The sequence below is a fragment of the Nocardioides gansuensis genome (assembly GCF_003076135.1).
Lineage (GTDB): Bacteria > Actinomycetota > Actinomycetes > Propionibacteriales > Nocardioidaceae > Nocardioides > Nocardioides gansuensis.
On sequence record NZ_QDGZ01000002.1, the window covers coordinates 170004 to 225010 of the forward strand.

Consider the following 55007-nt stretch of genomic DNA (forward strand, 5'->3'; position numbering starts at 1 on the left):
CGGTGTAGCGCATGGCCGCCGGAGAGTCGTCAGGACTACCGAAGTTTCCGTGGCCGTCGATGAAGGGCACCCGCATCGACCACGGCTGGGCCATCCGGACGAGCGCGTCGTAGATCGCGCCGTCGCCGTGCGGGTGCAGCTTGCCCATCACCTCGCCGACCACGCGGGCGCTCTTGACGTGACCGCGGTCGGGCCGCAGCCCCATCTCGTCCATCGTGTAGAGGATGCGGCGCTGCACCGGCTTGAGGCCGTCGCGCGCGTCGGGCAGCGCCCGGGAGTAGATGACCGAGTAGGCATACTCCAGGAACGACGCCTCCATCTCCTGCTTGATGTCGGTGTCGAGGATGTGCTCCTCGAAGTCGTCGGGGAGAGGCTGCTTGGTCGTACGTCGTGCCATGCGGGGCATTCTCCCTGCCGCTCCCACGGGATCGACGGCGGCCACGCCGAGGAGGCGTTCGGAGGGGAGACTCGGCCGCCGGGAGCGCCCATCGCTCCGATAGATTGCGGGCGTGACCGACGCACCCGGGCAGGAGAGCGCTCCGCCGCCGCGGCACTGGGAGGCCGACGTCCTCCTGCGCGACGGACGCACCGCCCACATCCGGCCGATCCGCGGCGAGGACGAGCAGCTGCTCGTCGACTTCTACTCCCGTGTCTCGGAGGAGTCGAAGTACTACCGGTTCTTCTCGCCGATGCCGACGCTGTCCGACAAGGACGTCGAGCGCTTCACGCACGTCGACCACGTCAACCGGGTGGCGTTCATCCTCACCGTCGGCGACGAGATGATCGCCGTCGGCCGCTACGACGCCCTCGACAGCACCAAGGCGGAGGTCGCCTTCCTCGTCGAGGACAGGCACCAGGGCCGGGGCATCGGCCAGCTGCTGCTCGAGCACCTCGCCCAGGCCGGCCGCGAGCGGGGGATCGAGACGTTCATCGCGGAGGTGCTCCCCGACAACCAGCCGATGATCCGCACCTTCAAGGACGCCGGCTACCGCGTGACCAGCCAGCTGGACGACGGTGTGATCGAGCTGGAGTTCCGCATCGACCCCACCGACACCGCCATCGGCGTGATGCAGCAGCGTGAGCACCGTGCGGAGTCGGCGAGCATCGAGCGCTTCTTCCGGCCGCGCTCCGTGGCCGTGATCGGCGCCAGCCGGCGGCAGGAGACCATCGGCCGCGCCCTGGTCCGCAACCTGGTGCTCGGCGACTTCACCGGCCGGGTCTACGTCGTCAACCCCAGCGCGGGCAGCGTGGCCGGCATGCCGGCGTACTCGTCGGTCGGCGACATCCCCGGCGAGGTCGACGTCGCGATCGTCGCGGTGCCCGCCGACGCCGTGCACGACGTGGTGCTCGACTGCGCTGCCAAGGGCGTGCACGGCCTGGTCGTCATCTCCTCCGGCTTCGCCGAGACCGGCGAGGAAGGCCGCCACCGCCAGCGCCGCCTGGTCGGGCTGTCCCGCTCCTACGGACTCCGGCTGATCGGCCCCAACGCCCTCGGCGTCATCAACACCGACCCCGAGATCAGGCTCAACGCGTCCCTCTCCGCCGTGATGCCGCCGCGTGGCCGCGCCGGCTTCTTCTGCCAGTCCGGTGCCCTCGGCTCGGCGATCCTGGAGAAGGTCAACAACCGCGGCCTGGGCCTCACGACGTTCGTCTCCGCCGGCAACCGCGCCGACGTGTCCGGCAACGACCTGCTGCAGTACTGGGAGGACGACGACGCCACCGAGGTCGTGCTGCTCTACCTCGAGTCCATCGGCAACCCGCGCAAGTTCTCCCGCGTCGCCCGCCGGGTGAGCCGGCGCAAGCCGATCATCGCGGTGCGCTCGGGCCGTGCGTCGCAGGGCGTGCCGATGGGCCACGCGGTCCGCAAGATCGCGGCGCCGGGACAGGCCGTGGACGCGATGTTCCGCCAGGCCGGTGTCATCCAGGTCGACACGCTGGAGGAGATGTTCGACGTCGCCCAGCTGCTCGCCCACCAGCCGCTGCCGCGCGGGCGCCGCGTCGCCGTGGTCGGCAACTCCGACGCCCTGGGCCTCCTCGCCGCGGACGCGGCGGCCGCGGTCGGCCTGGTCGTCAACAAGCAGGTCGCCCTGGGCGTGGACGCGGGTGCCGAGGAGTTCGAGGACGCCCTCGACGCCGCCATCGACGATCCCGACGTCGACGCCGTCACCGTCATCTACATCCCGCCGCTCAACGTCTCCGGCGAGGACGTCGCCAACGTGCTCGCCGCGGTCGGCGAGCAGAGCGACAAGCCGATCGTCACCACCTTCCTCGGCGCCGAGGGCGTGCCCGAGCTGCTCCGCGTCCCCGACGTCGCCGGCTCCAGCGCCGGCCGCGGCTCGGTGCCGTCCTATCCGGCCGTCGAGGCGGCGGTGCGGGCGCTGGCGCACGTCGTGGAGTACGCCGTGTGGCTGCGCACGCCGTCGAAGCCGCCCGCCGACGAGGAGCTGGTGGACCGGCAGGCCGCACGCCGGCTGGTCAACGAGCTGCTCATGCACCACCCCGAGGGCCATGACCTGGAGTTCTCCGAGCAGCAGGAGCTGCTGGCGGCCTACGGCATCGACCTCTGGGAGACCATCGCGGTCGCCAGCCTCGAGGAGGCCGTGGAGGCGGGCAAGCGGCTCGGCTGGGGCGTGGTGCTCAAGGCCACGGCCGAGCACCTCCGGCACCGCCCCGACCTGGCGCACGTGCGCCGCAACCTCGACGCGCCCGAGGACATGCAGCACGCCTGGGACGCGCTCAACGCGGTGATCACCGAGCCCGAGCGGGCCGGGTTCGTGGTGCAGGAGAACGCGCCCCCCGGCGTACCCATCGGGATCTCCTCCCTGGAGGACCCGTTGTTCGGCCCCGTCATCTCCTTCGGCATCGGGGGCCCGCTCACCGAGCTGCTGGGAGACCGGTCCTTCCGGATCCCGCCGCTGGCCGAGCACGACGCCCAGGACATGGTCCGCGAGATCAAGGCCTCACCGCTGCTGTTCGGCTACCGCGGCAGCGAGATCGTCGACGTCTCCGAGATCGAGCGGCTGGTGCGCCGGGTGGCCCAGCTCCAGCACGACCTGCCGCAGATCCGGTCCCTCGAGCTGCCGCTGGTCCTCGCCGGCGCGGAGGGCACGTCGGTGCTCGGCGCCTCGATGCGGATCGAGCCGGTGATCGACCCGAGGTCGGACTGGTTCGTGCGGCGGCTCTCCACACCACCGGGCGACACCCTGCCCGAGTAGGGCGTGAAAGACTCCGGACATGCGCAACAAGACGTCCGACCGCGCCGATGACCTCCGCACGGCCATCGAGCGCACGGGCTACTACCCGGAGGTCGTCGCCGACGGTGTCCTCTCCGCCCTCGCGGGGGAGGACGTCACCGACTTCTACGTCCACCACGAGCCGACGTTCGACCGCGACGAGGTGCGCCGCCATCTGACGGTGGTCGTGCTGACGCCGAGCCGGCTGATCGTGGCCCACACCGACGAGCACCCCGGCGACGACCTGCTGCCCGAGCCCTACACGTCCACCTCGACCGAGGCGATCGCCCTGTCGGCGGTGCGCTCCGTGGTGGTGACCCGGATGGTCGCCAACCCCACGAGCGGTCCTGCGCCCGCCGCCGAGGTGGTGCTCACGATCGGCTGGGGCGGAGTGGGGCGCGTCGACCTCGAGCCCGCCGGCTGCTCGGACCCGCAGTGCGAGGCCGACCACGGCTACACCGGCATGATCGCGGGCGACGACTTCTCGCTCCGCGTCTCGGCCGCGGCCGAGGGCCGCCAGGCCGTCGACGGGCTGCTGTCGTTCGCCGAGTCCCTGTCCGCCAGCACCCACTCCACGTGACCGCGTTCACGGAGCCGGCCTACGGCGTGCGCTCCCTTGGCGACGTCGTGCCCGCGGTGGCGCGGGCCCTCGGCGGCTCGGCCTCGGACGGCCTGGTCGCGCCATCGGGGCTCGTACTCCCCGACGCCGCGTCGTACGTCCTCTTCCTCGTCGACGGCCTGGGCGCCGAGCTGCTGCGCCGCTACGCCCACGCCGCGCCGTACCTCTCCTCCCTGGTCGAGGGCAGCACGACCGGCACCGCGGGCGTCCCTTCGACCACCGCGACGAGCCTCACCTCGCTCGGCACCGCGCTCACGCCCGGCAGCCACGGCCTGGTCGGCTTCACCGCGCGCATCCCCGGCACCGACCGGCTGCTCAACCACCTGTGGTGGGACAAGGACGTCGACCCGGTCGAGTGGCAGCCGCACCCGACGGCGTTCGCGCGGCTGGTGGCGGGCGGCGTGCAGGTGACGGTCATCAACAAGCGCGAGTTCAACGGCACCGGCCTGACCATCGCGGCCCACCGGGGGGCGGAGTACGTCGGGGCCGACCGCGTCGGCGAGCGGATCGCGGCCGTCGTGGCCGCCGCGGGTGGGCGGCCGTCGCTGACCTACGTCTACGACTCCGACCTCGACTGGACGGGCCACAAGTTCGGCGTCGCGTCGACCCAGTGGCTCCAGCAGCTGGCCATGGTCGACGCGGAGGCCGAGCAGATGCGCGAGGCGCTGCCCGCGTCCGTGCGCCTCCTGGTGGTCGCCGACCACGGGATGGTCGACAGCCCGACTTCGTCGCGCATCGACGTCGACGAGGTCACCGAGCTGCGCGACGGCGTGGCCCTGCTCGGCGGGGAGGCGCGGTTCCGCCACCTCTACTGCGCCCGCGGGGCCGTCGCGGACGTCGCCGCCACCTGGCGCGAGGTGCTGGGCTCCCGGGCCGAGGTGCTGACCCGCGACGAGGTTGCGCTGCGCGGCTGGTTCGGCGCCCTGACCCCCTCGGTGCTGCCGCGGATCGGCGACGTGGTGGTCGCCTGCCGCGACGACGCGGCGATCGTGTCGACGGTCGAGTTCCCCTACGAGAAGACGCTCGTCGGGCTGCACGGCTCGCTCACCGCTGCCGAGATGCTGATCCCGATCCTCGTCGACTGAAGCCGGGGGTGCGGCCCAGGTCGTACGGCGCGGCGCGTCAGCCGAACGGCAGCGGCTCGGGCGCCAGCGAGACCGCCTTGGCGCGCTCCGCGGTGAGCCGGCGGCGGTGGTGCTGGCGGCAGAGCACCTCGTAGGCGACCTCCGCCGGCTCGGCCTGGTCGACATCGCCGACCACGACCACGTCGCCCTCGGTCACCATCACGCCGTCGACGGTGCGGGCGTTGTGGGTGGCGCGCTTGCCGCACCAGCACAGCGCCTCGACTTGGAGGACGTTCATCCGGTCGGCGAGCTCCACGAGCCGGGCGCTGCCGGGGAACATCAGCGACCGGAAGTCGGTGAGGATGCCGAAGGCGAAGACGTCCATCTGCAGCTCGTCGACGACCTTCGCGAGCTGGTCGATCTGCTCGCGCGTGTAGAACTGGGCCTCGTCGCAGATCAGGTAGTCGATCCGGGCGCCCTGGGTGAGGGAGCGCACGACGTAGTGCCAGAAGTCGAAGTCCTCGGTCACCTCCAGGGCCTCGTGCGTCAGGCCGAGCCGGCTGGAGAGCACCGACTCACCGGCGCGGTCGTGGGCGGTGAAGATCCGCCCGATCCGGCCCCGCGCCGCGTGGTTGTGGTTGGTCTGGAGGGCGAGTGTGGACTTGCCGCTGTCCATCGTGCCGGTGAAGAAGTGCAGCTCTGCCATGAGGCGACGATCCTCCCACAGCGGACCTGCGCGACGTCACGTAGCCGCGCCGCCCGTCGTGGCAGCCGACGCGCCGCCGTCGTCCCGGCTGCGCAGCACGTGGGCCACCCACAGCACGAAGACGGCGTCCTCGGCGGGCAGGTCCTGCGTCGTCTCCAGCACGGGCCGGTTGCCCCACGACGAGGCCTTGCCGACCTCGCCGACGGGGACGCCGTCGCGCAGGAGCCGCAGCCGGCTGCTGAGCCACCCGGCCCGCTCGAGCCTGTAGATGCCGGTCGGCGTGGTGATCTCCTGCGTCGCCGAGAAGAACGTCGGCCGGTGGGCCCGCAGCAGCGGGGTGTCGCCCTGGAAGCCCCTCAGCTCGCGGCCCTCCGCCCGGAACGCCCACACCTGGCCGTCGACCTCCACCTCGGCCCGGGTGCGCAGCAGCGCCTTCCGCACGCCACCCATCACCTGGCCGTCGGCGAGCAGGACGTCGCCCTTCCCCCATTCCCAGCGCATGTGCTCACGGTAGCGGTGCCTCCGGTCGGGGTGCGGCAGGATGACGACATGACGGGTCCACTGATCTCCGCCGACGAGCTGGCCGAACGGCTGGACGAGGTCACGGTCCTCGACGTCCGCTACCAGCTGGGCGGACCGCCCGGCCACGCCGACTACGTCGCGGGCCACGTCCCGGGCGCGCGCTTCGTCGACATGGACGCCGACCTCGCCGACCCGCCGGGCGCCGGCGGGCGTCACCCGCTGCCGGAGGAGGCCAGGTTCGAGCAGGCGATGCGCCGGGCCGGGGTCTCGATGGACCGCCCCGTCGTCGTGTACGACGCGTGGCAGGGGCGCGCTGCCGCCCGCGCCTGGTGGCTGCTGCGCCACCACGGCCACCACGACGTCCGGGTGCTCGACGGCGGGTGGCCCGCCTGGCTGGCAGCGGGTGGGCAGGTCGAGACGGGTGACCGCGAGCAGGGGGAGGGTGACTTCACCGCGAGCCCGACCAAGGGGATGCCGAAGGTGGAGGCCGACGAGGTCCCCGGCATCGACGTCCTGGTCGACGCACGCGCCCCCGAGCGCTACCGCGGCGACATCGAGCCGGTCGACCCGGTGGCGGGCCACATCCCGGGAGCCGTCAACGTGCCGACCACGGACAACGTGGGGGAGGACGGCCGCTTCAAGGACCCCGCCACGCTGAGGAGCCTCTACGAGGCGGCCGGCGCGCGGGACGGCGCCCGTGTCGCGGCGTACTGCGGCTCCGGCGTGACCGCCACCCACGACATCCTCGCGATGGAGGTCGCCGACATCGCCGCGGCGCTCTACCCCGGCAGCTGGAGCGGCTGGATCACCGATCCCGACCGCCCGGTGGAGCGGGCCTGACGCATGGGCGGCGACGTCCGCATCGGCATCTCCGGGTGGACCTACCCGAGGTGGCGCGGCGACTTCTACCCCAAGGGGCTGCCGCACCGCCGCGAGCTGGAGTATGCCGCGACGCACCTTACGTCGATCGAGATCAACGGCTCGTTCTACTCGCTGCAGCGGCCGTCGTCCTACCGGAAGTGGCACGACGAGGTGCCCGACGACTTCGTCTTCGCGGTGAAGGGCGGCCGCTTCATCACCCACCTCAAGCGGCTGCGCGACGTCGAGGCGCCGCTGGCCAACTTCTTCGCCTCCGGCGTGCTCGCGCTCGGCCCCAAGCTCGGGCCGATCCTGTGGCAGCTGCCGGAGAACCTGAAGTTCGACGCGCAGCTCCTCGACGACTTCCTGGGCCGGCTGCCGCGCACGACGACCGAGGCCGTCGAGCTGGCCAAGAAGCACGACGACCGGCTCTCCGGAGACCGGCTGCACCTGGAGACCGACGCCGAACGGAAGGTCAAGCACGCCCTGGAGTTCCGCAGCAAGACCTTCGATGTCGCGGAGGCGTGCCGGATCCTCAGGAAGCACGAGGTCGCCTGCGTCCTGGCCGACACCGCCGGGCGCTGGCCGAAGGTCGAGGCGGACACCGCGGACTTCCGCTACGTGCGGCTGCACGGCGACAAGGAGCTCTACGCCAGTGGCTACGGCGACCGCTCGCTCGACGGGTGGGCGAAGAAGGTCCGCGGGTGGGCGGGGGAGCAGGACGTGTTCGTCTACTTCGACAACGACGTCAAGGGCCACGCGCCGCACGACGCGATGCGGCTGCTCGAGCGCGTCAGTCGAGGACGGTGACCTCGTCGCCGAGCGTGATGCGCCCGGTGGTCTCGGGGATCAGGTTGACGGCGAAGAGCACGGTGCCGTCGGCCGCCCGCCGGTGGCGTGCCAGCGTGCGGATCGGCTCCTTGCCCGTCTCGAGGGTGTCGAGGTCGACGGTCGTCAGCACGCAGCGATCCGACGGCTTGGCCATCCGCAGCCGCACCTCGCCCACCTGCACACGGCTCCAGCCGTCCTCGGCGAACGGCTCGTTGCCGTCGACCACGAGGTTGGGCCGGAACCGCTCCATCGGCACGGCTACCGGCTCCTCACCGCGCTCGACGGCGGTCTCGGCGACCCAGTCGTTGAGGCGGGCGAGCGAAGCCGTCGAGGCCAGGGTGACCGGATAGCCGTCGGCGTACGCCGTGTGGTCGCCCTCGCGGGTGTAGACGGGGTTGAGCCGCCGCCGGGTCGGGTCGTCGCACCAGACGAGGCGGAGGTCGTCGCGGCCCAGCGCCTTGCACAGCCAGGCGTCGGCCTCCACCCCAGCCGGTATGCCCCGGAGCTCGCGGGAGAACAGGCGGACGGGCACCGGGTCGCCGGCCGGCAGGCCGACGTGGAGCGCGTCGAGGCCGGGGGCGCGCAGCCGCAGGGCGGCACCGAGGCCGGGCCAGGTTGCCGGGGTGTCGGCCACGACCGCGAGAAGCGCGTGTGCCTCGCGCGCGGTCACCGCTGCACCGGCGCCGTCGACCACGATCCACGACCGGTCGTCGGCGAGGCCGCGCGGCAGCACCTCCGACGCCGGCAGCGGCCGGATGGCCGTGCTCTTGACCGGATGGACAGCGATCCCCGTGAGCCTCACGGAGGCATTCCTACCAGTGCACGCCCTTGAACACCTTGGCGAGCATGATCTGCTCGCTCTCGCGCGCACCCGGCTCGCCCGCCTGGCCCCTCGCCGCGGCGGAGTCGGGGAACACGTGGTAGGCCATGTTGAGCAACCGGAAGGACGCCTTCGGCGCCACCGTGTGCGCGATCGCGCCGGCGTTGCCGAGCATCGTGTTGATCTCGTGCGGCTTCTCCACCATCGCCTTGACCAGCAGGTCGGCCGCCTGCGCGGGGGAGATGGTCGGGAACTTGTCGTAGATCCTGGTCGGCGCGATCATCGGCGTCCGCACCAGCGGCATGTGGATGTTGGTGAACGTGATGCCGTTGCCGACGACCTCGCTGGCCACGACGTTGCTCCAGGAGTCGAGCGCCGACTTGGAGGCGACGTACGCCGAGAAGCGGGGCGGGTTGGTCTGCACACCGATCGAGCTCACGTTGACGATGTGGCCCGACCTCTGCTCCTTCATCATCGGGATCAGCCCCATCACCAGGCGGATGGCGCCAAAGTAGTTGAGCTGCATCGTGCGCTCGAAGTCGTGGAAGCGGTCCTGCGAGAGGTGCAGCGAGCGGCGGATCGAGCGGCCGGCGTTGTTGACCACGAAGTCCACCGACGGCAGCTCGGTCGTGACCTGCTCGCAGAGCAGGTCGATCGCCTCGAGGTCGGAGAGGTCGCAGGGGTAGACGTGGGCCTGCCCGCCGCGCATCTCGATGAGCGAACGCGTCTCCTCGAGCTTGTCCTTGCCGCGGGCCACCAGCACCGGGATGCCGCCGCACTGCGCGACCTTGAGCGCGGTGACCTGGCCGATGCCCGACGAGGCCCCGGTGATCACGACGTGCTTGCCCGCCAGCGCGGCCCGGTTGGCGGGGTTGCGGCCCGTGCTCTCGTCGAGGTGGTCCTCCCAGTAGCCCCACAGGGTGCGCGCATAGGACTCCAGGTCCGGCACGGCGACGCCGGAGCCCGATAGCGCCTTCTCCGTCCGTCGCGAGTCGAAGACGGTGGGGAAGCTGGTGTGCCCGAGCACCTCGGCAGGGATGCCGAGGCGCCCGATCGTCTGGTCGAGCAGCAGCTGAGCGGGACCTGACCGCACCAGCGCCCCGACGTACGACGAGGGGCGCAGGGCGCGGGGGATGAGGCCGAGCAGGCCGGCGGACGTGGCGCGGCGGTCGACCGGCGTGGCGAACTGGGGCGCGCCGGCGGCCCGGCAGAACAGGTTGAGGGTGTCCACCACCGGCTGCGGCTCGGGATTGACCAGGTGGAAGGTCTCACCGTCGTGACCGGGGACGTGCGCCAGGTGGTCCATCGCCTTGGCGACGTAGTCCACCGGCACGACGTTGGTGTCGCCGAGGTCGACGCCGACGAGCGGCAACCAGGCGGGCAGGTGGTCGCGGAGGCCCTTCAGCAGCGGGAAGAAGTAGTAGGGGCCGTCGACCTTGTCCATCGCTCCGCTCTCGGAGTGGCCGACCACGATGGCCGGGCGGTAGACCCGCCACGGGACTGCGCCCTCGGTGCGGACGACCTTCTCCGACTCGTACTTGGTGCGGTGGTAGGGCGAGTGCAGGCCCTGCCCCTCCTCGAACATGGTCTCGTCGAAGGTGCCGCGGTAGTCGCCGGCCACCGCCACGCTCGAGACGTGGTGGAAGCAGCCGGGCCTCAGGGCGTCGGCGAGGTCGAGGGCGTTGCGGGTGCCGCCGACGTTGAGCCGCTCGTTGCTGTCGTCGTCGGCGGTCATGTCGTAGATCGCCGCGAGGTGGAAGAAGTGGTCGATCGTGTCGGCGTGCTCGGCGACCCACTCGGGGTCGACGCCCAGGCCGGGCTCGGCCAGGTCACCCGTCACGGGGACCACCCGGCTGCTGTCCCAGCGACGCATCAGCGTCTCCAGGCGGCCCATCGAGCCGGGACGGCAGAGGACGAAGACGTCCCCGTCGCGGTGGTCGAGGAGCTCCTCGACGAGATGCCGGCCGATGAAGCCCGTAGCGCCAGTCACGAAGTAGGACATGGCGGGAGACTACTCAGGAGTAGGCGGCCTGTCAGGAGCGTCCAGACTCGCCCGGGCCCCCGAACATGATCTCGTCCCAGCTCGGCACCGAGGCCCGGCCGCGGGTCTTGCGGGCGGGGCGGCGGGCCGGGGGCTCGGAGGCACGCGCCTCCCCGGCCCTCTCCTCGCGCGGGGCCTCCGGCTCGTCGTCGTCGAGGAACGCCTCGACCGGCTGCTCGGCACCCAGACCGGCGGTCTCGCTGAGGTCGAGCGTCGTCTCGGCGGCGCTGGGCTCCTCGGGACGAGGCGGCTCGGGGGAGACCAGCTCGATCGCGTCCTCACCCAGCGGCAGCTCGTCGGCGTCGTCACCCGGCACCGCGGACAGCCTGCGCCGGCGGGCCTGCTCGAGGTCGTCGCGCGAGGGCCCTTCCACCCTGGTGGGCTGGTCGCCGACCAGCCAGCGGGCGTCGTCGTCCTCCAGGGTGACGAAGTTGCCGCGCACGTCGTAGGAGAACGTCGCGCTGCCCTTGCGCTTGCCGGCGGTGAAGGCGCCACTCAGCGTCCAGCGCCCGTCCTCGCGCCGCCAGGCGTCCCACTCGACCGAGTCGGGGTCGACGTTGACGGCCCGGAGCTGGGCGGCCACGGCCTGGCCCAGGGTGCGGGCGCCCGTGTCGCCCGACTTGCGGCGTACGGAGGAGGTCTGCGCCCGCTGGGCGACGTGGGCACGCTCGTCCATCACCGGACCCGCGTAGACCATGATCCGGTCGACGGTGGTCTGCGCCGCCTGCGCCACCGACTCGGGTGACTCGCCGGCCCGGATGCGGGCCTGGATGTCGCGGGGGCGGAGGGCTGATTCCATCTGGATCTCCAACTGACCGAGGCGGGTGGTCTCACCGCGGACGGCGGCCTTGAGCGGGGCGTCGATGTCGAGGGTGTGCTCGGTCCCACGGTCGTCGACGAGCAGGAGGCGCTTGCCGTCCTTGCTTCGCCCGGCGAGCGTGAGGTGTGCCATGTCGGACGAGCCTACGCCAGCGGGCGAGGCCGGCGCGGCTACGTGAGCGGCGTGCCTGCGGATAGCGTGCCGCTCCGTGCCCCCTGAGCCCTCGCCCTTCCTCGTCGCCCTCGACCTCCTGGGCATCTTCGTCTTCGCGGTCACCGGCGCGCTGGTGGCGGTGCGCAAGCGCCTCGACATCTTCGGCGCACTGGTGCTGGCCGGGGTCACCGGGCTCGGCGGCGGTTTCGTGCGCGACGTGCTGATCGGCGCCACCCCACCCGCCGCGCTGGCCGACTGGCGCTACCTGATGGTGCCGGTGGCGGGCGGGCTCGTCACGTTCCTCTTCCACCCGACCGTGGGGCGGCTCGAGCGGGGCGTCAACGTGCTCGACGCCTTCGGCCTCTCGCTCTTCTGCGTGACCGGTGCGCTCAAGGCGGTGGCGTTCGGCCTCGGACCGGTGCCGGCGGCGTTGCTGGGAATGATCACCGGCATCGGCGGCGGCATGCTCCGAGACGTGCTCGCCGGCCGGGTCCCGATGGTCTTCCTGGGCCACCTCTACGCCACGCCGGCGCTCGCCGGCGCCGCGATCGCCGTCCTCCTCGACCGGGTCGGGCAGCCGCAGCTCGTCGTCGCCCTGGCCGGCTTCGGGGTGTGCCTGGTCTTCCGCCTCGTGGCGATGGTGAGGGACTGGAAGGCCCCACTGCCCTCCGGCCCGGCGAGCGTCTAGGGACGCCTCAGTCGCCGAGGACGCGCCGCAGGCAGGCGTTGGCGAACACCCGCGGTGCCTGCCCAGTTCCGCGACCCGGTCACGGTCCGGAGGCCAGCGGCTCGACGCCCTCACTAGGCTGGCCGCATGACGTCCACCGACGGTCCCGACGCGACGCCGTACGACGCCCTCCTGCTGCTCTCGTTCGGCGGGCCCGAGCAGCCCGAGGACGTCGTGCCGTTCCTGGAGCGGGTGACCCGCGGCCGGGGCATCCCGCGGGAGCGGCTCGAGGAGGTCGGGCAGCACTACTTCCTCTTCGGCGGCCGCAGCCCGATCAACGACCAGAACCGCGCCCTGATGGCGGCGATCCGCGAGGACCTGGTCGGCAACGGGCTCGACCTCCCCGTCTACTGGGGCAACCGCAACTGGCACCCGTTCCTCGCGGACACGCTGCGGCAGATGCGCGACGACGGCGTGCGCCGGGCGGCGGTGCTGACCACGTCCGCCTACTCGTCCTACTCCTCGTGCCGGCAGTACCGCGAGGACCTGTTCGACGCCGCCGCCGAGGTGGAGGGCGCGCCCGAGCTGGACAAGCTGCGCCCCTTCTTCAACCACCCCGGCTTCGTGGAGCCCGTCGTCGACGCCACGCTGACCGCCCTCGCCGAGCTCCCCGACGGCGCGCGCGAGTCCGCGGAGCTCGTCTTCGTGACCCACTCGATCCCCGAGGTGATGGCGGAGACCAGTGGCCCGCCGACCCGGGGCCGCCGGGCCTACGAGCGCCAGCACCGCGCCGTCGCCGACGAGGTCGCGCAGCGCGTCCGGCAGGAGACCGGCCGCCGCCACCGGCACGACCTCGTCTACTGCTCCCGCTCCGGCGCGCCCACGACCCCGTGGCTCGAGCCCGACGTCAACGAGCACCTCGAGGCGCTCGCCCGCCGCGCGGTGACCAGTGCGGTGCTCGTCCCGGTGGGCTTCGTGTCCGACCACATGGAGGTCGTCTACGACCTCGACACCGAGGCGATGGCCACCGCCAAGGAGCTGGGCATCGAGGCCGTGCGCGCCGACACCCCCGGCCTCGACCCGCGCTTCGTCGCGATGGCCCGCGACCTCCTGCTGGAGCGCGCGCACGCCGAGCGGGGCGAGCCGGTCGTCCGGCCGACCGTCACCGAGCTGCCGCCCTGGCCGGACCGGTGCCCGCCCGGCTGCTGCCCCAACCCGCGTGGTGACCGTCCCGCGCTGTGCGGCGACGACGAGGAGTCGCCCGCATGAGCGCCGTCGACGCCCGGGGCCTGCGCGACCTCGCGGTCGAGGTCGCCCGCGAGGCCGCGGCCCTGGCCCGGGAGATGCGCCTGGGCGGCATCGACGTCGCCGACACCAAGAGCAGCGCCCTCGACGTCGTCACCGACGCCGACCGGGCCTCCGAGGTGCTGATCCGCCGCCGGCTGCTCGAAGCGCGTCCCGACGACGCGATCCTCGGGGAGGAGGGCGACGACCACGCCGGCACCAGCGGGGTCAGGTGGATCGTCGACCCGATCGACGGCACCGTGAACTACCTCTACGGCCTCCCCGAATGTGCCGTGTCCGTTGCCGCCGAGGTGCCGGGCCCCGACGGCACGCGGGTCGTCGCGGCCGGGGCAGTCGTCGGCATCGGCACGACGGTGGAGTACGCCGCGGCGCGAGGCGCCGGGGCCACCCGCGACGGTCGGCCCCTCGCCGTACGTCCCACGCCGCCGGTCGCCGAGCACCTGGTCCTGACGGGCTTCGGCTACCGCACCGAGGTCAAGGCTCACCAGGTCGAGCGGATGACCCGGCTGCTGCCGCGGGTCCGGGACATCCGGCGGATCGGCTCGTGCGCGCTGGACCTGTGCCACGTCGCCGAGGGCAGTGCCGACGCCTACGTCGAGGAGGGGCCGCAGCTCTGGGACTGGGCCGCCGCCTCGCTGGTCCTCGAGGAGGCCGGAGGGCGCTTCGGGGTGCTCGCCGGGGCCCTGCGCGAGAGCGTCCCGGACGCGCCCGAGAGGGCCCTCCTGGTGGGCACTCCGGCGGCTGGATGGGACTCCTTCGTGGCGGTGCTCGCCGAGACGGGATTCCTGGCCCGGACCACCCGTCCCGGCGGGGAATAGGCCCGACCCGACCCCTGTTCAGCCCACACGTCGGGCCCCGCGTTGGCGAAGCACGTGCGATGGTGCACCATATGGGCGCCGACGACGAGGCAGAGGGACCCGCCGCCGCAGGGTCCCGGGACGGATGGGGAGCGAGAGAACACGATGGCCACCGACTACGACGCGCCACGCAAGACCGAAGAGGACCAGAGCGAAGAGAGCATCGAGGAGCTCAAGGCACGCCGGCACGACAAGAACTCGGGCAAGGTCGACGAGGACGAGGCCGAGGCCGCAGAGTCCTTCGAGCTGCCCGGCGCCGACCTCTCGCACGAGGAGCTGGCGGTCGAGGTGATGCCCAAGCAGGAGGACGAGTTCACCTGCATGAGCTGCTTCCTGGTCCACCACCGCTCGCAGCTCGCGGACGAGAAGAAGCTGATCTGCCGCGACTGCGCCTGAGCGCCGCTCTCAGACTACGAAGGCCGCACCCCTCGGGGTGCGGCCTTCGTCGTGGTCGGGGACCGGTCAGGTCGTCGGCGCCGGCGCGCGGTCGGCTTTCTGGTCGTCCTTCTGCAGCGGCGGGGGCAGGTGCCCGGTGGACTTCGCGTAGTAGGTGGCCGCGCGGCGGGTCGCGAGCATCCGGGCCAGCCCGACGGCGGTGCCGCTGAACGCGGCCCAGGCGACGGCCTCCCACAGGTCGACGTCGGGGTCGGCCGGGTTGGCGGGCGGGTTCTTGCCGGTGGCCGCGCGCCACGTGGTGTTGAGGCCCTTCTTCGCCACCGCCGCGCCAGCGAGGGCGGCGGCGAGGGAGAAGACGGACCAGAACTTGCTGCTGTTCTTGCCTGGGGCCATATCGGCAGCCTAGCCCGAGATCGGGCCGCGCCTGCGCGCAGAGTCGAGTGCCGCGGCGAGGCGATCCGGGTGGCGGGAGCCCACCAGCCAGTACGGCGTGGGGTCGGCCGGGTCGGTGATGTCGATCCGGACGCCGCGGGAGAGGTAGGGCCGGATCAGCAGGTAGGCGCGGGCGTCCGCGTCGACGCCCGCCTGGCGGCGCATGCCGTCGGCGTCCAGCGGCGTCACCGCGCCGACGTGGTGCACCGGGATGTGTGCGCGGCCCGCACGCAGCTCGCCGGCGGCGACGGTCACCCGGGCCGAGCCGTAGGCCAGGAAGCCACCGAACAGCAGGGCCAGCGCCAGGGCGGTCACCGTCCAGGCGACGACCGCCGGGGTGGCCACCACGACCGCCAGCCACAGGGTGGCGACCAGCATCGTGCCCTGCACCCACCAGCGCAGGGGCACGCTGAGTCGCTCGTCGTACTGCACGGCCGGCGTGTCCACGGCGCAGAGCCTAGGGGGACGGTCCCGGAGTAGATTCACCGGCCGTGCAGCACACCACGCCTCCCGACCAGCTCCGCACCGATCTCGACGTCGCCCTCGTGCGCCTGGACCGCGACCTGCCTGTCCCGTCGTACGCCCATCCCGGCGACGCCGGGGCAGACCTCCACACCACCGTCGACGTGACGCTCGCGCCGGGGGAGCGGGCCCTGGTGCCCACCGGGGTCGCGCTCGCGCTGCCCGACGGCTACGTCGCGCTGGTGCACCCGCGTTCGGGCCTGGCCGCCCGTCACGGACTCTCGATCGTCAACACGCCCGGCACCATCGACGCGGGCTATCGCGGCGAGATCAAGGTGATGCTGATCAACCACGACCCGGCGACGCCCGTGGAGCTCAGCCGAGGCGACCGGATCGCCCAGCTCGTCGTGCAGCGCTTCGAGCGGGCCCGCTTCGTCGAGGTGGAGAGCCTGCCCGACTCCACCCGTGGCGCGGGGGGTTACGGTTCTACAGGGGGGTTCGGTGCGCCGGTCGCCCCGTGATCGCCCTCTGAAGCCAGAGCCCAGACCGAGGAGCACGTCGTGAAGTTCCGCCGCAAGCCGCAGGCGACCCCGGAGGAGACGCCCGCGGCGGCCGAGCCGGCGGCCCAGGAGGCCCCGGGTCCCGACGCCGCTCGCCCGGCCGTGGGCCCCTTCGACGAGGCCGACGTCGCCGGGGACGGGGTCGAGCGGGTCGACCTCGGCTCGCTGCTGGTGGCCCCGCGGCCCGGCCGCGAGCTGCGCCTGCAGGTCGACGAGAAGTCGGGCGTCGTGCGCTCCGTCCTGCTCGCCGGACCCGACGGCGCGCTGGAGTTCCAGGCCTTCGCGGCCCCGCGCAACGGCGACCTGTGGAGCACCGTGCGCCCCCAGATCAAGGCCGACGTCACCCGCCGCGGAGGCCAGGTGACCGAGCGGGAGGGCCGCTTCGGGCCGGAGCTGGTCTGCCAGATGCCGGTGAAGCTGCCTGACGGCAAGGTCGGCACCCAGCCGTCCCGGATCGTGGGCATCAACGGGCCCCGGTGGATGCTGCGCGCCTCCCTGATCGGCCGTCCGGCGCTCGACCCGGACAACTCGGGCGAGTGGGAGGACACGCTGGCCGCGATCGTCGTACGCCGCGGCAGCGAGGCCATGCCCGTCGGCGAGCCGCTCCCCGTGAAGCTGCCCGACCAAGCGCGACGGATGGGGTGACCGCGATGTCCAAGGGCCGCCTCCGCCGCAGCCTCTCCAAGTGGGCCGACACCGACGACATGCACGCCCGCGACCTGCGGCAGGCCTACGCCGAGACCAGCCAGACCACGGTCGCCGAGGCTCCCCACCGGGAGCGGGTGATCCTCCAGGGCACCCTGCGCACCGTCACCCTGCGTCCCCGCGGTGGCGTGCCCGCCCTCGAGGCGGAGCTCTCCGACGGCACCGGTGTCGTCACGGTCATCTGGCTCGGCCGGCGCCGGATCAGCGGCATCGAGCCCGGCCGCGCCATTCGCATCCAGGGCCGCATCGGCACCAGTGAGGGCCACCGAGTCATCTTCAACCCGCGCTATGAGCTGATGCCGTGAACGAGCACGAGGCCCGCACCGACGCGCCCCCGAGCAGCGGCGTCGACTCCGTCGAGGCCGCCGTCCGCAAGCAGCTGAGCACCGCGCTGGGCGGGCGCCGCGGCATGGTCGAGGCGGCGGTGCCCACCATCCTCTTCACCGTCATGTGGCTGACCACGCGCGAGCTGCGGCTCGCGCTCGTGGTGTCGGTGTCTGCGGCCGGGGCGCTGCTCCTGGTCCGCCTGGTGCAGCGCTCGTCGGTGCAGTTCTGCGTCAACGCGCTGCTCGGGATCGGCATCGGCTGGTTCTTCGTGCAGCGCTCGGCCGACAGCGGCGGGAGCGCCAACGACCAGGCGCTCGCCTACTTCCTGCCCGGCATCCTCTACAACGGCGGCTACGCCGTCGTGCTGGCGCTCACCTGCCTCGTCGGCTGGCCGATCGTCGGCTTCATGGTCGGCAGCGTCACCGGTGAGCCGACGGCGTGGCACGAGGACCGCCAGGTGGTGCGGCTGTGCTCGCTGCTCACCTGGGTCCTGGTGGCGCCGTGCGTGCTGCGGGTGCTGGTGCAGGCGCCCGTCTGGCTGGCCGGCTCGTCCGAGGCGATGGACCCCGACGCGGCGATCGCGATCCTCGGCGTGCTCAAGATCGTGCTCGGGTGGCCGCTCCAGATCGCCGCCCTCGGCACGATGGTGTGGCTGCTCACCCGCGACCGGACGCCGGTCTCCGAGACGCCGCGGGACTGATCCCTCAGCCCCCGTGCGAGTGGGGGGAGAGGAGCCGCTCGAGCTCCTCCTCGAGCTCCCCGGGCACCACGAACATCAGCTCGTCGCCGGCCTCGAGCGGCTGCTCCGCCTCGGGGCGGTAGACCTGGCCGTCGCGCAGGATCGTGACCAGGGCGCAGTTCTCGGGGAACGGGACCAGCCCGCTCGGCTTGCCGACGTACGGCGAGTCGGCCGGGAGCGTCAGCTCCACCAGGTTGGCGTTGCCCTGCCGGAAGGTGAACAGCCGGACCAGGTCGCCGACGGTCACGGCCTCCTCGACGAGCGCCGACATGATGCGCGGCGTCGACACGTTGACGTCCACGCCCCAGGCCTCGGTGAACAGCCACTCGTTGTTGGGGTGGTTGACCCGGCCCACGGTGCGGGGCACGCCGAACTCGGTCTTGGCCAGCAGCGAGGTGACCAGGTTGACCTTGTCGTCACCGGTGGCCGCGATCACCACGTCGCACTTGTCCATCTGCGCCTCCTCGAGGGAGGAGAGCTCGCAGGAGTCGGCGAGCAGCCACTCGGCGTTCGGCACCCGCTCGGGCCGGATGGCCGAGGGCTGCTTGTCGATGAGCAGCACCTGGTGGCCGTTCTCGATCAGCTCGCGGGCGATCGAGCGTCCCACGGCTCCTGCTCCGGCGATGGCGACGCGCATCAGTCCTCCTCGGGTCCGCGGTCGAGCACGGCGTAGGCGTGGGGGGCGGTCTCCTCGCGCATCACCAGGTGCAGCATGTCGCCCTCCTGGATGACGGTCTCGCGGGTCGGCAGCATGCCCTCGCCGAGCCGGTCGATCCAGGCGATCCGGCTGCGGGACTGCTCCTGCAGGTGGATCGTGCGCTGCCCGATCCACTGCTCGGGCACCATGATGTGGTCGAGGCGGATGGTGCCTGACGGGTCACGGAAGTCGGGCTCGGCGCCTGCGGGCAGGATGCGCCGCAGCACCTGGTCGGCCGTCCACTTCACCGTGGCGACCGTGGTGATGCCCAGGCGCTGGTAGACCTCGGCGCGGCCCGGGTCGTAGATGCGGGCGACGACCTGCTGGATGCCGAAGGTCTCCCGCGCCACCCGGGCGGCGATGATGTTGGAGTTGTCCCCGCTCGACACGGCGGCGAAGGCGTCGGCCCGCTTGATCCCGGCCTTCTGCAGGACCTCCTGGTCGAAGCCGTAGCCGGTGACCTTGTCCCCGTTGAAGGTCGGGCCGAGCCGGCGGAAGGCGTCGGGGTCGCTGTCGATGATCGACACCGTGTGGTTGCGGTCCTCGAGGCTGCGCGCAAGGGTCGAGCCGACCCGGCCACAGCCCATGATCACGACATGCACGAGTTGAACGGTATCCCAGCCCGCCACCGTGGCGCTCGGCGCGCCCCCGGGTGACTAGGCTGTCCGCTCGTGGGTGTCGGCGACGTATCGAAACGGATCCTGCTCGGGCGCAAGCTCCGGAGCAGCCAGCTGGGCGAGACCCTGCTGCCCAAGCGCATCGCGCTGCCTGTCTTCGCGAGCGACGCGCTCTCCTCGGTCGCCTACGCCCCGGACGAGGTCTTCATCATGCTGGCGATCGCCGGCGCCTCGGCCTACGTGTGGTCGTGGAAGATCGGCATCGCCGTCGCGATCGTGATGCTCACCGTGGTGATGTCCTACCGGCAGACCGTGCACGCCTACCCCTCCGGGGGCGGTGACTACGAGGTCGCCAGCGTCAACCTCGGCCGCAACGCCGGGATCACGGTGGGCGCGGCCCTGCTGGTCGACTACGTCCTGACCGTCGCCGTGTCGATCTCGTCGGCAGCGCAGTACGCCGCCGGGGCGATCCCGGCCCTGATCGGCCACGAGGCCCTCGCGGCGAGCATCGCCGTCGTCGCCCTGTCCGCGATGAACCTGCGGGGCGTCCGCGAGTCCGGCACGTTCTTCGCGATCCCGACCTACCTCTTCATGGTCTCGATCCTCGGGATGTGCGCGATCGGGCTGGGACGCCTCTTCGCGGGTGACCTCCCGCAGGCGGAGAGCGCGCACCTGCAGATCCAGCCCGCCGAGGGCTGGGAGGGCCCGCTGAGCCAGATCGCGCTGTTCTTCCTGCTGGCGCGCGCGTTCTCGTCCGGCTGTGCGGCGCTCACCGGTGTCGAGGCGATCTCCAACGGCGTACCTGCCTTCCAGCGCCCGAAGAGCAAGAACGCCGCGACGACCCTGCTCCTCCTCGGCCTGATCGCGATCTCGATGATGATGAGCGTCATCGTGCTCGCCAAGCAGATGAGCATCCGCTACGTCGATCCGCACGACGTCCACCGGCTCCGCGACGCGGCAGGCAACGTCCTCCCCGAGGACTACGAGCAGCACCCCGTGATCTCCCAGATCGCGGCCGGCGTGTTCGACACCTTCCCGCCCGGCTTCTACTTCGTGGTGTCGGTGACCGGCATCATCCTGGTGCTGGCCGCCAACACCGCCTTCAACGGCTTCCCCGTGCTGGGCTCGATCCTGGCCCAGGACGGCCTGGCCCCCCGCGCGCTGGGCTCCCGCGGCGACCGGCTGGCCTACAGCAACGGCATCGTGTTCCTGGCCGTCATGTCGATCGTGCTGATCGTCGTCTTCGACGCCGAGACCACCAAGCTGATCCAGCTCTACATCGTCGGCGTCTTCGTCTCCTTCAACCTCAGCCAGCTCGGCATGATCCGCCACTGGACGCGCCACCTGAAGACCGAGACCGACCCTGCCGAGCGCGGCCGGATGATGCGCTCGCGGGCGATCAACACGTTCGGCCTCTGCATGACGGCCGTGGTGCTCGTGATCGTGCTGATCACCAAGTTCCTCGCAGGCGCCTGGATCACGATCCTGGCCATGATGGTCTTCATCTCGGTGATGAAGGCCATCAGCCGCCACTACGACCAGGTGACGCTCGAGCTCGCCGCCGACGAGCAGGACAAGGTGATGCCCACCCGGGTTCACGCCATCGTGCTCGCCGCCAGGCTGCACAAGCCGACGCTGCGGGCCCTGGCCTTCGCCAAGGCCACCCGGCCCAACGTGCTCGAGGCCATCTACGTGAGCATCGACCCCGCGGCCACCAACAGGCTGCTGGAGGAGTGGGACGAGCGCAACCTCGACGTGCCGCTCAAGGTGCTGCACTCGCCCTACCGCGAGGTCATCCGGCCGATCGTGATGTACACGCAGGAGATCCGGAAGGCCAACCCGCGGGGCGTGGTGGCGGTCTACATCCCCTAGTACGTCGTCGGGCGCTGGTGGGAGCAGCTGCTGCACAACCAGACCGCGCTGCGGCTCAAGGGGCGGCTGCTGTTCACCCCCGGTGTGATGGTGACGTCGGTGCCCTACCAGCTCCGGTCGTCGAAGTACGCCCTCGAGCGGGAGGAGCGCGAGGACGTGCGGGTGCACGCGGGCGACCTGCGCCGCGGCCGGGTCGACGACACGGCACGGCGGGGACCGAACCGCCCGTGAGCCGCCACACCAGGCAGCGCCGGGCCCGCGGCAGGTCTCGCGTCGGCGAGCGGTTCGAGACCGTGGTTGGCCCGGTGGCCCACGGCGGGCACTGCGTCGCCCGGGTCGAGGACGGCGCCCGCGTCGTGTTCGTGCGGCACGCGCTGCCCGGGGAGCGGGTCGTCGTGGAGGTCACCGAGGGCACCGACGGCGACCGGTTCTGGCGAGGGGACGCCGTCGAGGTGCTCGAGCCCTCGCCGGACCGCGTGCTCGCGCCGTGCCCGGTGTCCGGCCCGGGCCTGTGCGGGGGCTGCGACTTCCAGCATGTGGCGCTGCCGGCCCAGCGGGAGCTCAAGGCGGCCGTGGTGCGGGAGCAGCTGGTGCGCCTCGCGCGCCTGGACGAGGACGACCCGCTGGTGGCCGGCCTCGTGGTCGAGCCCGTCGCGGGTGACCACCAGGGGCTGCGCTGGCGGACGCGGATGCAGTGGGCCACGGCTCCCGACGGCAGGCGCGGCCTGCGGGCCCACCGGTCGCGCACGGTGGTGCCGGTCGACGACTGCCTGATCGCCGTACCCGACGCTCGTGCACCCCTGCCCGGCCCTCCGGTCACCGAGTCGGTGCTCGGCCGTGACTTCGTGGTGGAGCCGGACGGCTTCTGGCAGGTCCATCCCGGCGCGCCCCAGGTGCTCGTCGAGACGGTGCTCTCGATGCTCGGGGCGCAGCCGGGGGAGCGGGTCCTCGACCTTTACTCCGGCGTCGGGCTCTTCGCGCGGTTCCTCGCCGACGAGGTGGGGGAGGGCACCAGGGTCCTGGCGGTCGAGGCCGACCGGGCCGCCGCCCGCCACGCGCGGGCCAACCTCGCCGGCCACGAGCGGGCGGAGGTGGCGTGCGGCCCCGTCGACGAGGTGCTGGCGACGTCGTACGACGAGCCGTTCGACCTCGTCGTCCTGGACCCGCCCCGGGAGGGAGCCAGGCGCCGGGTCGTGGAGCAGGTCGTCGACCGCGCCCCGCGTGCCGTGGCCTACGTCGCCTGTGACCCGGCTGCCCTCGCACGCGACGTCGCGATCTTCCGCGAGCACGGCTACCGGCTCTCCGCCCTGCGCGCGTTCGACCTCTTCCCGATGACCCACCACGTCGAATGCGTGGCGCTGCTGGAGACAACCGGCCCTGACCTGCGGTGACGCGAATCCCCGTGCGTGCGCGAACATTCAAGAATCGGCCTTAGGGCGCACTTTGGGCGCACTTTGCGTGCATGGCACCCGATTTTGCCCTTGAGGAAGCCGAACACGGGCCCAGCTGGGCCCGCAAGAGCCCGCACAACCGCCTCAGGCGGTCGTGGAGCGCGTCGATGGACTCCGGGCCGGTCGTGAGCCCGTTGGGCGCTCAGCGTGGCCTGTTCCAGGGAGCAGGTCCGTGCCGGCATCCGGTCTCTACTACTCGGCTCCAGCGCCTTCGCCCGCTCCGGGTCCTGGAGCGAGGCGCTCGGTGGCCGCCCGGTAATCCGGCACGACAAGTTTGCGGTTGATGTAGTGCCGCTCGGTCACCGTCTTGGACGTGTGCCCGAGCTGATTCTTGGCAGCCTCAGCGTCGTAAACCTCGTCGATCTCAGTCGCCACCGTTCGACGGAAGGAGTGGGGTGTGACGCCCTGCAGAAACGTGAGGTCGGCATAGTCATCCAGCAGACGGATGTGACGGAGCCGGCCCTGGATGTTGGTGGGGTAGTGCCAGGTGCCGTTGCGAGTGATGAAGACGGCGTCGAGGTCGTTGGGCGTCTGGGCAACCTTCCGACGGCGCAGCAATGCTGCCGCCCAGTCGGGGAGCGCGATGGGGCGGATCGCGGCGTCGGTCTTGCCGTAGTCGACCCGCTTGCCCTTGGAGGTGATCTGCCCGTTGACCATCAGCCACGGAAACCAGTCCTCGTCGCCGCGTCGTGAGGGTGGAGGGCTCAGTTCGATATCGGACCAGCGCAGCGCCAGCAGTTCACCGATGCGCATTCCGGTAGCGACCAGCATCTCGACAATGTCCGGCAGGTCGACGCTCCTGGGGCCGGTGCGCTTCTCCGCGTTTGCCCACTCACGGATGGCTGTGCGCACGGAATCAAGGTCCTCGGCGGGGACCGGCTTCTTCTTGACCTTCGGCACAGGGACAGTCGGGACGCTTGTCGCCGGGTTGCCGTTGATGGCCTCGTGGAAAATGGCCAGATCGAAGGCGCGCACCAGGACGCTGCGGATTCGCTTCCGCATGTCGGCGCTGACGCCCGCGCTGTCCAGTGCCGCCTGAATGATCACCGGGCGGACATGACGCAACTGGTAGGCGCCCAGCGGTTGGTCGGTCTTGTTGGGGTCAAGGACCCAGCGGAGGTGCGAGCGGTACCGCTCAAGTGTTTCGGTGCTCGGCCCGGTTTCGCTCTGTTCGGCCTTCTCGAACCAGAAGTCGAGGAGACGTTGAACGTTGTCGTCAGGCGCAAGTGCGCCGTCCCCGAAGGTGCCCGTGTGCTCCACGAAGAACGCCTTCAGATTGTTCTTCGCCTTGGTCTTGGTCTCACCACTCTTGCGGTACTCCCGCACCACACCGTCGATGTCGCAGTAGCGGGCCCGGGCCAACCACGTTCCGTTCGCCCGCCGGCTGCAGTTGATCTCGCCGTATGTGCCGACGATCAGTCTCTGCCTGGCCACGGCTCTCTCCGTGTGGTGGTTGCTCGCGTACGGGTTCGGACGACCTTGCGCGAGGGCGGGCTGGGCTTCTGCTCAATAGCCTGGGCATCCTCGACCTGCTCCTCGGTGAAGGACTCCTGATGGGCATCCAGCCACCGATCGAGCTCGGAAAGGCGGTACTTGAGTCGACCGCCGGCCTTGACGGCGCGCGGGCCGTAGCCGGGGCGGCGCACCCGCCACGTCAGAAGCGTCGCCTTCGGCACGCCCAGGTAGCCGCAGGCGTCGTCGGTGTTCAGGAAGGGGTCGCGGACCATCGAGAGGGCGTCCGAACTGCTCATGTCGGTGGACATCTGCTCTCCTTTGCTCGGGCTCAGCGATTAGGTGGACGAGCCGTGCCAACGCACGACGATCGCATCAGAAGTAGGGGACATCGGGGCGCGCTCCCTTCTCGGACGGACGGTGGATCAAGGCAGCATGGAGATCGACCCGGCTCGTGCCCGGCGACGTCACGGCCGGCTCAGCTCGGGGCCGCAGGTGCTCGCGGGCGGTCCTGATGACCTCGAGGTCGGCGGCACGGGCGACTGGCACGAAGCGCTCGCGAACCGGCTGGACCAACCGTCCCTCGCCGCTCACCAGCCGAGGGACGGTCACGCGCTGGACGAATGCCCCGCGCTCGACACCGGCTTCGAGGACATCGCTGATGCGTTCGTCGATGCGGCGGAAGAGTGTCTGGAAGCCACCGAGCATCCGCGGCTCGATCACGGTGCCGGACGGCAACGCCTTCATCCGGCTGACCGCGTTCGCGGCCTCTGCTGTGGCGCCGGCCCCATTGCCGATTCTTCCTCCGACGTTGCGCAGCTCGCGCTGGATCCGCGAGTACGTCGCGGTGCGGGCTCGCCACTGCTCGGCCAAGTCGGGATCGACCCGCTCCGCATACGGAATCAGTCGCGAGGTGAGCAGGCGCTGAGAGTCGACGATCAGGCGCAAGTTCATGGCGTTCGGGCACGACTTCAGTCGGACCAAGAGGTTGTGCTCGGCCTGGAGCACTCCGAGGACGCCCGGCTTGGCCGGTCCGGGGATCGGCTTGGTCCGCGGCCGCCAGCCGGTCTGGTCGACGCTGTAGTCGGGCTGTCCGAGGCTGACGTCGAGCGCCGTAGCGAGTGCTGCCCACCCGAGTCGATCGCAGCCGGCGAGCGACTGCCAGTCGGGCGTGTTTCGGTAACGACGATCGAGGACGACGAGTGCTTGGCTGATCGCCGCGACGTCGCCTGCGATGGTTCGGGCTTGGGCTGCTGTGAGGTGAACGGTCAGGTTGGGCGCGGTGTCGTGCTCGGCGAGTGCCGCGGCCCGTGCCGCCAAGCGCCAGTGTTCGACGACGTCGTTCGAGCTTGGCGTCGCGAGTTCGGTACTGGACGCAGCCCGCGTCGTCGCCTGGTCGCGAGCGAGTTGAAGGGCGCGGGACAGCTCGCTCGCAGCTGCGCCGTGATCGTTCGTCGCGCGGAAGGGGTCTGCCGGTTTCTGCGGGATGTTCGGGAACGTGAGCGGCTGTGCCACACCGATGGCTTGCGCGCACCAGACGAGGAGCGTGTGCCTGAAGCGAAGGATCTGCTGCCCGACCTCAGCGCGCGTGGCGGGTGAGTCAGCGGCGAGGCGGTGCATCACCCGGTGCTGGCGCAGGAGCGCAGCCAACTCCGTGCGCATTCGGGCACCGTTCTCGCCGTACATCAGCCGATGTCCAGATCGTGCGCGTCGACGAGCATCGCCAGGATGAGCTCGACCGACAAGGGGTCGACACCGTAGTTCTCGAGCTCCTCCACGGCACTGCTCGCGACGGCGAGCAGGATGTCGCGGTCGTCTGTGAGGTCCTCGGTGTTGAGCGCCGGGCAGTCGTCGCCGTGGACGCGGTCGAGTTCCAGCAGCACCCGCTCGTACGCGGACGACGACTCGATGGTCAGTGCCCGGTCGGAGAGTGCGGCGACGTACGACCTGGCTTGCGCGAGGGTCTGTGCGTGGGGGAGAAGCATGTTCCCTCCTTCAGGGGGCGGCAATCGACCATGCGACGGTGATCGCTCTCAGGCGTCTTGCGCAGTGAATGCTGTGGACGGACGTGGGCGCGACCCGGCTATGGGACGGATCCGGCTCACCCAATGAGTTGTTGATTCGCGATTGCCTCGATCCGGCGACGGCGCAGGATGTCCTCGCGGACGAAGTCGGCGAAGTCCTTGTTGCGGTCCCGGATCTCGATCTCTCCGCCTGCGTCAGCCGGAAGCTCGCCGGGCCAGGTGGTCTGCCTAGTCGGGCGGTCGCGGTCGAGCCGAGTACCGCAGATCGACACCCAGTCCCGCAGCCGGTCGCGAGCTTCCGCGAACTCCCGCATCCAACTGATAGGCGCCGACGGCGACGCCGACTCGTGGTAGCAGCTGAGCCAGTGGCAGTGCAGCGCCGACAGTTCCCAAACGAGCTCGTCGTGGCGGTGCCAGTACGGCGGCACGATGTTCGGCGGGAGACCGAACGTGCTCTTGAGCCACCTGACCCACTCGTCCAGGTCGTGCCACTCGATCTCGGCCTGCTCCGCGTCCAGCAGATTCCAGTTGATCGGAACCGGCGGTCGCTCCAGGAGCTCGGTCACGCTGCGGTAGCCATCAGGGTCGTCGGGCTCGTCCGGGTACGGACTCACGGCCGACTCCCATCAGAGGCCGACGGCGGGAGGCTGCGGCACAGATGTCAGGGACCGGTCAGCAGCGTGCCGGCCGCGCTGGACGACGTAGTCGGTCTTGTTGACGTTGTGGCCGATCTTGCGGGCGACGAACTCCTCCTTGATGACGCTGCCCTCGCGGCCGTCCACCTCGTACTCGTGGACGTAGCCGCTGGCCACGAAGGAGTCGCCCTTGCGGAAGCGGGCGTAGGTCTCGCGCGCGGTGCTCTCGAAGGCGACCATGTCGTGGAAGGTCGGGTCGAGCTTCGTGAAGCTGCCGTCGACCTCCTTGCGCCACTGCTCGATCCCGACGCGCATGCGGCAGCACTCGGCTCCGGCCTTGGTGAAGTGCAGTTCGGGTGCTGAGGCGATGAAGCCGACCAGGCTCATCTGGGTAGGGATGGACATGCTGGCTCCCGATGTGTCGCGCGGTCTCTCGGGACGGACCGCTCCTGTGAGTCAGGTGCGCCCTGCGCGCCAAGTTGCAGTCGCTTCGCCGGCAACTGTCGGGCTTCCTAGATAGGCTCACCAGTGAGCGAAGATGCGCTATATAGCGCTTGCGTCGGCCGACGCGCGGGTTGCTCGACTACCTAGGAGGAGGGCCGCTTCGTGTCGGAGGAGGCGCATGAGGTCGTTCCGGCGTCCCAGGATCAGGACGCTGACCTGGAAGCTCGGGACCACGTCGAGCGCGAACGCGCTGAAATTCGCGAGTTTGTGAAGGGTCTCAGTAGCGACGACATCAAGTCGGGTGGTTGGTTCACCAAGCTTCTCTCTCATTCACTCAGTGCCTACACGGAGAAGGTCGATTGGCAGTACTTCCAAGAGAAGTACGAAGGTGTGCCGGCGGACGCGATCGTGGACCAGCGGATCAAGCTGGCTGCGCGTTACGCGGCTATCGAAGGAGGACTGTCGGCCAGCGCATACACCGGGGCCGTCGCTGCCACGATTGGGTCTGGAGGCGGAGCCTCTCCAATCACAGTCCCAGCCGCGGTAACCACGGTCATGGTCGATGTCGTCTACATCACGCAGCTGCAGTTGCGGTTGGCGTACGACGTCGCAGTGCTGTATCGCGTTCCTCTCGATCTGGATGACCCCGACGACCTCTGGAAGCTCATTCGGGTCGCTTTCACCATTAAGGGTGGTGAGGTGGCCCGGGAGGGGGTGATCAAGGCTGTCCCTCTGGCAATGCGCCCTCTCATCAAGCGCTTCTACGCGAAAGGCGTGTTGAGTGCTGCCAAGGGCCTGCCGGTCGTCGGAAAGTTCCTCCTCCAGCGCAACGTCATCAAGATCGGCATTCCGCTGGTAGGCGTTCCGTTGGCCGTTCTGCTCAACCGGTACACGACGCAGATTGCAGGGCGGCACGCGCGGGCTGTGTTTCGCAACGAGGCGAGAGTTGTCGAGCTCGCGGAACGGTTGACCACAGACACCCGACACCCGGAGTTGATGCTGTGGGTGGCTTGGCTGGTCATCAACGCGGACGACAAGATCTCCGACGACGAAGCCCTTCTGTTCCGCCACCTCGTTGTGCTTGTCGATCGAAATCACCAGGTCGTCGATGAGCAGTTGGCGCGAGTCGTCCAGATCGACGCAGGAGATGTCTGGCGTCGCGTAGCCGCTGAGACAGGGGATATGAACGACATCGTCGAACTGGCCCATCGGGTCGCGACTGTCGACGGCGAACCCAACAAGGCAGAGCGCAACCTGCTCGCCGAGATCGAGGGTCGCTGCGGCGCAGCCCAGGCGGACGATTCGCGAAACGACACGGAAGACGAGTAGTGCTAGCGGACCGTCCAGGGTCGTAGCGACGTGACAATCGGCGGGGCGCTACGGAGCAGCACGAGCCCAGTCCCAAACGGGAGGGTTCGTATTCGCTCGGGTGGCATCACCGCCCTCCGCCGCATGGATCGCTGCAGTGAGCGGGCACCGTGGTCACTGATGGTGACTGTGTCTGAGCGCTCGTCGCGTTCACCAATGAGTACCGAGAGCTCCTGGAGGTCCTTGGAGGCCGACGCTCCGCCAAGGATGACCTTGACGATCGAGGCGTCCCAAATCGTGCTGGCCGCGTGCTCTCCCCACTTGCTCCGTGCCTGTGAAAGCGACTGAAGGACAGGCATCGTGGTGATGCCGGTGCCGCCGCCCTCTGCCATCAGTACTGGCAGGGAGGGGAGCGGGGCGAGGTTGCCGATCTCGTCGAGCGCCAGAAGGAGCGGGGGATCAAGCCGCGCTCCGGAGGAGCCGGCGGCGAGATGTCGGGCGACTTCGGTGAGATCCTCCAAGAAGGCAGCGACGAGCGGCCATGAAGCTCCAGCACCTGCGCCGGTCGCCAGCAGATAGAGCGTGCCGTTCTCGAGGAGGAAGTCGCGAGGGTCGAAGGCGTCGCCTGGGTCGGGACTGACGGCTTCGAGGACGGCTGGATCGGCCAACGACGCGAGAGCTTGGCTGACCGCCATCCAGATGGAGTCACGTGTTCTGGGATCGGAGTTGATCATGCCGTCGAGGGCGTCGGCCCACCCGGCGGCTGCTTGTGGGCGACTGGCGAGGATGCCGACCGCATCGGTCGCGGCCGAGGGCGACAGCGACCACTCGAAGAGCGCGCGGGTGGGTAGCCGTTCGATCGCGGCGGCGTGGAGGAGCGACTGGAGTGCTGACCGGGCTTTTCCCTCCCAGAAGCCACCGGACTCGACCCCGCCCGAGGAGAGTCCGGTCGTCGATGCGAGGCCGGCCGCTCGGATCATCGCGGTGAGTGGCTGCTCGCAGCCGCGGATGGGGGACCAGCGGACCCCGTTCCCCTGGACGGCGGCGAGTCCTGCGGTCAGGTGCTGCGGGTCGAAGACAGCTACAGGTCCGCGTTCCTCACGGGCGGCGATGGTGGCGCCGATGTTGTCCGGGCGGGTGGATGTGGTGACGACGGCACCGGGCGCGTCAAGGATCGCGTTGATGACGAGGTGCAAGCCCTTGCCGGACCGGGGCGGTCCGATCACCAGGATCGAGTCCTCGACCGAGGCCCAGATCTCTCGGCCGCAGCTATGCCCGAGCAGGTAGCCCACATCCTCCGGCCGCGGCCGGCCGATCGAGGGGCGGAGCGTCTCGCCTCGGCGTAAGAGCGCTCGCTTCGACGCGACAAGGTCGATGTCGCGGCAGGTGGCGATCCCCTCGATCTTGTGAGGATCGTGCTTGGTGCGGTGGCGCAGTCGCGCAACGACGGTCCAGGCAAGCCACGCAGCGATGCCGACCACCGTGAGCATGGCTGCGCCCACGAGCCAGTACGCCGAGGCCGACAGGTCGGGTGTGCCGAGCGCCGTACCGGGACGCCCTGGGTTCGTAAGGACCCGAAGTCCCCTGGCCATTCCTCCGCGGGGACCCGGTTCACCGGTCAGGAACGCGGCGACCTCTCCGGCGACTCCGAGGGCGAGCCCAAAGCCGAAGAGCGCGATCAGACCGATCAGAGCAAGGTTGACGAGCTCATCGTTCGCGCTGCGAGCACTCGGGTTCATGCCTGCGCCTCGACCGGCGCGACTGTAAGAGAGGTCAGACCGAGGAGAACCAGCCCTTGTCGTGTTGCGGTCAGCAGCGCAGGCGGGAGGTTGATTGACGCGTTGCCTTCGGCATCGGCGTTCTGGCGTACGACGACGTACGCCAACGCGACCTCCTCGCCTGGCTGGAACCCGGCACCGGCGAGCGACGCAGTTGACCGGGTGGGCGACGGCTCCGACGCGGCGGGGACCGAGGCTTCTGGGGGCGTCGCGATGTCGGCGTACGTCGAGCCGTCGGCCTCGCGTACCTCGACGCGCACCGGGACGCCGAGGTCAGAGGTGATCTCGTCGATCACGGCGCGGAGGTCACCGCGGGTTCTGTTTTGTCCGGGCTCGCGCGGGACGCCGTCGACGTCGACCCTCATCACGCCGTCGGCGTCGATGGCGACATGCACGACGCTGAGGACGACGGGGATCCTCATAGCCCCAGCACCGCCCCATCGTGGCGTGCGTTGGTGGTGACAGGAGCTGTCCCGGTCCGGTGCCTGAGGGCTTCGCGGTCGAGTCCAGGCGGGTTGCCGTCGCCGACCTGCTGGGTGTCGACCCTGTCGAGGATGACGAGCGCGGTCGCGCGGACGCGTTCCGCGGTCGACTGGACGACCTCGACCGGGTTCTTGCCCGGGACGCTCGCCGCCCAGGTCGACACGTACGGCACCGTGTACGAGGAGGTGTCGAGCCCGTGGGCGGCACCGACCATGAGCGCGACTGATTCGGCTTCCACCTCGGCGATCCCTCGGTGCAGGGTCGCGTCGGCGGCGGACTCGGTCGACAGGGCGGTCTCCGGTGGCGCGTGGAGAAGAACGTGGCCGAGTTCGTGGGCCAGCGTCTTCACTTGGGCCGCTTCGTCCATGTCCATGCGGACCGAGACCTCGCGGGAGAGGAAATCAGTCAGCCCGTTGGCGCCGCCGATCGCCGCAGCCGAGGAGACGAGACGGAGCTCGAAGCCGGCGGCCGTGATCTGGTCTGCCAGTCCGTCCCAGAGTCCGGCCGGCGCTTGGCCTTGCAGCAGGGATGGACGGGGGAGTTCGGGCACGGGGTCGCCAGTGGTCTGGGAAATGTCCCAGACGTAGGTCGGCTTGACGCCGATCACGCGGGTGCGGGCGTACTCGCCGGACAGCGGCTTCTCGTTGCGCGCCAGGCGTCGCCAGGAGTTCGGGTCGTCGGGCGTGAACGAGGCGAACCGACCGGTGACGGGGGCGAGGATGCCGTAGCCGTGCTGGCCTTTCGCGACGCTGCGTCCGAGCGAGAGCCACTGGTGGAAGCCGGCAACGTACGTCGGGGTCGGCTCGGGCACCCTGCCCTCGTTGTACGCCGCGAAGTGCTGCGCCGCGATCAGCATCGAGTTCCCGAAGCTGCGCCCGCGGAACTGTGCGGCGAAGGTCAGGGCGCGCTTCCAGTCCTCACCGGTCACCAGCGCAGCGACGGACTCGGACAACTGCTCCTGGAGCGCTTCGAGCTTCGCCTCGCGGGCCGCTCGTCCTGGAACCTGAGTGGTCATGACGCTGCTCCTGTCATGCGTCCGGTGGTGTCGAAGAGTTCGAGCTCGGCGGGGTGCATCTGGTGCTGGACGACGAACGAGCGGTTCTTGATCCGCCATAGCCCCTGCCCGGTGCCGAGCGTGGGGATCAATGACTGTTCGGTGCCAGTGAGCCCCAGTGCCGCGGACGTTGCGCCGAGTTGGTCGGCTTCCTGGCGATAGACGATGCGGGTCTCGGCGTTCGCGAGGAGCGACGAGGCGAGCGCGCGCATGGCGGAGCCGGAGTCGCCGACGTTGTCGAGGTCGGTGAGCTTGTGGAAGATCAGCATGTTCGCGATGCCGTAGTGCCGCGCGAGGCGCCAGTGGGCGTCCATCCGGCGCAGCAGTGCGGGGTGGGACATCAGGCGCCAGGCCTCGTCGTACACGACCCAGCGCTGGCCACCGTTCGGGTCGAGCAACGCCGATTCCATCCACGCCGACGCGCAGGTCATCAAGACCGAGATGAGCGTGGCGTTCTCGGTGACGCGGGACAGGTCGAGCGAGATCATCGGGAGGCTCGGGTCGAACGCCACCGTCGAGGGGCCGTCGAAGAGCCCGGCGAGATCGCCCGCCACGAGGCGACGGAGAGCGTGACCGACCAGTCGTCCGTCCTCAGTGAGGCGTCCGTCGGGATCGTCGACCGGATCCGGGGCGAGGAGCCGGTCAACGACCATCGGGAGGACCGGGACGTCTGCGCCGCGCACGGTGCGGTCGATGGCGATGTCGACGGCCGTGTGCTCGAGTGGGGTGAGCCGGCGTTCGAGCACGGTCTCAGCAAGGGCGCCGACGAGATCGCGGCGGCGGGATGCGACCTGGCTCGCCCACTGGGCATCTTCGTAGCCGGAGGGGCGGTGGCCCTCGTCGAGTGGGTTCAGGCGGTTGGCCATGCCGTGGCCCAGCGCAATGGCGCGTCCGCCGACGGCTTCTGCGACGGCGGTGTGCTCGCCCTTGGGGTCGCCGGGGACGTAGACGCGGCGGCCGAAGGGGATCGACCGTGTGTAGAGGCTCTTGGCGAGGCAGGACTTGCCGGAGCCGACGATCCCGGCGAGCACGAGGTTCGGTGCGGTGATGAGGCCGCGTGCGTAGAGGATCCAGGGGTCATAGACGAACGAACTGCCGGAGTAGAGGTCCTGACCGACGAAGACGCCTTCGCTGCCGAGGCCGCCTTCGGCGAGGAAGGGGTACGCGCCCGCCAAGGTCGCCGAGGTGTCCTGGTGGCGCGGCACGCGGAATCGTCCGGGCGTCCGCAGCGTGGCCGGGCCGGGTTCGCCGGCGCGGGGGAGCGTCACGGTCGCTCGCTTCTCCGCAGACAGTTCCTCGGCCTTGCGCTTCGCTTCGGTACGCCGGGCTTCGCGGTCCGCGGACAGGCGTTCTCGCGCGGCCGCCTTGCGGAGCTTGCGATCGTGCCGCCGTTCTCGTCCCGGTGAGACGAGGACGGCTGAGTGGAGCCGTCCGTCCTGCCACCCGGTCACAGCGACATCCCTGGCTGGTGGGTGGAGCCCCGAACCGGTGCGAATGATGGGTAGTCGCGGATGTCATAGGCGATCGTCGCCTCGATCTCGTGCGCCCGATCTACGCATTCGGCGATCTGGTGGATCATCTCGGCGGCGCGATGAAGCTCCCAGGACTCCCTGTACGACGCTGCGCGCCCGGCGTTGCCATCGCCGTTCATCCACGCCTGCTTGCGAGTCGGCCCGTCGTGGAACTCGCCGAGCTGGTGCAGCGACTGGCTCAGCGACGCGAGAGCGGAGCTGATGGAACCCAGAACTGCGTAGATCGCGGTCGGATCGTCGATCGTGCGCGTCGCGTGAGCGAGGCCGCGGACTGCTTCCCGGAGTTCGTCGGCGTCGGCGACCGGGTCATTGAAGGTAGGCATCGGGTGGCTCCTCGGTCGATGGCTTCTCATCGATGAGGTGCACGTGACGCTCCGCAGTGTCGCCGGCCGGAGAGTCGGAGACCCACCTACCCTGTGGCCGTGGCCGATCTGACGGAGCCTTGCCCGAACTGCGACACCCTGATGCGCTGGGAGACCTCTCACGAGCGCTGCGACGGCTGCGGTTACATCAGGCCCTGCTGCGAGGGCGCTCCCTGCAATTGAATGACGCTGTGCGCTCGCGAAGTCAGTCGCGGAGCTCGGCCGGCAAGGCGTCTGCCTGCGAACCCCACGCAACGACCTTGCCACGACTGGTGAGGGCCAGGCACTGTTCCGCGCCAGCTGCGACTGCCACTACGTCTGACAAGTTTGTGGGCTGCTTCGGACGGGTCTCCGAGCCCCAACTGACGACGGTTCCGTCCCGTTTCAACGCGACGCTGTAGAAGCCGGCGGCATCGATCGCCACCACGTCTGTTAGATCCGGGGGTACGTCGAGCTGCCCTGCCACATTCCTTGGATTGCCCCAGGCCACAACCTGACCGTCTAGTTGCAGGGCAAGAGCATGCTCGCCGCCGGCGGCAACGGCGCTGACCGCGCGGCTGAATCTTGGCATGAGGTCGAAAGCATTCGCTCGTCCGTACGTCCCCCAGACAACCGGGCCAGCGGATCCAGCCAGGGCGATGCCATTTGTGAAGCCGGCCGCTGCAGACTCGATCCAGAGGTGCGACCAGCGCGATACATCGCTTTCCCCGAAATGGTTGTTGCCCCAGGCCGTCATCCGTCCGTCGCGGTGAACCGCCACTGCGAACGAGGTCTCACCAGCAGCAACCGACGCAACGTCCGTTAGATCCTCAGGGACCCATGTGAGCCCCCACTCCGGGCTGCCCCAGGCGGTGACGGTGCCGTCATCCTTGACGGCGAGGCTGAAGTAGCCACCCGCTGAGATAGCGGTGATATCCACCAGATCGGGCGGCAAGTCCAACTGCCCGTGCGCGTTGCTGCCCCACACTCGGACAGTGCCATCGGTCATCAATGCCAGGCAGTGGGCATTCCCGGCAGCGATCGCCTTGACTCTGGTCATGGGGGAAACGTAGTTGTTGGTGTGAGGGCGGCGGAGGGGAACGGGACAAGGCGTAGCCCGGCTCCTCAATCGGGATCCTTGTCGGAAAGACGCTGGATCTCAGCGGAGAATTGGAGTTCGTGAGCGGCATCTTCGCTGCGCGCGTATGAACAAACGAAGCAGGTACCTGCTGTGATCCCGTAACCCATCTCGTCGCCCCCGGTCGGGATCAGGCTGGCATATCCGCAGACTGGGCAGTCTTGGAGTTCCGGGTAGTCATCCCAGGCTGGGGCTATAGGCGACTCGGAGACGGCCTCGGCGCGACGTTCCATCTCCTCGTCGCTCAGCATCTCCAGGTATTCGGCGGCCCGGGCAGTCTCGTGGGCGTCTGCAACGACTCCGCCAGACCAGTCGAGATCTCGTTTGGCGTCACCGATCGCACGGAGGGCGGGGTGGGCGTCGAGTGCCTCGAGCGCGCTGATGTGAGCGCTTGTCAGTTGGCCGGTTGGGCCGCTGCCGTGTCGAGCTGCATCTGCGAGTTCGAGCGCTTCGGACAGCAGGAGCGTATTGATTGCAACTTCGCTCGGTGGCTGGTAGTCGTCGCCGAACACGCCGAACGGATTCGGGCTGTCCCTTTCGTTCGTTGGGACTCGGCACACGCCTTCGGACTCGCCGAACGTCTTCACAAGGTCCCTCAGCAACTTGCTTGCGGATGGCTGCCGCCCGGGCCGTGTTGAGGGGTGGCCGACGATGGTCGCGGAGGTGATCGCGAGCAGGCCGTGTGTCAGCGCGGTGTTGAAGAGTTCTTCGACAGCTGCATCTTCCAGCGAGAGCTGAGCCATTGCTGTTCCGTAACGGTGGGCGCGTTCCCAGCCAAACGGTAGCGATACAGCGGCCATGAGTTCTCCTGCGTCGAGTCGGACTCCCCATCTTCGTGGATGCGCGCGGGTTGCGGCGGCACTTCTCGGGGGCGACAGCCTCGGTGCTCGCGCGGTTGTGCGCTCAAACAAGACGGCTGAGTGGAAGGGCACTGGCCGCGAACCCCTGTGCCTGTTGACCCCAGAGACGTCGCGTTTCGCACGACGCCTGGATCGCTGCCTGCTCGATCGCCGCGACCGCGCGCTCGAGTTCGTCGGGGTCGCTGGCGCTGACGGCGACGAATCCGGTCGCCCGCAGCACGCCGTGCCCGGCGGTCAGGTCGGCCTCTTGCTGGAGAACGTCCTGGTACTCGGCCGTCTGCTGGGCGTCCTCGATCTGCCCAATCTTTTGTCGCTGGGCGGCATCCGAGATGTACTCGGTCTTCTTCTTGCGGATGTCGCGGGCAGCGCGGTCGGTCCGCATCGGCGTGTAGAGCAGTGTGAAGGTCCGCCGGATCCCTGACGACAGCAGCAGTGGCGCGAGGAAGCCGGGGTACACGAGCGATCGCGGCCACTCACTGATCCAGAGCACGCAGTGGTGTGCGGAGTCGCTGCGCACCGAGCCCCACGATTCGGTAACCGCGACGGGTCCCGCTGTGGCGAGGTCCCGGCCGATGTCGCCCTGTCGTTCAAGGGCGCCCGCAACGGCCGGATCGTACGCCGAGCGCAGGATCAGCGCAAGGTCGCCGGGCTTGAGCCACTCGCCGGGGGAGAGGTCGGCGGACCGGAGGGCCGCGAGCATGGTCGCCATCTCCTGCCGGAGTACGGCGGCCCCCCCGCGCATGCCTCCACCGGCAGCCCGGATCGCTCGCCCGGCAACCTTCATGTCCAACGAGATGGAAACGGTCGACGCATGGCGTTCGCCAGCGGGGCCAGCACGGTCGACGAGTTCGCCGTACGTCGTCGACGCCCACGAGCCTGAGCGGTTGCCGTGCTGCTCCCACCAGTCCGCCAGGCCCTTGCCGGAATCGGGCAGCGTCCGCTCCATCACCTGGACGGAGGCGATTCGCCCGGATCGGCATGCGGTCGCGAGGACGCGGCCCCACGAGACGACCCGGCGCTCTTGCTCAGCGGGGTCGAGCAGAACGAACGCGGGGTGGGAGACACCGACGATCGCGGTCAGGGTCGCAGCGTGCGGGTCGTGGACCATGACGGCGTCGGTCTCGGGGTCGACCCATTGCCGCAGCCGCGCGGCATCGCCGGGCAGCGCCAGCGTTCCCGCGGGACGCGGCTTCACGACTCGGCGGCGATACAGCAGTTGCGCACCCGCTGATCGCCAGAGCCATCGCGCGCCGATCGGGGCCCACTCGATGAGCTTGCGCCCTCCGACGCCGACGAATGCCAGCGCGACGAGGAGCAGGATGATCGGGAACGTCATCACCACGGCGCCGACGTACAGACCGATGATCAACGTGCCCGACGCGATGCTGGCCATCACCAGTTGGGGCCCGGAGAGGCCGAGCAGTACGCCGCGGCGGGTCAGGCGCGAGAACTTGATCGGGGTCAGCTCCGGTTCGCCCGTCGTCGTGGCCACGGCCGATCACTTCTTCCCAGCGGTGTCGACCAGCGTCGTGTCCGCGACCGGGGGTGGGACCTTCGAAGGAGCGGCGGACTCATGTGTCTGTGCCTGTCCGGTCGCCTGGGCGGCGACGAAGTTGCCCAGTCGAGGGCCGGCCGCTGCCGCCTCCTTTGCGACCACGACTCCGGCGGCAGTTGCGCCGCCTGCGGCTGCGACTCCTCCGGCGGATCCTCCGGCGGCAGCGGCGGATCCGGCACTTCCGCTGCTAGGTCCAGTCGATGGTCCGCCGGTGGACGGTCCCGTGGCCGCGAGCGAGGTGCCGGACGTCGTACCGCCGCCGCCGTCTGCGCCGCCCCCGCCCAGGACCTTCGCCGGCTCGCTGCCGGTGCGGCGAGAGAGCGGGATCGGCATCGGCCGGTTGAGTGATGCCTTGGCCTCCTGCTCGGCCGACATCGCGTGGTACATGTCGAAGCCCATGAAGGCGATGGCCTTGTAGGTCAGGTACGGCGCGAACCCGGCCAAAAGCATGAGTACGACGCCCGCCATCGGCTGGCTGACGGACTCCAGGTCGGCATCGATCGGCGCCGAGACCTGGGCGGTGGCGAGCAGGAAGATCACCACGAGGACGACCTTCGACAGGATCATCGCGATCACGAACGTCGCCCAGCGGCTCAGCCACGTCCGGGTGTGGTCCCAGCTGGCACCCGCGAGCGCGATCGGTGCGAAGACGATCGCGATCAGAAGCAGGGCTTTGCGGATCAGCAGGCTGATCCACACCACCATCGCTCCGATGATGGCCAGGCTGGCCAGGAAGATCGTCAGGATCGCGCCAGCTCCTGGGGCGCTCAGGTTGATGGCACCGAGTCCGGCGGCGAGTACGGCGACCTTGTCGCCCATCTCGTTCATGTTGGTGCCGGCGGCGTTGACGATGCCGATGCAGAGCTGATCAGTGATCTCGAGCGCGGTCGCGAGGAGCGCCAGTGCGACGAACGATCCGAGGATCGACTTGGCGAGTCCGAGTGCGGCTCTGGAGAGTGCGGCTGGTTCGCGGCGGATCATGCCGCCGATGACCTGGAGCATGAAGAAGCCGAGCATCACGAAGACGCCGACGCCGAACATGATGTTGTAGACCTTCGTGTACTCGCCGCTGGTCACGTCGACGTACGTCGTGGTGTCGATGACCTTCCAGACGGAGGTGAACATCCACTCGGCCGCGCCGCCCATGCCTTGAGCGAGCCAGTCGAACGGCGCGGTGATGACCGCGCCGGCCGCGTCGCCGGCGGCGTTGCAGACCTCGTGGATCACCGGTACGTCGCAGACACCCATGATCGATTCCTCAGACCTGCTGGCCGACGTTCCAGAAGAAGTTCACGAGAGTCACCGAGGCGCCACAGACGATCGCGGCACCGAGGGCGACGAGTACGCCAAGCTTGCCCCGGCCGGCCAGGTGCGGGTTCGACGAGTTGGCTCCGAGCGCCCACACGATCGCCGAGATGATCAACGCGAGTACGGCGAGGATCAGGCCGACCGTCATCGAGGCTCCGACGATCTTCTTGAGCTGGCCGATCCCCGGCAGACCGTTGGAGTTGGGATCGATCGAGATGTCGAGGGGGAGCAGGAGTGCTGTTGTGAGTAGGTCCATCGGAGGGCTCCTGAGGTCGGACGGGCGGACGCCTTACAGGTGCGGGCCGATGTCCAGCAGCCAGTTGGCCCACGTGAGCGCGGCCCCGGTGAGAGCCGCTCCGCCGATCGCGACGAAGCAGCCGAGCTTGGCCTTCTGAGCGGCGTGCCCGCTGCCCGAGTTGGAGGCAATCGCCCAGGTGGTCGCGGAGACGACGAGCATGAGGACGGCGACGATCAGTCCATAGGTCAGGAGCGCGCCGACGATGGCACGCAGCTCGTCGGCGCCGCCGGCGGCTCCAAAGTTGGGTCGGACATCGGATCGTGGCGTCACGGTCATGTCGATCAGGTGCGCATCCTCCGCAGACGGGTGGAGGACACGGATCTGTCGGTGGTCACGGGCATAGTCTCCGACGGGCCAACCCGGCCCTGGTGATGGGAGTGGCGCGAGCAGCAAAGCAACTTCGCGGGTTCGTCAGACACGGCCCGGGCGCTGGCGTTACGGTGCCATGGCATTCATACATCTGGGATAGATCTACGATTCCCGGCTCATCGAGGAGCAGTCATGGCGCGTACGCCAGGAGCAAAGAACAGGACGCCGCGCGAGCTCCGGGCGGAGGCCAAGCGGCTCACGGAGAAGGCGAACTACCTCGAGAAGCTCGCCAAGCTCAAGAAGGACGCCGAGAAGGCAAAGAAGTAGCCCCTACCTACTAACGCACAGAATCCGAGACCGCACACATGATCAGCAGAGCCCTCTTGCGCATCCCGGCTGAACACCGTAAGCCGATCGCGCAAGGGCTTCTCTGGGTGGCGGGCATCGCCGCGTTCTTCGGCGCCCTTGACTTCCCAATGTTCCTCATCAAAACCGAGGAGAAGTGCAAGGGACATCTGTGGGCCAAGGAGTGCAAGGACGTCCCGATCCCCCTGGGCGACCGTGTTCCACACCTCTTGATCGCAATCGGTCTATTCAGCATCGCCCTGATCTGCGTGTTCGCCGCTTGGCGCCTTATCTCAACGCAGGGCCACCTGAAGAAGTACCAAGCCATCCTCACCGGCGTCGAGGCCATGGACATCGGCCGGATCGCGGACATCACCCGCTCCAGCCCCTCGAGAGTCCGTACCGAGATTCAGACTCTGATCGACTCCGACGAGATCAGCGACTTCTACATCGACTACCAGCGTGATCAGGTCGTGAGCAAGAAGTACGTGCCGAAGTCATCGCACAAGACCGTGGTCACCTGTCGACTGTGCGGCGCTCACAACGAGTTGATCGTGGGCATCACTCGATCGTGCGCTGCCTGTGGAGAGCCGCTCATTCTGAAAGCGCGCTGATGCGTCGGCCCCCTCGCCTAGTCTGCGAGCGAAGCGCGCAGCCGAACAGATCGGCGCACGGCACACACGACGGACAGAAGAAGGCGGGGACGCTGTGGGACTGATCAGCGCAGCAGTTGGAGCGGTCGGCGGGACTCTCGCTGACCAGTGGAAGGACTTCTTCGTAGCTCCACCCTTCGACGAGCAGACCGTCGTCGCTCCCGGCATGCTCCAGGAGCGAAACCGTGGTCGGGGCTCAAACAGGTCCGGTTCGGCCAACGTGATCTCAGACGGATCGCGCGTCGTCGTACCCGAGAACACCGCTGTGATCATCACCGACGGCGGCGAGATCGTCAGCGTGTCGACCGAGCCGGGCTACTTCGAGTTCTACAACGACGGCCAGCCCTCGCTCTTCAGCGGGTCCGGTCTGCACCAGTCACTCATTCGAGAGTCCTGGGAGCGGTTCAAGTTCGGGGGGCAGCCTGCTCAGCAGCAGCTCATCTACTACGTGAACCTGCGTGAGATCCGAAGCCTTCGATTCGGCACGCCCGGGCTGCTCCCATACAAGGACTTCTCCCTCGTTCCTGAGGGCTCGGGCCAGGCACCTGTCCTGCGCCTCAGGGCCCGCGGCCAGTACTCCGTACGAGTCGTCGATCCCATTCGATTCGTTCGCAACTTCCTGCCCGGGAACATCCAGTTCTACTCCTTGGCTGACGAGGCAGCGAATGGGCAGCTTCGCCAGGAGTTCCTGACGGCTTTCCAAGCAGCGCTGCAGTCCCTGTCCCGGACGACCGACATCGCGTCGCTTGCCTCGCACGGCCCAGAGTTGGCCGCGGCTCTCACGAACGAGAGCGGGCCAGGTGGATCCTGGCTCGAGCGGTTCGGCCTCGAGGTGGTGGCGGCTGCGATCAGTGCCGTTGAGTACGACGCCCCCTCGCGCGAGCTCATGGACAAGTACAACAAGGGCCTGATGCTCGGCGGCGGCATCGGTAACGCCTACACGCAGACGACGGTCGCTGACTCGGCCTTGGCAATGGCCGAGAGCGGTGAAGGCGCCGCCGGGATGATCGGGCTCGGCATGGGTCTTGGTGCCGTCAGCGGCACCGTCTCCGGGCTAAACCAGCCGACAACGGGACCCACGCCGACCCAATCTGACCCGGTCGCTGTGCTCGGACAGTTGAAGGCGATGCTCGACCAGGGCCTCATCACCGAGGAGCAGTACGCCGCGAAGCAGCAAGAAGTCCTTGGCCGGATGTAGGCCGTGCGCAGAGGGGGAGGGAAGCCATGGGTTTTCTCGAGAAGCTGCTGGTCGCCGGCGGCGCAGCCTTCATTGCATCAGCCTTCCGTCAGGCCCGGGAGGCACAAGCGGAGACCATGCGCCGACGGAACTCGCCACTGAGATTCGACGATCGACTCAGCCAGAGTGACTTCACCGCGCTCGCGACCGAGATTGCGCATCGCACGCCTCGGGTCGTCGGAGCCGACGTTGCCGGCATGACCGTCGTCCTAGACATCAGGTCAATCAGCGGGCTGTCCTCCTGGCAGGCCGAAGTCGACTTCAACGACTACGGACGTCTCACAGGGAACTACTGGATCCACACAGAGAATGAACACTCGCAGATCCCGGAACACTTCGCCGACGCCCTGAGCGCCAAGGTGGTCGAGCGAACCGAGGCATACCAACCACCACGGGACGTGGGGCCAGTGGACGAGCCGAGCGAGCAAGCTTGGGACCGTGTATCAGCGGGAGCGACGCAGTCGGCGCCACCTGGCTGGTATCCCACCGCCGAGGGCCAACGGTATTGGAATGGCTCCGCCTGGGTCTACGAACCAGTTCGGAACGACTGGTCGGCCCATGCGAGGCCACTCTCCCCGCAAGCTGCGAGGCGTCCCGGCGCCAGTCCCGGGGCGGTCGTTTTCGCGTGGATCATCGCGTTCCTCACCGTCGGCTACATGCTGCCGTGGGCTGTGGCGATGTCTCGCGGGACTCGGAACCGAGCGAGTGTTGGCTGGATCAACTTCCTGCTCGGCTGGACGGTCATTGGCTGGATCGTGGCACTCGTGATGGCGACGGCCGGCTAAAGCTGCGCCTCGCGAAGAGGAGCATCCAACGACAAGGCCCGTGCGATACCCCACGACCCTTGCATCAGACCAGCGCCGGAGCGCCCGCCAGTCGCCGTACGGTCATGACCTCACCGGCAAACTCGCCGATCGTTCCGTAGCGGACGACATCGCCAGTCCGAGGCGCGTGCAGGATCCTGTCGCCGCTCACGTAGATCGCGACGTGGTGCGGACGGCCGGCGCCCGGATAGCTGAAGAAGATCAGGTCGCCGGGCTTCTTGTCGCTCCACGCGATGCCTTGGCCGGCGTGGATCTGCGAGCCGCTGTAGTGGGGGAGTCGGATGCGTCCCCCAGAGGCTTGATAGGCGGCGTAGAGCACGAGGCCGGAGCAGTCGAAACCTCCGCTGGTGGGTCCTTCAAAGTTGCCTCCGCCCCAGACATACGGCTTGCCGAGTTGTGTGGCTGCCGCAGTGACGAAGGCTCCAGGGAAGCCCGGTGGGAGGTTCGCAGGAAGTTCGCCGGCGGGCTGGGCGCAGTCCAGGTTGCTGGTGAGCGAGAGACCGCTGAGAGCGCTCAGGACCTTCTCGGCGATCGGCTGGTTGATGGCGTACCGATCCGGATACGCGGAGACCTGCACGGCCTGCGCTGCCGCTCCAGGCTCCATCGACTGCCAACCGTCGATGTCGAGGAGCCCGCGCGGAGATCTGTGGTTGGGTCCGTTTGGCCCGCCGTAAAAGGCACGGGACGACCACACAGGGTCCATGAGGTTCTCGACGGCTCCCCAACCGGCGGCGGGCCGCTGTTGGAACATGCCGACGGAGTCGTGGTCGCTGCCGTCACCGTCGTTGGGGATCTCCGCGGAATGCGGATAGGCCCCAACATTCGAGCGCACCCGCAACGACGACTCCGTCAGTGCGGTCATGATTGCGATGAGCTGACCGCGCGCCGGGACCTGTTGCTGGTTTCCGACGGCGATGATCGTCGCGGCCCGCGTGAGCTGCTGCTTGTTGAGGGTGACTGTCTCGCCGTGCGTGTTGGTGGCGGAGAGCCCCTCCGGGACAGGGCCAGCTACGCCCAGGCTCGCGGTCGTCTGGCCGTCCCACATGCAGCTGCTCGATCCTGCGGCCGGCGGGCTCACGAGCGTCGCCACGCCGAGGACCGCGGCTCCAGGCGCGAGTAGGACTGCGGCTGCGGCGCCGACGGCGAGGACCTTCATGCCCATCCGGGCTCACCTCAGCGGGTTGTCGAGCTCGGAGAGGCGTAGGACGTGGCAGCGCTCGAAGGACGGCCGGCAGGCGACGAAGATCGTGAAGGAGACCGGGTACGACGACTCGGCCACCTCGCCGTTCCAAACTCCGGTGCGGTGCCGGGTGCCCGTGATCGTCACCGCTGTCGTCCCCGGGCGCAGATGCCCGTGGGCTTGCTCGACGGCGTCGACCCAGGAGTCGGGCACGTAGGCCTGGTCGATCTCGATGGTCTGCTCGACCTTCATCGCACCGAGGTCGAGCCATTGCTCCACGGTCGGGAGGTACGTCGCGACGTCGGTCAGCAGGCCGGGTGTCTCCTCGCCGGAGGGATCGGCGTCGGCCAGGACTGCCGAGGTGTAGTCGGTCGGAAGGAACCCTGCCGTTGTGTCCCAGTTGAACAGGGAGACCGCCACGGCGCGCGCGTAGGCCACGGGGTCGGTCGTGTGCGGGAGGGTGCGGTTCTCCAGGGTGACGGCATCGTCGGTCGGATCAGCAACGGCCTCGACCCTTGGCGGTCTGGCATCGGGTGACTCTGCGGCTGTTCCGCCCGGTCCTCGCACTAGCCCGTAGATCCCGACGACCGCAGTCATCACGGCAAGTGCGCAGCCCAGGAGAAGCATGATCTGGCGGCCGGTCAGGTTGGACATCGGAGCTCCGTGCGTCGTGTTCAGGGACGTCCGATAGGTGCGCCGACTATGCCGATGTCGCGGCGTGACGTCGGGCGGCAACGAGCTGGTCGCGGAACGCGATCGTCGCTGTCACGACGCGGTCGAACCGCTCCCAATCGCTGCGTGTGAGCTGAGCAGCGAGGGCGTCGACGTCGTACAGCTCGGTCCAGCCGTCGAGCTCTGTCCAGGTGAGGTTGAATGAGCGAACGCTGCGGAAGTGGCTGCCCGGCCCGTGGCTGCGCTTGAGGTTCTTGCGGCCCTTCTCGCGCGCCTCCCGCTCTGCACGCTCGCGCGCCTCACGAGCCAGCCGCGCGAGATCCGTCTCCTCCTCCGGCTGAGGCTGTTGCGCCTGGTCGAAGGCTTCCTTGACCTGGAGGTAGAGCGGCCTCACCGGCTCGCCCTGCTCGATCCTCTTCAGCGCGTCGTTCGCCATCGCGCGGATCTCCGGTGGCGTGGCCTTTCGGGAGGCCCAGTCCATGAGCGCGCAGACCCGCTCGTGGGTGTTGTACGACGCCTTGCCGGTGATCGCCATGGCCGCTTGCGACCGGGCGTCACCGGTTTCGCCCGGGTCCGCACCGGGTGCGGGCCCGGAGCTCCCGAATTGGGTCGCCTGCATCCGCCGCTCCGCGTCCTCGGCTCGAAGCGCCTTCAGCTCTCGGTAGAGCGCTGCCTTCTCGAGCTCGTTGAGCGGCTTGTGGAGCTGGTTCTCATCCTGCTCGGCGAGCAGCAGCGAGAGCCTGTCGGAGATCCCGGACCGCACCCAGACCTTCATGGTGCGCCAGCCGAGCCGGCGCACGGCCTCCAGGCGCCGCCACCCGCACACGAGCACACCCTCGGGGGTGATGGTGATCGGCTGGAGCAGGCCGAGCCGTTCGATCGACTCCATGAGTGGCTTGAGGTCGCCGGGGTCCCTGCGGTGACGGACGCCGATGGTGATCGAGTCGAGCGCTCGGTCGAGTTCGATGTGGCCGCGGGTGTCAGGCATGGATCCGAGCCTTCGGTCGAGGAGCGGTCTCGCTGATCTCGAAGACCAGGAGGTCGTCGTCCAGGAGTTCGGCGACCGGGTGGCCGATGAGAAGTCGCAGGAGGACGCCGTGGCCGTCCGACGTACAAGCCTCGTCGGGGTTCGGATTGCCAAGCACGATCCGCAGCACCGTCGACCATGCCTCTTGCTCGATGTCGAGGAGTGCCCGCGCGGTGTGGTCGCGCCGCAGAGCCGCGTGCGCCTGGGGACGTGATCCGGACTCGACGAGGCGGGCGGAGATGTAGTCGAGCGTGTACGTGGCTGTGTCTCGCGGCCAGCCCAGCGCGGTAAAGAGGTCGATCGTCGCGTCGACCGCTTCATACGCGCCGGTCGGCGGGGTCTCGCCCGGGTTGAACGGTTCGACGGCGAGCGCGGGAAGGAAGTTGGGCAGGTCGGCTTCCGTGTCGCAGAACCGGCGTACGTCGTGGTTCCTGGAGATCTCCGGCCGCCTGGCCTGGTCGACGGAGCATAGGAGTCCGTCGGCGCGCTCCTCGGCGATGAGCGTGACCTTGACCGCCATGGTGACGACGGCCCACGGGTCGTCAGCTGTGCGGACGGCGTAGGTCCGCATGGCCTCAAAGGCTGCCGCGGCTCCGGCGGTTGGGTCGCAGCGGTGCTTGATCGCGAGCGCCTCATACTTCCGGGCGGCGTAAAGCATGAGGTCGTGGGCCTCGGCGTCGTGCTCCCACGCGTTCGGTCCGGACACCCGTAGACGGACGAGAAGCCGGCGCAGTCCAGTCGCGGTTTCGAATGAGTGCTTCACAGCGACAGTCCCTCCGTCCGGCGTGCGCCCCGGGTCGGCACGGGGGAAGGGGCACCTCGCTGGAGAGCCCGCCGCGTCGTAACGGGAGTACGCCGTGCGCGGCGGATCAACTCGGCATGGAGGTCGATGCCGCGCCCGACCATCGGGGTGACGTACGACGCGAGCTCAGTCGGGCGAATCCAGGCGATGCCCTTGGGCGCCTTTGCCGGCGCCGCGTGCGCTTCAGGCGCCGAGAGCGACGGATCACGGTGACGAGCGAGGGCGCTCCCGGCCGCTTCGGTGTTCGGCACCGGCGGCTCGGGCGGACGGTAGCTGTGACGGCGGTACTCGGCGTGGGTGTTCACAGCTGGATCGCCTCATTCCACTGAGTAGGGCCCAGGCTGCTCCCGGAGCCGAGCCGGGACGCGATGCGGAAGGCGGAGTCGATGGTCGACTCGATCTCTCGATCGGGAAGGCCGGCGTACTGGGCGGCGGGCATCAAGTAGCTGATAGCGTTCGCGCGGCTCAGGCCGTCCTCGGCCATGCGGCATGACGCCCAGAAGAGGGCTCGATTGCGACCGCCTTCGGGAGTCAGCGCGACCACTCTGGCCAGCGCCCCAGGGCGGCAACCTTTCGGAGGAAGCCCCGATGGTGGGGCTACCGGCCGCCGGGCCGGGTCCAGGAACCGACGAAGCTTGGCCGCGTCCAGCGGCTTCGCCGGCTGGGTCGTGACAGCGATGACGTCGTACGTCCTGATCGCGCCGTCGACCTCAAGCCGCGACGGGGGAGCGATGACGTAACCGCCATCGCCCCGGAAGTCGACGTGGGCGGACGGGACCTGCCAGGAGCGTTGCTCGCCGTCCGGCTCGGTGGGGTAGTAGGCGTGGATCCCGCCTGATGGGGTGCGGACCACCCAGCGCCAGCCGTCGGCGAGCCCTTCGGACCGCGCTCGCTCAAAGGCTCCAAATCCACTGCCTCCCGGGTGGACGTCGACGTCGACGACGAGGATGCCGGTGCGGGCACCGGTGGGAAGACCGATGTTTGCCTCGGGTGTCCGCTGCCACCACTCATGGACGACGCGAGCCGAGGACGTCGCGTCGTGGAAGCCGTTGGGCGTGAGCGGCTGCTTGCCGCCAGGCACGCATGGGAAGACCGGGATTCCGAGGTTGGCATAGCGGATAGCCGCGCCGGCCAGGGTCGGCTCGGAAGCGACACGCGTCATGGTGGACGTGGTCCAGCTGGGGACTGGGTTTGCCGGGTCGAACATGCCCCCGAGATTGGCCCGCCGGCGTTACCGGATTCCGGTAACAACAAGGGGGAACGCGGAGGGGAACACTGCGTTTCCGCAGGTCAGAGGCGTTCCCTAAGACACGCATGCCGCGAGGCTGAACTGCGGGCACTCACAATGCTAACGCTCGATCCAGGCGCGGTCCCGACCTCAGTCGGCGCGTGGATTACCCCGTCAGAGCTGAGGGATCCTGGTTGATTTCCTCCCGGGAACATTGGATACCTGCAAGGGTCGGGCATGCGGGAAGTTCCCGGCGCCACGACTCTTGTGGCGCCAGTGAAGGAGTCGGTATGGCGAGTCAGGTCGCGTGGCTGGCCTTCGACGCTGACCAGCAGCGGCGTACCGAGCTCATGATGCTGGCGTTGGCTGACCAGGGCACGATCGATGAACTGGGTATGGGACTCATCCGGGACCTCGTGGCACGTGTCCTGCACCCAAACCTCACCGTCCAGCACACGCGTGCGAAGTACCTGGTGTTCATCCCGCGGATCTATCGCTCGCTCAGTGAGCGCACTACTGACCGGATGATGCAGCAGGGCCGCAAGGCCGAAGGCAAACTGATCCAGGACCTGGTCGAGTACTACCGCGGCTCGGAAGGGCTGGACGATCGGGGGATCATCGGGCGACGAAGGGGCGAGGACACGAAGCAGTTGGCCAGTGCGAGCTACTGGCCGCTCCTTCGCGCCCTCGGCATTCAGACAGAGGGATCCGTGACCGAGTTCTGCCGCCGACGAGCAGAAGCGATTGCGGCGTCACACGCGAAGTCGCTCCTGCACTCCGACGAGGAGCCGGAGCAGGTCGAGTATCAGCCCAGCCTTGAACTCCCCGCTGACGAAGGAGGTGAAGTCAGTTTCGACCTCAGCCTCGATGAGGCCGAGTGGGTTCGACAACGCTTCGTGGGTGCGGAGACTCGTGCAGAGCACGAGCGCTCCCTGCTGTCATGGCTGCTTGACCCCGCGAGGGACTACTGGGTAGAAGACCTGGACCGTCCGTGGAACCACCCCGAGGTGGATCACTTCCCTGCCGAGACGGCCATCGCGATGTGGGTGGGGTACGACGTCGACCGGCTCGTACACGGGGCTCGGATCCTCTACAACTGGCTCTGCGCGCGAGGGCGGCCACTCGGCGATCGGCGCGATGAGCTCATGGACAAGTACGCCAGGGCGATGGTCGCGTGGCAGGAGTCGATGGCGGATGAGGGGGTTCCAGGGCCAGACCGCTTGGCCGAGATCGATGCCTGGACGCGCAAGAGGCTCGACGAAGTGGGCGGTTCGCGGCGGGCGCAACTCCGTTGGCAGCTGAGTGCGCAGTTCCTTCGCTCATGGTCCGTGCTTGCGGACAGCGAAGACGATTTGCTCGCCTCACCAGCAGCAGCCCGGTTGGTAGTCGAACGCGAGGCCAAGCTGAAGCCTGGGCGAGCGCGGCTGCAGGACCCGGCGCTGCTGACGGACTGGGATGGGGACTCCGGGTACTTCCGTCTGGACTTCAACTGGGGGGTGGCCCGCAGGATGCTCGCTGACGTCCATCGAGGGCTCGGTACACGGGTCGTGTCGATGGAGGACCTCGGATGACCCTCGAGCTTCGCGAGGCCGCACTCCTCGTCGATGCGTTGAAGGCGCCGCCGGGGATGGACATCACGGCCGCAGTGGGCACCACCTACACGCTGGACCTCGCCTCGCTGCTCGCGATACCCGTCGCGGCGAGCTTCACCAGCGCCATGACGCCAGACGAAGAGGAGCCTGCGAGCCTCCTCGAAACCATCCGACGTTACGCGGATGCCACGGTGCTGTTCTGCCAGGCGGGGGCGATCTCGGTCCCGCCGCGCTATCGAGCGGCCATGACCTTCGTTGAGGAAAGCGTCGTCGAGATCAGGAAGCCGAAAGGCGGCATCTTCCACCCGAAGTTCTGGGCCGTGAGGTTCGAGGGCGGCGGTCGCCAGACTCACCGGATACTCGTCATGAGCCGGAACCTCACGTTCGACCGCGCGCTCGACGTCATCGTGAGGCTTGATGAGGACCCCGAGACTGAGAACATCGTCGATGTTGCTGAACTCGTCCAACTGTTGCGCGACCTGCCCTCACAGAATGCCGCGAGGCCGGTCGCCAAGCGTCAACGGGACCTCGTAGCGTCACTGGCCGATTCGTTGGGGGTTGCGCGATTCGCCGCGCCGGCCCCGTTCGACAGCGGACGACTCCTCGTCGGAAGACCCGGGAAGGGCCGCCAGCCTTTTCATAAGTCGTGCGACCACGCACTGGGTGTATCGCCGTTTCTCACCCAGAACGCTGTGAAGCGGTTCGTCGCGACCGCCGACACATGGGTCGGCATCGTGTCCCGGCGGGAGGCACTCGATCGGGTTGCGAACGCGCTGGCCGACGTCGAGGAGGTGCTGCGCGTCAAGGACGTCGTTCTCAACGCTCAGGAATCCGCCGACGTGGTCCTGTCCGACACGGTCGTCGCGCCCGAGGTGTCCGATGCGGAGGCGGAGCCGTCGCGCGATCCAATCCAGCACGCCTCCACGCGAGGCCTCCACGCGAAGCTCTACGTGCAGGACGTCGGTAGTCGCAGCACCGTCTGGCTCGGTTCTGCGAACCTCACAACCCCCGGCTTTGGGGGCAACTTCGAGACACTCGTTCAGTTGGAAGGGCCGAAGCGACTCGTCGGCGTCGACGCCCTTCTGGATCCCGCTCGCAGGCGGCGTGACTTGTCGATGCTCGTCGAAGATCACGTGCTGCCGGAGACGCTCCCCGCGGCAGTCGAGGACGAGCAAGAGATCACCGAGTTCGAGGGCCTCGCTCTCGAACTCGCGTCGGCGCAGGTTGATGTGGCGCTCACGGCACAGAGCGGCATGTGGCAAGCGGAACTTCGCATTACGCCCTGTCCTCGACTGGAGGAGCTAACCGCCTCGGCGAGGCTCCTGTCGTTGAAGGAGGGAGACTTCGTCACTGTCGACGACGGGGCCGCTCAATGGAATGGCTTGGACCTGACTGCGATCACACCCTTCGTTGTGCTGAGGCTCCAGGGACCTTCGCGTAGCCGGATGATGCTCGTGCGCGCGAACCTGACGGGGGACCCTCCACATCGGCGCGGAGCGATTCTGGCGCGCGCCATCAGTTCGCCCGAAGACTTCCTGCGGTACCTCGCGGCGCTGCTGGGTCATCCGGACGACGCGATGCCCCCTGACGACCCCGGACATGGGCTAGGTGACAGGAGCAAGTGGCTCCGGGGCCTACGCGCAGACCGGATCCTCGAGGACCTGCTGACGACAGTGGCTAGGGCCCCGAAGCGGCTCGACACATTGCACGAGACGCTGCTGCAGCTCGACGCGCATCCAGAAACGCGTGACTACGTCTCTGACGAGTTTCGCGAGGTCTGGCGCTCCGTTCGCGCAGCACTGGCGAGGAGACGCGCATGAGCCGGCGGGGCGAGCTGCCGAAGGAAGAGCTGGCCAGGGCACTCGAAGGGCTGAAGCCGTTCCAGGCGCGCACGGTTGCCCGCGTCGTGCAACGCATGTTCGACGACCCCGAGCCTCAGAGGCGTTTCCTCGTGGCCGACGAAGTCGGCCTCGGGAAGACCAAGGTCGCCAAGTCGCTCGTCGTGGAGATGATTCAGCGGCTCTGGGATGACCCGGACACCGACCGCATCGACATCATCTACATCTGTTCGAACCACCAGATCGCGCGGCAGAACGTGCGGGACCTTGCGGTCCTCGAGGGGATGAAGGAGAACCCGGTCGATCGGATCACGATGCTGCCCGCCGCACTGAGCGATCTGAGCAGGAAGAGCGTCAATCTCGTGGCGTTCACACCCAACACATCGCTCAACTTCGGACACGCTGGGGGACGAGTTGGGGAGCGGGCAATGCTGTTCCATCTCCTGGAGCAGATCTGGCCGAACCTTATGGCGCGGCAGGGCGCAATCCGACTGTTCCAGCTCGGTGCCCCCAAAAGCTTCCGCGGCGAGCTGCGGTCCGTGCGCGAGCACGTCGTGGTCCCCGCCAAGGTGACGCAGAAGTTCGGAAAGGTCCTACGAGCTTCGAAGCTTGACAAGGAACTCCAGCACTTCACCGACGGCCGTGTCCGGTTCGAGAGCCATGAGCTGCATTCGTTCGTGGGCAGGCTGCGGCGAGCACTGGCAAGAGCATGCATCGAGTTGCTCACGCCGGATCTGATCATCCTCGACGAGTTTCAGCGCTTCACGAAGATTCTGGACGGCGAAGGACCCGACGGGGAGCTCGCACGCGAACTCTTCAACCAGAGCGGCGCAAGGATCCTGCTGCTGTCCGCCACCCCGTACAAGATGCTCAGCCAGGCGGAGGACGAGGAGAGCCACTTCAAGGGCTTCGAGCGGACCGTGGGTTTCCTGCTGGGTCCCGAGCGCTCTGCTGAGCGCGCGGTGCTTCGGCAGGGCCTGACAGAAATGCGCCGGGGGATCCTGGGGCACCGGGACCCCGAACGCCTCGCGGAGGCTCGCGACAAGGTCCAGGACCTCCTGCAGAGCGTCATGGTGAGAACGGAGCGGCTCGCGGCCAGCGGCAACCGCAGTGGCATGTTGCGCGACGAACGCGCTGCCATGTGCCGGGTGGCACCGGAAGACGTTCAGAGCTTCGTCGGCGTGGATCGCGTCGTTCGCACCCTTGCTGACGTTCCGGGGATGGTGGAGTACTGGAAGTCCGCTCCGTACCTGTTCAACTTCATGGACGAATACAAGGTGCGCAAGGAAATCAGCAAGCGGATCGATCAGGACGACGGCGAGATTCGAGCAGGTCTGAACGGGTCGCACATGCTCGACTGGCGGCGGCTTGAGCAGTTCAAGCCCGTCGAGCCCATGAACGGGCGCCTCCGCTGGCTGCTCGACGACCTGGACTCTCACTCAGCGTTCGACCTCCTCTGGCTGCCGCCGTCGCTGCCCCAGACGGAACTCGCCGGTGCGTATGCCGATGCAGCGGGGTTCACGAAGCGCTTGGTCTTCTCAGGATGGACAGTCGTACCCCGCGTCGTCGCGGCGCTCACCTCGTACGAGCGCGAGCGCCGACACCACCGCAGGGGGCAGAGCCGCGACAAGGTCAGGCAGTTCTCGGGGCGCCTTGTGGTACCGACCGACAGCGAGCGGTTCGCGCACCTCGCGCTCCTGATGCCCTGCGCCGCCTTGGCGAATTACGGCGATCCGCTTCGCGCGGCCGAGGAGCTTGGCGTCTCCCTGCCCATTCCTCCCAAACAGGTGCGAGCTCGTGCGATGCGACTCCTTAGGGATGACCTGCAGCAGTACCTGGACCGCGCCCCGAAGTCAGGCATCACGTCGAACAGGTGGTACGCCGCCGCACAACTACTCCTTGAACCCGACCTCGCCCAGCTAGAGCCCGCGGACTTTTACGGCGAGGACCGGGACTCGACAGGCCTCGACATGCACTGGCGCACCCTGATGGACATGCTTGAGACGCCAGTCGAGGCGTGGGGAAGACCGCCCGACGACCTCATCGGCGTGCTTGCCGACATCGCCGTGGGTGGCCCCGGTCCCAGCTTCCTTCGGCCCCTCGAGCGCATCGACCAACTCGGGCGCTCCACACTGGACGACCTGTCACCACAGCAAGGCGCCGCCCGCCTCGCCTGGGCGTTCCGCAGCGTCATCAACAGCTCCGAGGCCGATCAGCTCATCATGCGGGGTGCCGCGAAGGGCGCCGACTTCTGGCGCATGCTGCTGAAGCACTGCATGAGCGGTGGCCTGGGAAGCGTCCTGGACGAGTGGTTGCACCTGGTCCCTGACCAACTGCGGTTGAACAACACGAAGGAGCCGCTTCGCAAAGTTGTGGAAGCGTGCGCCAGCGTCCTTCGTCTCGAGGACAGCACGCTCGTAGCGCACACGTTCGGCGTCGAGTCCGGCGAGCAGGAGGCACACGCCCTGCGAACCAACTTCGCCATGCGTTTCGGTCAGGCCCGCGGCTCGACAGCCGAGGGCGACAATCCGACGAACGTCAGGAACGCCTTCAACTCGCCCTTCCACCCGTTCGTCCTGATCTCGACCTCTGTCGGTCAAGAGGGCCTGGACTTCCACCACTACGCGCACGCGATCGTGCACTGGAACATCCCGTCCAACCCAGTCGATCTCGAACAACGAGAGGGCCGGGTTCACCGCTACAAGAACCACGCGGTGCGGAAAAACGTGGCCGCCGACTTCCACCAGGCACCCGAACTCGTGAAGTCGAGCGATCCGTGGGCGACTCTCTTCGATCTGGCAAAGGCGAAGGAGGACGACCTCAAACCATGGTGGATCTACCCGGGCGACGCAGCCATCGAGCGGCTCGTCCCGATGCTCCCGCTGAGTCGCGAGGTCGGCCGGTTGAAGGAACTCATCGAGGCCACGAGCCTGTATCGCATGACGATGGGGCAGCCGCGCCAATCGGAGCTCATTGAGGTCCTCGCCGGGTTGTCTCCCGAGGAGCAGGAACTGATCCGTCAGGCCATCCAGATCGACCTAACACCCCGTGGGGCGGGTTAGATATGTCAGGTTTCATCGGGGAGGGCATCGTTTTCGATCTGCTCGATGACGTCTCGTAGCCGCTTGGTCGCCCTCTGAAGGCGCTTCTTGACCGCTTCCTCGCTCTCGTGGCGACGGTCCGCGATCTCCTTCACGCTGAGCCCGAGTTCATACCGGAGGCGGATCAGTTCGGGGTCTTTGGGATGCTTCTTCTCGACGAGGTCGAGCGCCTTCAGGAGCAGGAGCTTGTGATGCGTCAGCAACGATGGTGTCGCCATCTCGCCAAGGGCGACCTGCAGACGCCGGTCGACTGACTCGTCGTCGTCCAACGCCAGGTCGGGTCCGTCACCGCGCCGCCGCTGCGCCCCTCGACGGCGAAGTTCGTCGATGACCACACGGCCCGCCACGGTCTTGAGCCACGCGCCAAGCTTGTCGTCACGTGCATCGGGCGACAGCGGCTGACCGTGCTCGTCAGTTTGGTCGCCTCTGTCTACCTCGCCTTTCCCTCGGTCCCAGGCACGGGCGTACATCTCGAGGACCGTTCCCGTCAGTTCCTCGATATCCGCTGAGTTGAACATCCCCGGGTACGCGCTCGCGCGGCGCCTGACGATGCGCCTCACCATCGGCTCGACGGAGCCGGCCAATCGTTGAACGTCGGGCAGGGAGGTCAAGAACTCAGATGTCGCGCCGTCTGTCTGAGCCTCGTCGCCACCCATGATTGCAGCGTATGCGCCGGGCCACGGATAAGGGACGGCAACGAAGTTGGTGAGTGGGTGTCCCCCTGCCGCCCCGGCCTACGAGTCATTGGTTAGAGGCTGCTGATCGGGCGGCCCGAGACGAAGGACCAACCAGTGACGATGACGACAGACGAGGCTTCCAGCCTCACGACAGCCCAGATCGCGGCGATTCCCGTCTGGCTCTTCCAGTACAGCCCACGCAGTGCCCGGGCGCTCCAGCTGAGCTGGAACGCTGGTGAGGACCTCGAGTATCCCGCCCTCGACAGGCACGCCGACGACATCCGCCTCGACGACATCGTTCTGTTCTGGAGGTCGGGCCGGGGTGACACCGCCGGCCTCATCGGCTTCGGGGTGGCCAGTGGGGTCATCGAGGAGTTGAGCCACCCCCGGAACTATCAGGACCCGGACGGTCCCCGGGCGCTGAGGAAGTCCGCGGAGGTCGCTCTGTGCTGTGTCTTCGACGAGCCGGTCATCACCCGCTCGGAACTGAAGCAGTCGCCTGAGTTCGCGGACTTCGATCTCTTCCGCATGCCGAACCGCGCAAACGCCTTTGAGGTC

General features: G+C 68.8%; 56 protein-coding genes and 1 pseudogene (2 of these 57 cut by a window edge). 24 read left to right on the plus strand and 33 right to left on the minus strand.

Annotation, left to right across the window (positions count from 1 at the left end):
• A protein-coding gene (locus DDE18_RS05065) for a DNA gyrase/topoisomerase IV subunit A (protein WP_116571168.1) crosses the window boundary here: on the minus strand, window positions 1-397 show its beginning. The gene continues 2081 nt to the left of window position 1, outside the view; the window shows 397 of its 2478 coding nt (coding positions 1-397); the start codon lies at window positions 395-397; its stop codon lies beyond the left edge, outside the window.
• Between the two features lie 112 nt (window positions 398-509).
• Here DDE18_RS05065 and DDE18_RS05070 point away from each other — a divergent pair, with 112 nt between their 5' ends.
• The 3 genes from DDE18_RS05070 to DDE18_RS05080 are packed head-to-tail and all read left to right on the plus strand — an operon-like array spanning window position 510 to window position 4937.
• The gene (locus DDE18_RS05070; RefSeq protein WP_116571169.1) at window positions 510-3215 is read left to right on the plus strand and encodes a bifunctional acetate--CoA ligase family protein/GNAT family N-acetyltransferase; all 2706 of its coding nucleotides are present in this window, start codon (window positions 510-512) and stop codon (window positions 3213-3215) included.
• 19 nt (window positions 3216-3234) lie between these two features.
• Entirely contained in the window at window positions 3235-3813 is a 579-nt protein-coding gene (locus DDE18_RS05075; protein ID WP_116571170.1) for a DUF5998 family protein, read from the plus strand.
• A complete protein-coding gene (locus tag DDE18_RS05080) occupies window positions 3810-4937 on the plus strand; it encodes an alkaline phosphatase family protein (protein WP_116571171.1) in 1128 nt (375 codons plus the stop codon). The genes DDE18_RS05075 and DDE18_RS05080 overlap by 4 nt, the downstream gene beginning before the upstream one ends.
• Window positions 4938-4974: 37 nt before the next feature.
• On the opposite strand, the gene DDE18_RS05085 is transcribed toward DDE18_RS05080, so the two are convergent.
• Window positions 4975-5622, minus strand: coding sequence for a thymidine kinase (locus tag DDE18_RS05085; protein WP_116571172.1), 648 nt, complete (start codon window positions 5620-5622; stop codon window positions 4975-4977).
• A 36-nt stretch (window positions 5623-5658) separates the two neighbouring features.
• Window positions 5659-6123: a hypothetical protein gene (locus tag DDE18_RS05090; RefSeq protein ID WP_116571173.1), complete on the minus strand. Its 465-nt coding sequence runs from the start codon at window positions 6121-6123 to the stop codon at window positions 5659-5661.
• A 48-nt stretch (window positions 6124-6171) separates the two neighbouring features.
• On the opposite strand from DDE18_RS05090, the gene DDE18_RS05095 reads away from it, so the two are divergent.
• Together DDE18_RS05095 and DDE18_RS05100 are read left to right on the plus strand one after the other, a co-directional pair.
• Window positions 6172-6984, plus strand: a complete 813-nt coding sequence (locus DDE18_RS05095) for a sulfurtransferase (RefSeq protein WP_116571500.1) — start codon at window positions 6172-6174, stop codon at window positions 6982-6984.
• Between the two features lie 3 nt (window positions 6985-6987).
• The gene (locus tag DDE18_RS05100) at window positions 6988-7812 is read left to right on the plus strand and encodes a DUF72 domain-containing protein (RefSeq protein ID WP_116571174.1); all 825 of its coding nucleotides are present in this window, start codon (window positions 6988-6990) and stop codon (window positions 7810-7812) included.
• Here DDE18_RS05100 and DDE18_RS05105 read toward each other — a convergent pair.
• From DDE18_RS05105 to sepH, 3 genes are read right to left on the minus strand one after another with little or no spacing between them, the layout of a single operon-like run.
• Window positions 7796-8635, minus strand: coding sequence for an MOSC domain-containing protein (locus tag DDE18_RS05105; RefSeq protein WP_170313267.1), 840 nt, complete (start codon window positions 8633-8635; stop codon window positions 7796-7798). The genes DDE18_RS05100 and DDE18_RS05105 overlap by 17 nt on opposite strands.
• A 10-nt stretch (window positions 8636-8645) precedes the next feature.
• Window positions 8646-10655: an SDR family oxidoreductase gene (locus DDE18_RS05110; RefSeq protein WP_116571176.1), complete on the minus strand. Its 2010-nt coding sequence runs from the start codon at window positions 10653-10655 to the stop codon at window positions 8646-8648.
• A gap of 31 nt (window positions 10656-10686) precedes the next feature.
• Window positions 10687-11646: a septation protein SepH gene (gene sepH, locus DDE18_RS05115; RefSeq protein ID WP_165821043.1), complete on the minus strand. Its 960-nt coding sequence runs from the start codon at window positions 11644-11646 to the stop codon at window positions 10687-10689.
• Between the two features lie 76 nt (window positions 11647-11722).
• On the opposite strand from sepH, the gene DDE18_RS05120 reads away from it, so the two are divergent.
• From DDE18_RS05120 to DDE18_RS05135, 4 genes are all read left to right on the plus strand, one after another.
• Window positions 11723-12355, plus strand: a complete 633-nt coding sequence (locus DDE18_RS05120; RefSeq protein WP_116571501.1) for a trimeric intracellular cation channel family protein — start codon at window positions 11723-11725, stop codon at window positions 12353-12355.
• Window positions 12356-12481: 126 nt separating this feature from the next.
• Complete coding sequence (locus DDE18_RS05125; RefSeq protein ID WP_116571178.1) at window positions 12482-13603, plus strand: ferrochelatase; 1122 nt, start codon at window positions 12482-12484, stop codon at window positions 13601-13603.
• A complete protein-coding gene (locus DDE18_RS05130; protein ID WP_116571179.1) occupies window positions 13600-14457 on the plus strand; it encodes an inositol monophosphatase family protein in 858 nt (285 codons plus the stop codon). The genes DDE18_RS05125 and DDE18_RS05130 overlap by 4 nt, the downstream gene beginning before the upstream one ends.
• A gap of 144 nt (window positions 14458-14601) precedes the next feature.
• Window positions 14602-14892, plus strand: coding sequence for a DUF4193 domain-containing protein (locus DDE18_RS05135; RefSeq protein ID WP_116571180.1), 291 nt, complete (start codon window positions 14602-14604; stop codon window positions 14890-14892).
• Between the two features lie 66 nt (window positions 14893-14958).
• On the opposite strand, the gene DDE18_RS05140 is transcribed toward DDE18_RS05135, so the two are convergent.
• Together DDE18_RS05140 and DDE18_RS05145 are read right to left on the minus strand one after the other, a co-directional pair.
• Window positions 14959-15285, minus strand: a complete 327-nt coding sequence (locus tag DDE18_RS05140) for a DUF4235 domain-containing protein (protein ID WP_116571181.1) — start codon at window positions 15283-15285, stop codon at window positions 14959-14961.
• Between the two features lie 9 nt (window positions 15286-15294).
• Window positions 15295-15771: a DUF3093 domain-containing protein gene (locus DDE18_RS05145; protein WP_116571182.1), complete on the minus strand. Its 477-nt coding sequence runs from the start codon at window positions 15769-15771 to the stop codon at window positions 15295-15297.
• Window positions 15772-15815: 44 nt separating this feature from the next.
• On the opposite strand from DDE18_RS05145, the gene dut reads away from it, so the two are divergent.
• The 4 genes from dut to DDE18_RS05165 are packed head-to-tail and all read left to right on the plus strand — an operon-like array spanning window position 15816 to window position 18078.
• A complete protein-coding gene (dut, locus tag DDE18_RS05150) occupies window positions 15816-16307 on the plus strand; it encodes a dUTP diphosphatase (RefSeq protein WP_116571183.1) in 492 nt (163 codons plus the stop codon).
• A gap of 39 nt (window positions 16308-16346) precedes the next feature.
• Window positions 16347-16991, plus strand: a complete 645-nt coding sequence (locus DDE18_RS05155) for a DUF3710 domain-containing protein (RefSeq protein ID WP_116571184.1) — start codon at window positions 16347-16349, stop codon at window positions 16989-16991.
• 59 nt (window positions 16992-17050) lie between these two features.
• On the plus strand, window positions 17051-17356 hold the full coding sequence (locus DDE18_RS05160; RefSeq protein WP_211754444.1) for an OB-fold nucleic acid binding domain-containing protein: 306 nt from the start codon (window positions 17051-17053) through the stop codon (window positions 17354-17356).
• The gene (locus DDE18_RS05165; protein WP_245916459.1) at window positions 17353-18078 is read left to right on the plus strand and encodes a DUF3159 domain-containing protein; all 726 of its coding nucleotides are present in this window, start codon (window positions 17353-17355) and stop codon (window positions 18076-18078) included. The genes DDE18_RS05160 and DDE18_RS05165 overlap by 4 nt, the downstream gene beginning before the upstream one ends.
• Window positions 18079-18082: 4 nt before the next feature.
• Here DDE18_RS05165 and DDE18_RS05170 read toward each other — a convergent pair whose 3' ends face one another.
• On the minus strand, window positions 18083-18754 hold the full coding sequence (locus DDE18_RS05170) for a potassium channel family protein (RefSeq protein WP_116571185.1): 672 nt from the start codon (window positions 18752-18754) through the stop codon (window positions 18083-18085).
• On the minus strand, window positions 18754-19401 hold the full coding sequence (locus DDE18_RS05175; protein ID WP_425437546.1) for a potassium channel family protein: 648 nt from the start codon (window positions 19399-19401) through the stop codon (window positions 18754-18756). Before DDE18_RS05175 ends, DDE18_RS05170 begins: the two co-directional genes overlap by 1 nt.
• A gap of 84 nt (window positions 19402-19485) precedes the next feature.
• Between DDE18_RS05175 and DDE18_RS05180 the strand changes: the two are divergent.
• Together DDE18_RS05180 and DDE18_RS05185 are read left to right on the plus strand one after the other, a co-directional pair.
• Window positions 19486-21534: pseudogene (locus DDE18_RS05180) on the plus strand (APC family permease).
• Window positions 21531-22694, plus strand: a complete 1164-nt coding sequence (locus tag DDE18_RS05185) for a class I SAM-dependent RNA methyltransferase (protein ID WP_116571187.1) — start codon at window positions 21531-21533, stop codon at window positions 22692-22694. Before DDE18_RS05180 ends, DDE18_RS05185 begins: the two are co-directional and overlap by 4 nt.
• Window positions 22695-22946: 252 nt before the next feature.
• Here DDE18_RS05185 and DDE18_RS05190 read toward each other — a convergent pair whose 3' ends face one another.
• The 6 genes from DDE18_RS05190 to DDE18_RS05215 form a co-directional block, all read right to left on the minus strand.
• A complete protein-coding gene (locus DDE18_RS05190) occupies window positions 22947-24188 on the minus strand; it encodes a tyrosine-type recombinase/integrase (RefSeq protein WP_116571188.1) in 1242 nt (413 codons plus the stop codon).
• A complete protein-coding gene (locus tag DDE18_RS05195; RefSeq protein ID WP_116571189.1) occupies window positions 24170-24517 on the minus strand; it encodes a helix-turn-helix transcriptional regulator in 348 nt (115 codons plus the stop codon). Before DDE18_RS05195 ends, DDE18_RS05190 begins: the two co-directional genes overlap by 19 nt.
• Window positions 24518-24581: 64 nt before the next feature.
• A complete protein-coding gene (locus DDE18_RS05200; protein WP_133241164.1) occupies window positions 24582-25826 on the minus strand; it encodes a hypothetical protein in 1245 nt (414 codons plus the stop codon).
• Window positions 25827-25891: 65 nt separating this feature from the next.
• Window positions 25892-26191: a hypothetical protein gene (locus DDE18_RS05205; protein WP_116571191.1), complete on the minus strand. Its 300-nt coding sequence runs from the start codon at window positions 26189-26191 to the stop codon at window positions 25892-25894.
• Between the two features lie 116 nt (window positions 26192-26307).
• Entirely contained in the window at window positions 26308-26844 is a 537-nt protein-coding gene (locus DDE18_RS05210) for a hypothetical protein (RefSeq protein ID WP_116571192.1), read from the minus strand.
• Between the two features lie 12 nt (window positions 26845-26856).
• Complete coding sequence (locus DDE18_RS05215; protein WP_028655356.1) at window positions 26857-27270, minus strand: single-stranded DNA-binding protein; 414 nt, start codon at window positions 27268-27270, stop codon at window positions 26857-26859.
• Between the two features lie 201 nt (window positions 27271-27471).
• Between DDE18_RS05215 and DDE18_RS05220 the strand changes: the two genes are divergently transcribed.
• Window positions 27472-28638 (plus strand): hypothetical protein, encoded by a 1167-nt coding sequence (locus DDE18_RS05220; protein ID WP_116571193.1) that lies wholly within the window; start codon window positions 27472-27474, stop codon window positions 28636-28638.
• 2 nt (window positions 28639-28640) lie between these two features.
• On the opposite strand, the gene DDE18_RS05225 is transcribed toward DDE18_RS05220, so the two are convergent.
• The 11 genes from DDE18_RS05225 to DDE18_RS05275 all read right to left on the minus strand — a co-directional run bounded on the left by DDE18_RS05225 (window position 28641) and on the right by DDE18_RS05275 (window position 39240).
• Window positions 28641-30356, minus strand: coding sequence for a type IV secretory system conjugative DNA transfer family protein (locus DDE18_RS05225; RefSeq protein ID WP_116571194.1), 1716 nt, complete (start codon window positions 30354-30356; stop codon window positions 28641-28643).
• The gene (locus DDE18_RS05230) at window positions 30353-30817 is read right to left on the minus strand and encodes a hypothetical protein (protein WP_116571195.1); all 465 of its coding nucleotides are present in this window, start codon (window positions 30815-30817) and stop codon (window positions 30353-30355) included. The genes DDE18_RS05225 and DDE18_RS05230 overlap by 4 nt, the downstream gene beginning before the upstream one ends.
• Window positions 30814-31893, minus strand: a complete 1080-nt coding sequence (locus tag DDE18_RS23310; protein WP_211754412.1) for an ArdC-like ssDNA-binding domain-containing protein — start codon at window positions 31891-31893, stop codon at window positions 30814-30816. Before DDE18_RS23310 ends, DDE18_RS05230 begins: the two co-directional genes overlap by 4 nt.
• Window positions 31890-33200 (minus strand): ATP-binding protein, encoded by a 1311-nt coding sequence (locus DDE18_RS05240; RefSeq protein ID WP_425437540.1) that lies wholly within the window; start codon window positions 33198-33200, stop codon window positions 31890-31892. The genes DDE18_RS23310 and DDE18_RS05240 overlap by 4 nt, the downstream gene beginning before the upstream one ends.
• A gap of 179 nt (window positions 33201-33379) precedes the next feature.
• Window positions 33380-33787, minus strand: coding sequence for a hypothetical protein (locus DDE18_RS05245; protein WP_116571197.1), 408 nt, complete (start codon window positions 33785-33787; stop codon window positions 33380-33382).
• A gap of 244 nt (window positions 33788-34031) precedes the next feature.
• Window positions 34032-34865 carry an RCC1 domain-containing protein gene (locus tag DDE18_RS05250; RefSeq protein ID WP_116571198.1) on the minus strand — a complete coding sequence of 278 codons (834 nt, stop codon included), beginning with the start codon at window positions 34863-34865 and terminating at the stop codon, window positions 34032-34034.
• Window positions 34866-34930: 65 nt separating this feature from the next.
• A complete protein-coding gene (locus tag DDE18_RS05255; protein ID WP_133241165.1) occupies window positions 34931-35743 on the minus strand; it encodes a hypothetical protein in 813 nt (270 codons plus the stop codon).
• 103 nt (window positions 35744-35846) lie between these two features.
• The gene (locus tag DDE18_RS05260) at window positions 35847-37295 is read right to left on the minus strand and encodes an SCO6880 family protein (RefSeq protein ID WP_116571200.1); all 1449 of its coding nucleotides are present in this window, start codon (window positions 37293-37295) and stop codon (window positions 35847-35849) included.
• Window positions 37296-37301: 6 nt separating this feature from the next.
• Complete coding sequence (locus tag DDE18_RS05265; protein ID WP_116571201.1) at window positions 37302-38606, minus strand: TrbL/VirB6 family protein; 1305 nt, start codon at window positions 38604-38606, stop codon at window positions 37302-37304.
• Window positions 38607-38616: 10 nt separating this feature from the next.
• Window positions 38617-38922 carry a DUF6112 family protein gene (locus DDE18_RS05270; protein WP_116571202.1) on the minus strand — a complete coding sequence of 102 codons (306 nt, stop codon included), beginning with the start codon at window positions 38920-38922 and terminating at the stop codon, window positions 38617-38619.
• A 33-nt stretch (window positions 38923-38955) separates the two neighbouring features.
• Window positions 38956-39240, minus strand: a complete 285-nt coding sequence (locus DDE18_RS05275) for a DUF6112 family protein (RefSeq protein ID WP_116571203.1) — start codon at window positions 39238-39240, stop codon at window positions 38956-38958.
• Between the two features lie 225 nt (window positions 39241-39465).
• On the opposite strand from DDE18_RS05275, the gene DDE18_RS23935 reads away from it, so the two are divergent.
• From DDE18_RS23935 to DDE18_RS23315, 4 genes are all read left to right on the plus strand, one after another.
• Window positions 39466-39600 (plus strand): hypothetical protein, encoded by a 135-nt coding sequence (locus tag DDE18_RS23935; protein WP_281258344.1) that lies wholly within the window; start codon window positions 39466-39468, stop codon window positions 39598-39600.
• 38 nt (window positions 39601-39638) lie between these two features.
• Window positions 39639-40232 (plus strand): hypothetical protein, encoded by a 594-nt coding sequence (locus DDE18_RS05280; RefSeq protein WP_116571204.1) that lies wholly within the window; start codon window positions 39639-39641, stop codon window positions 40230-40232.
• 259 nt (window positions 40233-40491) lie between these two features.
• The gene (locus DDE18_RS05285; protein WP_165821044.1) at window positions 40492-41469 is read left to right on the plus strand and encodes an SPFH domain-containing protein; all 978 of its coding nucleotides are present in this window, start codon (window positions 40492-40494) and stop codon (window positions 41467-41469) included.
• Window positions 41470-41495: 26 nt separating this feature from the next.
• The gene (locus DDE18_RS23315) at window positions 41496-42293 is read left to right on the plus strand and encodes a superinfection immunity protein (protein ID WP_211754413.1); all 798 of its coding nucleotides are present in this window, start codon (window positions 41496-41498) and stop codon (window positions 42291-42293) included.
• A gap of 64 nt (window positions 42294-42357) precedes the next feature.
• On the opposite strand, the gene DDE18_RS05295 is transcribed toward DDE18_RS23315, so the two are convergent.
• The 5 genes from DDE18_RS05295 to DDE18_RS05315 form a co-directional block, all read right to left on the minus strand.
• On the minus strand, window positions 42358-43377 hold the full coding sequence (locus DDE18_RS05295) for a C40 family peptidase (protein WP_165821045.1): 1020 nt from the start codon (window positions 43375-43377) through the stop codon (window positions 42358-42360).
• Window positions 43378-43500: 123 nt separating this feature from the next.
• Window positions 43501-44166, minus strand: coding sequence for a hypothetical protein (locus DDE18_RS05300; RefSeq protein WP_211754414.1), 666 nt, complete (start codon window positions 44164-44166; stop codon window positions 43501-43503).
• 46 nt (window positions 44167-44212) lie between these two features.
• The gene (locus tag DDE18_RS05305; RefSeq protein ID WP_116571207.1) at window positions 44213-45172 is read right to left on the minus strand and encodes a ParB N-terminal domain-containing protein; all 960 of its coding nucleotides are present in this window, start codon (window positions 45170-45172) and stop codon (window positions 44213-44215) included.
• Entirely contained in the window at window positions 45165-45917 is a 753-nt protein-coding gene (locus DDE18_RS05310) for a serine/arginine repetitive matrix protein 2 (protein ID WP_245916460.1), read from the minus strand. Before DDE18_RS05310 ends, DDE18_RS05305 begins: the two co-directional genes overlap by 8 nt.
• A gap of 397 nt (window positions 45918-46314) precedes the next feature.
• Window positions 46315-47175: a bifunctional DNA primase/polymerase gene (locus DDE18_RS05315; RefSeq protein ID WP_245916461.1), complete on the minus strand. Its 861-nt coding sequence runs from the start codon at window positions 47173-47175 to the stop codon at window positions 46315-46317.
• A gap of 356 nt (window positions 47176-47531) precedes the next feature.
• Between DDE18_RS05315 and DDE18_RS05320 the strand changes: the two genes are divergently transcribed.
• Genes DDE18_RS05320 through DDE18_RS05330 form a run of 3 tightly spaced genes read left to right on the plus strand, consistent with a single transcriptional unit; the run spans window position 47532 to window position 53733 of the window.
• Window positions 47532-48812, plus strand: a complete 1281-nt coding sequence (locus DDE18_RS05320; RefSeq protein WP_116571210.1) for a DUF6361 family protein — start codon at window positions 47532-47534, stop codon at window positions 48810-48812.
• Window positions 48809-50653 carry a phospholipase D-like domain-containing protein gene (locus tag DDE18_RS05325; RefSeq protein WP_116571211.1) on the plus strand — a complete coding sequence of 615 codons (1845 nt, stop codon included), beginning with the start codon at window positions 48809-48811 and terminating at the stop codon, window positions 50651-50653. Before DDE18_RS05320 ends, DDE18_RS05325 begins: the two co-directional genes overlap by 4 nt.
• Window positions 50650-53733, plus strand: a complete 3084-nt coding sequence (locus DDE18_RS05330; RefSeq protein WP_116571212.1) for a DEAD/DEAH box helicase — start codon at window positions 50650-50652, stop codon at window positions 53731-53733. Before DDE18_RS05325 ends, DDE18_RS05330 begins: the two co-directional genes overlap by 4 nt.
• A 5-nt stretch (window positions 53734-53738) precedes the next feature.
• Here the strand turns inward: DDE18_RS05330 and DDE18_RS05335 are convergent, their stop codons facing one another.
• A complete protein-coding gene (locus tag DDE18_RS05335; RefSeq protein WP_116571213.1) occupies window positions 53739-54428 on the minus strand; it encodes a sigma-70 family RNA polymerase sigma factor in 690 nt (229 codons plus the stop codon).
• Between the two features lie 141 nt (window positions 54429-54569).
• Between DDE18_RS05335 and DDE18_RS05340 the strand changes: the two genes are divergently transcribed.
• A protein-coding gene (locus tag DDE18_RS05340) for an EVE domain-containing protein (protein ID WP_133241166.1) crosses the window boundary here: on the plus strand, window positions 54570-55007 show its 5' portion. Its footprint extends 57 nt past the window's final position; only the first 438 of its 495 coding nucleotides appear in the window; it begins with the start codon at window positions 54570-54572; its stop codon lies off the right edge, out of view.

Excerpts from the sequence above, each read along its gene's own strand:
- DDE18_RS05075 (WP_116571170.1), top strand. The coding sequence starts at position 3,235 with ATGCGCAACAAGACGTCCGACCGCGCCGATGACCTCCGCACGGCCATC.
- DDE18_RS05085 (WP_116571172.1), bottom strand. The coding sequence starts at position 5,622 with ATGGCAGAGCTGCACTTCTTCACCGGCACGATGGACAGCGGCAAGTCC.
- DDE18_RS05090 (WP_116571173.1), bottom strand. The coding sequence starts at position 6,123 with ATGCGCTGGGAATGGGGGAAGGGCGACGTCCTGCTCGCCGACGGCCAG.
- DDE18_RS05095 (WP_116571500.1), top strand. The coding sequence starts at position 6,172 with ATGACGGGTCCACTGATCTCCGCCGACGAGCTGGCCGAACGGCTGGAC.
- DDE18_RS05100 (WP_116571174.1), top strand. The coding sequence starts at position 6,988 with ATGGGCGGCGACGTCCGCATCGGCATCTCCGGGTGGACCTACCCGAGG.
- DDE18_RS05110 (WP_116571176.1), bottom strand. The coding sequence starts at position 10,655 with ATGTCCTACTTCGTGACTGGCGCTACGGGCTTCATCGGCCGGCATCTC.
- sepH (WP_165821043.1), bottom strand. The coding sequence starts at position 11,646 with ATGGCACACCTCACGCTCGCCGGGCGAAGCAAGGACGGCAAGCGCCTC.
- DDE18_RS05125 (WP_116571178.1), top strand. The coding sequence starts at position 12,482 with ATGACGTCCACCGACGGTCCCGACGCGACGCCGTACGACGCCCTCCTG.
- DDE18_RS05130 (WP_116571179.1), top strand. The coding sequence starts at position 13,600 with ATGAGCGCCGTCGACGCCCGGGGCCTGCGCGACCTCGCGGTCGAGGTC.
- DDE18_RS05135 (WP_116571180.1), top strand. The coding sequence starts at position 14,602 with ATGGCCACCGACTACGACGCGCCACGCAAGACCGAAGAGGACCAGAGC.
- DDE18_RS05140 (WP_116571181.1), bottom strand. The coding sequence starts at position 15,285 with ATGGCCCCAGGCAAGAACAGCAGCAAGTTCTGGTCCGTCTTCTCCCTC.
- DDE18_RS05160 (WP_211754444.1), top strand. The coding sequence starts at position 17,051 with ATGCACGCCCGCGACCTGCGGCAGGCCTACGCCGAGACCAGCCAGACC.
- DDE18_RS05170 (WP_116571185.1), bottom strand. The coding sequence starts at position 18,754 with ATGCGCGTCGCCATCGCCGGAGCAGGAGCCGTGGGACGCTCGATCGCC.
- DDE18_RS05175 (WP_425437546.1), bottom strand. The coding sequence starts at position 19,401 with ATGGGCTGTGGCCGGGTCGGCTCGACCCTTGCGCGCAGCCTCGAGGAC.
- DDE18_RS05195 (WP_116571189.1), bottom strand. The coding sequence starts at position 24,517 with ATGTCCACCGACATGAGCAGTTCGGACGCCCTCTCGATGGTCCGCGAC.
- DDE18_RS05200 (WP_133241164.1), bottom strand. The coding sequence starts at position 25,826 with ATGCACCGCCTCGCCGCTGACTCACCCGCCACGCGCGCTGAGGTCGGG.
- DDE18_RS05205 (WP_116571191.1), bottom strand. The coding sequence starts at position 26,191 with ATGCTTCTCCCCCACGCACAGACCCTCGCGCAAGCCAGGTCGTACGTC.
- DDE18_RS05215 (WP_028655356.1), bottom strand. The coding sequence starts at position 27,270 with ATGTCCATCCCTACCCAGATGAGCCTGGTCGGCTTCATCGCCTCAGCA.
- DDE18_RS05225 (WP_116571194.1), bottom strand. The coding sequence starts at position 30,356 with ATGAACCCGAGTGCTCGCAGCGCGAACGATGAGCTCGTCAACCTTGCT.
- DDE18_RS05230 (WP_116571195.1), bottom strand. The coding sequence starts at position 30,817 with ATGAGGATCCCCGTCGTCCTCAGCGTCGTGCATGTCGCCATCGACGCC.
- DDE18_RS23310 (WP_211754412.1), bottom strand. The coding sequence starts at position 31,893 with ATGACCACTCAGGTTCCAGGACGAGCGGCCCGCGAGGCGAAGCTCGAA.
- DDE18_RS05245 (WP_116571197.1), bottom strand. The coding sequence starts at position 33,787 with ATGCCTACCTTCAATGACCCGGTCGCCGACGCCGACGAACTCCGGGAA.
- DDE18_RS05250 (WP_116571198.1), bottom strand. The coding sequence starts at position 34,865 with ATGACCAGAGTCAAGGCGATCGCTGCCGGGAATGCCCACTGCCTGGCA.
- DDE18_RS05255 (WP_133241165.1), bottom strand. The coding sequence starts at position 35,743 with ATGGCCGCTGTATCGCTACCGTTTGGCTGGGAACGCGCCCACCGTTAC.
- DDE18_RS05265 (WP_116571201.1), bottom strand. The coding sequence starts at position 38,606 with ATGGGTGTCTGCGACGTACCGGTGATCCACGAGGTCTGCAACGCCGCC.
- DDE18_RS05270 (WP_116571202.1), bottom strand. The coding sequence starts at position 38,922 with ATGGACCTACTCACAACAGCACTCCTGCTCCCCCTCGACATCTCGATC.
- DDE18_RS05275 (WP_116571203.1), bottom strand. The coding sequence starts at position 39,240 with ATGACCGTGACGCCACGATCCGATGTCCGACCCAACTTTGGAGCCGCC.
- DDE18_RS23935 (WP_281258344.1), top strand. The coding sequence starts at position 39,466 with ATGGCGCGTACGCCAGGAGCAAAGAACAGGACGCCGCGCGAGCTCCGG.
- DDE18_RS05280 (WP_116571204.1), top strand. The coding sequence starts at position 39,639 with ATGATCAGCAGAGCCCTCTTGCGCATCCCGGCTGAACACCGTAAGCCG.
- DDE18_RS23315 (WP_211754413.1), top strand. The coding sequence starts at position 41,496 with ATGGGTTTTCTCGAGAAGCTGCTGGTCGCCGGCGGCGCAGCCTTCATT.
- DDE18_RS05295 (WP_165821045.1), bottom strand. The coding sequence starts at position 43,377 with ATGTGGGACGGCCAGACGACCGCGAGCCTGGGCGTAGCTGGCCCTGTC.
- DDE18_RS05300 (WP_211754414.1), bottom strand. The coding sequence starts at position 44,166 with ATGTCCAACCTGACCGGCCGCCAGATCATGCTTCTCCTGGGCTGCGCA.
- DDE18_RS05305 (WP_116571207.1), bottom strand. The coding sequence starts at position 45,172 with ATGCCTGACACCCGCGGCCACATCGAACTCGACCGAGCGCTCGACTCG.
- DDE18_RS05315 (WP_245916461.1), bottom strand. The coding sequence starts at position 47,175 with ATGACGCGTGTCGCTTCCGAGCCGACCCTGGCCGGCGCGGCTATCCGC.
- DDE18_RS05320 (WP_116571210.1), top strand. The coding sequence starts at position 47,532 with ATGGCGAGTCAGGTCGCGTGGCTGGCCTTCGACGCTGACCAGCAGCGG.
- DDE18_RS05325 (WP_116571211.1), top strand. The coding sequence starts at position 48,809 with ATGACCCTCGAGCTTCGCGAGGCCGCACTCCTCGTCGATGCGTTGAAG.
- DDE18_RS05330 (WP_116571212.1), top strand. The coding sequence starts at position 50,650 with ATGAGCCGGCGGGGCGAGCTGCCGAAGGAAGAGCTGGCCAGGGCACTC.
- DDE18_RS05335 (WP_116571213.1), bottom strand. The coding sequence starts at position 54,428 with ATGGGTGGCGACGAGGCTCAGACAGACGGCGCGACATCTGAGTTCTTG.